The 40,402-nt window shown below is 59.8% G+C and carries 31 protein-coding genes, 3 tRNA genes and 2 pseudogenes (1 of these 36 cut by a window edge); 14 read left to right on the forward strand and 22 right to left on the reverse strand.

Annotation, left to right across the window (positions count from 1 at the left end; translation table 11 throughout):
• A protein-coding gene (fabI, locus tag QRN36_RS13600; protein ID WP_285424501.1) for an enoyl-ACP reductase FabI crosses the window boundary here: on the forward strand, positions 1-722 show its 3' portion. It extends 73 nt beyond the left edge of the window; the window shows 722 of its 795 coding nt (coding positions 74-795); its start codon lies off the left edge, out of view; it ends in the stop codon at positions 720-722.
• A gap of 274 nt (positions 723-996) precedes the next feature.
• Here fabI and QRN36_RS13605 read toward each other — a convergent pair whose 3' ends face one another.
• The 9 genes from QRN36_RS13605 to QRN36_RS13645 all read right to left on the reverse strand — a co-directional run bounded on the left by QRN36_RS13605 (position 997) and on the right by QRN36_RS13645 (position 10,268).
• Positions 997-2,871 carry a SurA N-terminal domain-containing protein gene (locus QRN36_RS13605; protein ID WP_285424502.1) on the reverse strand — a complete coding sequence of 625 codons (1,875 nt, stop codon included), beginning with the start codon at positions 2,869-2,871 and terminating at the stop codon, positions 997-999.
• 243 nt (positions 2,872-3,114) lie between these two features.
• Positions 3,115-3,387 (reverse strand): HU family DNA-binding protein, encoded by a 273-nt coding sequence (locus tag QRN36_RS13610; protein ID WP_003183171.1) that lies wholly within the window; start codon positions 3,385-3,387, stop codon positions 3,115-3,117.
• 139 nt (positions 3,388-3,526) lie between these two features.
• A complete protein-coding gene (gene lon / locus QRN36_RS13615; RefSeq protein WP_093460370.1) occupies positions 3,527-5,923 on the reverse strand; it encodes an endopeptidase La in 2,397 nt (798 codons plus the stop codon).
• Positions 5,924-6,105: 182 nt separating this feature from the next.
• Positions 6,106-7,389 (reverse strand): ATP-dependent Clp protease ATP-binding subunit ClpX, encoded by a 1,284-nt coding sequence (gene clpX / locus QRN36_RS13620; RefSeq protein ID WP_093460373.1) that lies wholly within the window; start codon positions 7,387-7,389, stop codon positions 6,106-6,108.
• A gap of 106 nt (positions 7,390-7,495) precedes the next feature.
• Positions 7,496-8,137 carry an ATP-dependent Clp endopeptidase proteolytic subunit ClpP gene (gene clpP, locus QRN36_RS13625; RefSeq protein WP_285424503.1) on the reverse strand — a complete coding sequence of 214 codons (642 nt, stop codon included), beginning with the start codon at positions 8,135-8,137 and terminating at the stop codon, positions 7,496-7,498.
• A 90-nt stretch (positions 8,138-8,227) separates the two neighbouring features.
• Entirely contained in the window at positions 8,228-9,538 is a 1,311-nt protein-coding gene (gene tig / locus QRN36_RS13630; protein ID WP_285424504.1) for a trigger factor, read from the reverse strand.
• A gap of 374 nt (positions 9,539-9,912) precedes the next feature.
• Positions 9,913-9,997: transfer RNA gene (locus tag QRN36_RS13635), tRNA-Leu, on the reverse strand.
• 57 nt (positions 9,998-10,054) lie between these two features.
• Positions 10,055-10,130: transfer RNA gene (locus QRN36_RS13640), tRNA-His, on the reverse strand.
• Positions 10,131-10,191: 61 nt separating this feature from the next.
• A tRNA-Arg gene (locus QRN36_RS13645) sits at positions 10,192-10,268 on the reverse strand.
• Positions 10,269-10,576: 308 nt separating this feature from the next.
• Here QRN36_RS13645 and folD point away from each other — a divergent pair.
• A complete protein-coding gene (folD, locus tag QRN36_RS13650) occupies positions 10,577-11,431 on the forward strand; it encodes a bifunctional methylenetetrahydrofolate dehydrogenase/methenyltetrahydrofolate cyclohydrolase FolD (RefSeq protein ID WP_093460378.1) in 855 nt (284 codons plus the stop codon).
• A gap of 68 nt (positions 11,432-11,499) precedes the next feature.
• Here the strand turns inward: folD and QRN36_RS13655 are convergent, their stop codons facing one another.
• The 6 genes from QRN36_RS13655 to QRN36_RS13680 form a co-directional block, all read right to left on the reverse strand.
• The gene (locus tag QRN36_RS13655; RefSeq protein ID WP_285424505.1) at positions 11,500-13,272 is read right to left on the reverse strand and encodes an ABC transporter substrate-binding protein; all 1,773 of its coding nucleotides are present in this window, start codon (positions 13,270-13,272) and stop codon (positions 11,500-11,502) included.
• Between the two features lie 171 nt (positions 13,273-13,443).
• Positions 13,444-13,716, reverse strand: a complete 273-nt coding sequence (locus QRN36_RS13660) for a DUF2160 domain-containing protein (protein WP_274135013.1) — start codon at positions 13,714-13,716, stop codon at positions 13,444-13,446.
• Positions 13,717-13,728: 12 nt separating this feature from the next.
• Positions 13,729-14,529: a carbohydrate ABC transporter permease gene (locus tag QRN36_RS13665; RefSeq protein WP_093462481.1), complete on the reverse strand. Its 801-nt coding sequence runs from the start codon at positions 14,527-14,529 to the stop codon at positions 13,729-13,731.
• A 28-nt stretch (positions 14,530-14,557) separates the two neighbouring features.
• Positions 14,558-15,424 carry a carbohydrate ABC transporter permease gene (locus QRN36_RS13670; RefSeq protein WP_093460387.1) on the reverse strand — a complete coding sequence of 289 codons (867 nt, stop codon included), beginning with the start codon at positions 15,422-15,424 and terminating at the stop codon, positions 14,558-14,560.
• Complete coding sequence (locus QRN36_RS13675; protein ID WP_285424506.1) at positions 15,417-16,547, reverse strand: ABC transporter ATP-binding protein; 1,131 nt, start codon at positions 16,545-16,547, stop codon at positions 15,417-15,419. The genes QRN36_RS13670 and QRN36_RS13675 overlap by 8 nt, the downstream gene beginning before the upstream one ends.
• On the reverse strand, positions 16,547-17,641 hold the full coding sequence (locus QRN36_RS13680; protein WP_285424507.1) for an ABC transporter ATP-binding protein: 1,095 nt from the start codon (positions 17,639-17,641) through the stop codon (positions 16,547-16,549). Before QRN36_RS13680 ends, QRN36_RS13675 begins: the two co-directional genes overlap by 1 nt.
• Positions 17,642-17,984: 343 nt before the next feature.
• Here QRN36_RS13680 and QRN36_RS13685 point away from each other — a divergent pair.
• Positions 17,985-19,644: pseudogene (locus tag QRN36_RS13685) on the forward strand (sigma-54-dependent Fis family transcriptional regulator); the annotation flags it as partial.
• 71 nt (positions 19,645-19,715) lie between these two features.
• A pseudogene (locus tag QRN36_RS27585) lies at positions 19,716-19,847 on the forward strand (helix-turn-helix domain-containing protein); the annotation flags it as partial.
• Between the two features lie 263 nt (positions 19,848-20,110).
• On the opposite strand, the gene cysS reads toward QRN36_RS27585, so the two are convergent.
• Both cysS and QRN36_RS13695 read right to left on the reverse strand, forming a co-directional pair.
• The gene (cysS, locus tag QRN36_RS13690) at positions 20,111-21,493 is read right to left on the reverse strand and encodes a cysteine--tRNA ligase (protein WP_285424509.1); all 1,383 of its coding nucleotides are present in this window, start codon (positions 21,491-21,493) and stop codon (positions 20,111-20,113) included.
• Between the two features lie 24 nt (positions 21,494-21,517).
• The gene (locus tag QRN36_RS13695; RefSeq protein ID WP_285424510.1) at positions 21,518-23,215 is read right to left on the reverse strand and encodes a glutamine--tRNA ligase/YqeY domain fusion protein; all 1,698 of its coding nucleotides are present in this window, start codon (positions 23,213-23,215) and stop codon (positions 21,518-21,520) included.
• A 284-nt stretch (positions 23,216-23,499) separates the two neighbouring features.
• Here QRN36_RS13695 and QRN36_RS13700 point away from each other — a divergent pair, with 284 nt between their 5' ends.
• From QRN36_RS13700 to QRN36_RS13715, 4 genes are all read left to right on the forward strand, one after another.
• A complete protein-coding gene (locus QRN36_RS13700) occupies positions 23,500-24,003 on the forward strand; it encodes a peptidylprolyl isomerase (protein WP_093460407.1) in 504 nt (167 codons plus the stop codon).
• Positions 24,000-24,752 carry a UDP-2,3-diacylglucosamine diphosphatase gene (gene lpxH, locus QRN36_RS13705; protein ID WP_285424511.1) on the forward strand — a complete coding sequence of 251 codons (753 nt, stop codon included), beginning with the start codon at positions 24,000-24,002 and terminating at the stop codon, positions 24,750-24,752. The genes QRN36_RS13700 and lpxH overlap by 4 nt, the downstream gene beginning before the upstream one ends.
• 193 nt (positions 24,753-24,945) lie before the next feature.
• Positions 24,946-25,149, forward strand: coding sequence for a hypothetical protein (locus QRN36_RS13710; protein WP_285424512.1), 204 nt, complete (start codon positions 24,946-24,948; stop codon positions 25,147-25,149).
• Positions 25,150-25,213: 64 nt separating this feature from the next.
• Positions 25,214-25,624, forward strand: coding sequence for a PA2817 family protein (locus tag QRN36_RS13715; protein ID WP_285424513.1), 411 nt, complete (start codon positions 25,214-25,216; stop codon positions 25,622-25,624).
• Positions 25,625-25,669: 45 nt separating this feature from the next.
• Here the strand turns inward: QRN36_RS13715 and QRN36_RS13720 are convergent, their stop codons facing one another.
• Positions 25,670-26,719: an ABC transporter substrate-binding protein gene (locus QRN36_RS13720; protein ID WP_285424514.1), complete on the reverse strand. Its 1,050-nt coding sequence runs from the start codon at positions 26,717-26,719 to the stop codon at positions 25,670-25,672.
• Positions 26,720-27,014: 295 nt separating this feature from the next.
• Here QRN36_RS13720 and QRN36_RS13725 point away from each other — a divergent pair, with 295 nt between their 5' ends.
• A complete protein-coding gene (locus tag QRN36_RS13725; protein ID WP_285424515.1) occupies positions 27,015-28,103 on the forward strand; it encodes an LLM class flavin-dependent oxidoreductase in 1,089 nt (362 codons plus the stop codon).
• A 108-nt stretch (positions 28,104-28,211) separates the two neighbouring features.
• On the opposite strand, the gene QRN36_RS13730 is transcribed toward QRN36_RS13725, so the two are convergent.
• Together QRN36_RS13730 and QRN36_RS13735 are read right to left on the reverse strand one after the other, a co-directional pair.
• A complete protein-coding gene (locus QRN36_RS13730) occupies positions 28,212-29,012 on the reverse strand; it encodes a class II aldolase/adducin family protein (protein ID WP_285424516.1) in 801 nt (266 codons plus the stop codon).
• 139 nt (positions 29,013-29,151) lie between these two features.
• The gene (locus tag QRN36_RS13735; RefSeq protein WP_285424517.1) at positions 29,152-30,057 is read right to left on the reverse strand and encodes a LysR family transcriptional regulator; all 906 of its coding nucleotides are present in this window, start codon (positions 30,055-30,057) and stop codon (positions 29,152-29,154) included.
• 201 nt (positions 30,058-30,258) lie between these two features.
• On the opposite strand from QRN36_RS13735, the gene QRN36_RS13740 reads away from it, so the two are divergent.
• The 5 genes from QRN36_RS13740 to QRN36_RS13760 all read left to right on the forward strand — a co-directional run bounded on the left by QRN36_RS13740 (position 30,259) and on the right by QRN36_RS13760 (position 36,712).
• Positions 30,259-30,867 carry a cysteine dioxygenase gene (locus QRN36_RS13740; protein ID WP_285424518.1) on the forward strand — a complete coding sequence of 203 codons (609 nt, stop codon included), beginning with the start codon at positions 30,259-30,261 and terminating at the stop codon, positions 30,865-30,867.
• On the forward strand, positions 30,864-32,444 hold the full coding sequence (locus QRN36_RS13745) for a rhodanese-related sulfurtransferase (protein ID WP_285424519.1): 1,581 nt from the start codon (positions 30,864-30,866) through the stop codon (positions 32,442-32,444). Before QRN36_RS13740 ends, QRN36_RS13745 begins: the two co-directional genes overlap by 4 nt.
• A gap of 687 nt (positions 32,445-33,131) precedes the next feature.
• A complete protein-coding gene (locus tag QRN36_RS13750) occupies positions 33,132-34,142 on the forward strand; it encodes an ABC transporter substrate-binding protein (RefSeq protein WP_285424520.1) in 1,011 nt (336 codons plus the stop codon).
• Positions 34,143-34,163: 21 nt separating this feature from the next.
• Positions 34,164-35,534, forward strand: a complete 1,371-nt coding sequence (locus tag QRN36_RS13755; RefSeq protein WP_285424521.1) for an LLM class flavin-dependent oxidoreductase — start codon at positions 34,164-34,166, stop codon at positions 35,532-35,534.
• Positions 35,531-36,712 carry an acyl-CoA dehydrogenase family protein gene (locus QRN36_RS13760; RefSeq protein WP_285424522.1) on the forward strand — a complete coding sequence of 394 codons (1,182 nt, stop codon included), beginning with the start codon at positions 35,531-35,533 and terminating at the stop codon, positions 36,710-36,712. Before QRN36_RS13755 ends, QRN36_RS13760 begins: the two co-directional genes overlap by 4 nt.
• Positions 36,713-36,745: 33 nt before the next feature.
• Here QRN36_RS13760 and QRN36_RS13765 read toward each other — a convergent pair whose 3' ends face one another.
• Complete coding sequence (locus QRN36_RS13765; RefSeq protein ID WP_285424523.1) at positions 36,746-39,034, reverse strand: molybdopterin guanine dinucleotide-containing S/N-oxide reductase; 2,289 nt, start codon at positions 39,032-39,034, stop codon at positions 36,746-36,748.
• Between the two features lie 43 nt (positions 39,035-39,077).
• Positions 39,078-40,037 carry an ABC transporter substrate-binding protein gene (locus tag QRN36_RS13770; protein WP_285424530.1) on the reverse strand — a complete coding sequence of 320 codons (960 nt, stop codon included), beginning with the start codon at positions 40,035-40,037 and terminating at the stop codon, positions 39,078-39,080.
• Positions 40,038-40,402: the final 365 nt, after the last annotated feature.

Here is a 40,402-nt window from a genome sequence, read left to right on the forward strand (position 1 = left end):
CTGCCGCCATGCATCGCGAGGGCGCTGAGCTTGCCTTCACCTACCAGAACGAAAAACTCAAAGGCCGCGTGGAAGAATTCGCTGCTGGCTGGGGTTCGAACGCTGAACTGTGCTTCCCTTGCGACGTGGCCAGCGATGAAGAAATCGCCAAGGTCTTCGAAGAGCTGAGCAAGAAGTGGGACGGCCTGGACTGCATCGTGCACTCGGTCGGCTTCGCGCCGGGCGACCAGCTGGATGGCGACTTCACCCAAGCCACCACCCGTGATGGCTTCCGTATCGCTCACGACATCAGCGCCTACAGCTTCGTGGCCCTGGCCAAGGCTGGCCGCGAACTGATGAAAGGCCGCAATGGCAGCCTGTTGACCCTGTCTTACCTGGGCGCCGAGCGCACCATGCCGAACTACAACGTGATGGGCATGGCCAAAGCCAGCCTGGAAGCGGGCGTACGTTACCTGGCACGCAGCCTGGGCCCGGACGGTACTCGGGTCAACGCGGTTTCGGCAGGTCCGATCCGGACCCTCGCCGCTTCCGGCATCAAGAACTTCCGCAAGATGCTCGACGCCAACGAAGCGCAGACGCCTCTGCGTCGTAACGTGACCATCGATGAAGTCGGTAACGCCGGCGCATTCCTGTGCTCGGACCTGGCGTCCGGTGTCAGCGGTGAAATCATGTACGTCGACGGTGGCTTCAACACCACGGCGATGGGTGATCTGGAAGGTTGATGCGTTAGCGTCAGTGCCGTTCCTGTAGACGCCGGCTCGCCGGCGATGACGGTGGGTCAGTCAGCGATGTGCTGAATGGCCTGCCGTTTTTTTTTTGGATGTCAGGATCGGTGGCTTTTCGGCTGAAGCCGGTCCTACGGTTTGTAGGCAGTGCTCACTGGAACTGGCTTCGGCTGAACGGTCCTGCATCGTCGCAAAGCCACTGCAATCACCTGTCAACAAAAGCCCCGACTCTCACGAGCCGGGGCTTTTCATTTTCAGCGGGACGCGACGATCAGTACTTCTCGATCTTCGCCGCCGATTGCAACTGCGCCTGATACGACTCGAAGTCCTGACGGCCCTCGCGGGACGCTAGGAAGCGACGGTACTGCGTCTTCTCGGCATCGGTCGCCGGCGCTGCCTGATTCACGCCATTGAGGCGCACAATCACGAAGCTTCCATCGGCGGCCGTCAGACTGCCATAGACCGGCTTGTCCTTGCCTTCAGGCTTGGGCATGCGGAACAGCGCCTGCAAGACCTGAGGATCAACGCCCTCCTGACTGCGCGAAGCCGCTTCCACGACCTTCCAGCTCTGACCTTCCTGCTTGGTCGCCGCATACGGAACCTTGCCGTCACGCAGACCTGCCAGCAGCGCCTCGCCCTTGGCCTTTACAGCCTCGCTGGCGTGGTCTTTGGTCAATTGCGCGCGAATAGGCGCAGCGACCGCCTCCAGTGGCAACTGCTCAGGCTGACGATGCTCCTTAACGTGCACGACAACCACCGTCTCCGGATCAAGCTCGAGCGCGGAACTGTTGGAACCCTCTTCCATCACTTCCTGACTGAACGCGGCCTGGATCACGGCACGATTGGCCGCGATGCCTTCCCCGCCTTCACGGCCGAACGGCGCAGTGGTCTGAACCTTCAGGCCCAGGTCCTGAGCCGGCTGAACCAGATCGGAAGCTTCATACGCGGCGTCCTGCAATTTCTTGCTGGCATCGACGTACTTCTGCTCAACCTGCAGCGACTTCAGATCGTGAGTCAGTTTGTCCTTCAGACTGACGAACGACGGAACCGATGGTGCCTCGACACCCAGCAACTTGATCAGGTGCCAGCCGAACTGGCTGCGAACCGGGGTCGATACCTGATTTTTGTTCAGCGCGTACAGTGCGTCTTCGAAGGCCGGATCGTAAACGCCTTTACCGGCGTAACCCAGGTCACCGCCTTTGCTCGACGAGCCCGGGTCCTGCGAAAACTCCTTGGCCAGCGCGGCGAAATCCTCGCCTTTGGCCAGACGCTGCTGAATCTCTTCGATCTTGGCTTTCGCCTGCGCATCGCTGGTCTTGTCGTTGACTTCAATCAGGATGTGCGCAGCGCGACGCTGTTCGGCCAGGTTGGAGATTTCTTTCTGATAGGCCGCTTGCAGGTCTTCGTCCTTCACCGACACCTTGTCGAAGAACGAGGATTTCTTCAGCTCGATGTAATCGAGGACGACCTGTTCAGGGCTCAGAAACTCTTTGGCGTGCTGGTCGTAGTGCGCCTTGACCTCGTCGTCGGTGACTTTCACATTCGACGGATCGGCAGGCAGCGTCAGCGTGGCGAAGTCGCGCGTTTGCTTCTCCAGACGCGCGAAGGCATCCACCTGAGCATCGGTGACGAAGGCACTGCCGCCAATGCCGGCGCGCACCTGACCGATCAGCATTTCCTGACCGAGGATCTCGCGGAACTGCATGCGGCTGTAGCCCAGCTGACGCACGACCTGGTCGAAACGATCGGCGTTGAATTTGCCGTCCACCTGAAACTCGGGCGTCAACAGGATCTGCTGATCCAGCGAGGCCTCGGAAAAGCCGAACTTGGCGTCGGCTGCGCCTTGCAGCAGCAACTTGCGATCCATCAGGCCTTTGAGGGCCGAATCACGCAGCATCTGCTCGTTGAGCATCGCCGGGTCGAAATCCTTGCCCAGCTGTTGCATCAGCTGACGGCGCTGCATTTCAACGGCCTGGCCCAACTCGACCTGTGTGATCTCGTCGCCATTGACCTTCGCGGCATCCTGAGAATGGCCCGTGGCCCTGAAAATGGCATCGAAACCCGTCAGCGCCATCAGGGCCATGATGACCCCGATAATAGTCTTGGCAATCCAGCCTTGTGAATTGTCCCTGATATTCTGCAGCATGCGTCCCCCAGAGGGTTGTACTCGACTCTCAAAGCTGCGACACACGGAGCGGAGCGTGGGTGAAATCCGGATAGAAGAAAGGCGCATCCGAGGATGCGCCTTCTCGTAACTTACGTGTAAAGCGGACAGGGTTCGCAATTGCGTCCCCTGAGGTGACAGGCCAGCGCTTGACCAACCGCACTTGCCGCTTCACGACCCGAACAGAATAACCCTGTTGCGGGCGGGCAAAGGTAAAAAAGAAACTTAGTTGACTGCTTCTTTCAGAGCTTTACCGGCTTTGAAGCCTGGTTTCTTGGCAGCCGGGATTTCCAGAGTCTTACCGGTCTGTGGGTTACGGCCGGTACGAGCAGGACGATCAGTCACGGAGAAAGTGCCGAAGCCAACCAGTACAACAGAGTCGCCAGCCTTAAGAGCGCCAGTGACGGATTCGATTACTGCGTCCAGCGCACGGCCAGCAGCAGCTTTCGGGATGTCAGCGGATGCGGCGATAGCATCAATCAGTTCCGACTTGTTCACTCTAAGTCCCCTTATGTCTATATTGAGTATATTTCTAAGTTTTTTGGTGTAGCCAAACGAACACTGTATGGCCTGATGAGGCTTGAAGAGCCGCTTTATAACAAGGGCTCTAAAAAGCTGTCAAGGAAGGCCCCCCAGACTAATGCGTGCTAATTCTTTCCTTGGAATCGGACTCGCGTTTTTCATCCTTTGCAACCATCTCCGGAGCCACATCCGGCAAGGGCTCCGGCGCGTATTGCAGCGCAATTTGCAGGACTTCGTCAATCCATTTAACCGGTTTGATCTGCAGATCCTGCTTGATATTGTCCGGAATTTCTTTCAAATCCCGTACGTTTTCTTCCGGGATGATCACCGTTTTAATTCCACCACGGTGAGCGGCCAGCAGTTTTTCCTTCAAACCGCCAATTGCCAGAACCTGACCACGCAGGGTGATTTCACCCGTCATTGCGACATCCGCACGAACAGGGATCTGTGTCAGCGCTGAAACCAGCGCCGTGCACATGCCTACACCCGCGCTAGGGCCGTCTTTGGGCGTCGCGCCTTCCGGCATGTGGATGTGCGTGTCGCGCTTCTCGTGGAAGTCCAGAGGAATGCCCAGACTCTTGGCACGACTGCGTACAACCGTCAGCGCAGCAGTGATCGATTCGACCATCACATCGCCCAGCGAACCGGTCTTGATCAACTGACCCTTGCCCGGCACGACGGCCGCTTCGATCGTCAGCAACTCACCCCCGACCTGAGTCCAGGCAAGACCTGTCACTTGACCGATCTGGTCCTGTTGTTCGGCCAGACCGTAGCGGAATTTGCGTACGCCGAGGAAGTTTTCCAGCATCGCGGCGGTGACCACGACAGTGAAACGCTTCTCGTGGGCGTGTTCCTTGACCGCCTTGCGGCAGACCTTGGCGATCTGACGCTCGAGGCTACGCACACCGGCTTCACGTGTGTAATACCGGATAATGTCGCGTATGGCCTCTTCTTCGAACTCGATTTCGCCCTTCTTCAGGCCGTTGGCAGCGATCTGCTTGGGCGAGAGGTACTTGGTGGCGATGTTGATCTTCTCGTCTTCGGTGTAACCCGGCAGACGGATCACTTCCATGCGGTCCAGCAGGGCCGCAGGAATATTCATCGAGTTCGCGGTGCAGAGGAACATCACATCGGACAGGTCGTAATCGACTTCCAGATAGTGATCGTTGAAATTGTGGTTCTGCTCGGGATCGAGCACTTCCAGCAACGCAGACGCGGGATCACCGCGCATGTCGCTGCCCATCTTGTCGATTTCGTCCAGCAGGAACAGCGGGTTGCGCACGCCCACCTTGGTCATCTTCTGAATCAGACGACCAGGCATCGAACCGATGTAGGTGCGGCGATGGCCGCGAATCTCGGCCTCGTCACGCACACCACCGAGCGCCATGCGCACGAATTTGCGATTGGTCGCGTGGGCAATCGACTCGGCAAGCGAGGTCTTACCCACGCCCGGAGGACCGACCAGGCACAGCACCGGGCCACGAATCTTCTTCACGCGCTTCTGCACGGCGAGGTATTCGAGGATGCGTTCTTTGACTTCTTCCAGACCGTAGTGGTCGGCATCGAGGATGTCTTCAGCCCGCGCCAGGTCCAGACGCACCTTGCTTTGCGCTTTCCACGGCACCTGGACGAGCCAGTCGATGTAGGAACGAACGACCGTCGCTTCCGCGGACATCGGCGACATCTGCTTGAGCTTGTTCAGCTCGGCGGTGGCCTTGGTCATGGCGTCTTTTGGCAGGCCAGCGGCATCGATACGCTTTTTCAGCTCCTCGATCTCGTTGTGGCCTTCGTCGCTGTCGCCGAGCTCTTTCTGAATGGCCTTCATCTGCTCATTCAGGTAGTACTCGCGCTGACTGCGCTCCATTTGCTTTTTGACCCGGCCACGAATGCGCTTCTCGACCTGGAGCAGGTCGATTTCGGCATCCAGCAGCGCCAGCACGTGTTCGACGCGGGCCGGCAAATCGATGATCTCAAGGATCTCCTGCTTCTGCTCGATCTTCAGCGCCATGTGAGCGGCCATGGTATCGACCAGACGGCCTGGCTCATCGATGCTGTTGAGCGAAGACAGGACTTCAGCCGGGACTTTTTTGCCCAACTGCACATATTGTTCGAACTGCGCCAACAGGCTGCGCACGAACACTTCGGATTCACGGTCCGGGGCATCGACTTCGTCGATCAGCGCCACTTCGGCGCGGCAATGGCCGTCGACCTCGATGAAACGCTCGACAGAGCCGCGTTGCTCGCCTTCGACCAGCACTTTGACAGTGCCGTCAGGCAGTTTGAGCAACTGCAACACGGTTGCAATCGTACCCACGCTATAAAGAGCGTCTTCACCAGGATCATCGTCTGCAGGGTTTCTTTGCGCGAGCAGCAGGATCTGCTTGTCACCTGTCATCGCGGCCTCAAGGGCCTCGATGGACTTCTCGCGCCCCACGAACAGTGGGATAACCATATGCGGATAAACCACGACATCGCGCAATGGCAAAAGAGGCAATTCAATGGTCGTCTTCATGATTTCGCCTCTACGGCGGCCATAAGGCCATGGACAGATAGAAATGAGCTGAAAACCAAGATGGGGGTAGCTACCCAAAAAAACAAGCGTCTATTGGCGTTAATGCGAAAGAGACGTTGAAATGCAAAAGGGGCCCGTGGGCCCCTTTTCTGTTCCAGTCGCCCGATGCGCTGCCCGAAGGCTTACGCGTCAGGAGCCGCCTTGGCAGGTGGCTCGCTGTTTTCATAAATCAACAGCGGCTTGGAGGTTCCTTCGATCACGCTCTCGTCGATCACCACCTTGCTCACGTCGGTTTGCGACGGGATCTCGTACATGGTGTCGAGCAATACGCCTTCGAGGATGGAGCGCAGGCCACGGGCACCGGTCTTGCGCTCAAGCGCACGACGAGCAACCGATTTCAGCGCATCAGTGCGGAATTCCAGATCCACACCTTCCATCTCGAACAGCTTGCCGTATTGCTTGGTCAGCGCGTTCTTCGGCTCGGTCAGAATCTGCATCAGCGCAGCTTCGTCCAGCTCGTCCAGCGTGGCCAGTACTGGCAGACGGCCAACGAATTCCGGAATCAGACCAAACTTGACCAGATCGTCAGGTTCGACCTCACGCAGGGACTCGCCCACCTTCTTGCCCTCTTCCTTGCTGCGAACTTCGGCGTTGAAGCCAATGCCGCCTTTGGTGGAGCGATTCTGGATGACCTTTTCCAGGCCAGAGAACGCGCCGCCGCAGATGAAGAGAATGTTACGCGTGTCCACCTGCAGGAACTCCTGCTGGGGATGCTTGCGACCACCTTGCGGCGGAACGGAAGCCACAGTGCCCTCGATCAGCTTGAGCAGAGCTTGCTGCACGCCCTCGCCCGAGACGTCACGGGTAATCGAAGGGTTGTCGGATTTACGCGAAATCTTGTCGATTTCGTCGATGTAGACGATGCCCATCTGGGCTTTTTCCACATCGTAATCGCACTTCTGCAACAACTTCTGGATGATGTTTTCCACGTCTTCACCGACATAACCGGCTTCGGTCAGAGTCGTGGCGTCGGCGATGGTGAACGGTACATTGAGCAAACGTGCCAGCGTTTCCGCCAGCAGGGTCTTGCCGGAGCCCGTAGGGCCGATCAGCAGGATGTTGCTCTTGCCCAGTTCGACATCGTCGTTTTTCTTGTCGCGCTGGTTCAGACGCTTGTAGTGGTTGTACACCGCTACTGCGAGAACCTTCTTCGCACGTTCCTGACCAATCACGTACTGGTCAAGGATGGCGCTGATTTCTTTCGGCGATGGCAATTTATGCGCGCTGCTTTCTGCCTGTGCTTCCTGCACCTCCTCGCGGATGATGTCATTGCACAGGTCGACGCACTCGTCACAAACAAATACCGAGGGGCCGGCAATCAACTTGCGTACTTCATGCTGGCTTTTGCCGCAGAAGGAGCAATAAAGCAGTTTGCCGTTGTCCTCGCCGTTGCGGGTGTCAGTCATTCGATCGATCCAATCCGGTAGGCTTGCAACACAAGATGAAGGCAATTGCTGGATTTTTCAAGTCCGCAGGTGGCGGGTAACTCCCGCCACCCGGGATAAGCGCCCGTCAGGCGGTCATTTGCCGTTTGTCGAGAACAGCGTCAACCAGACCGTATTCAGCAGCGCGTTCGGCGCTCATGAAGTTGTCACGGTTGGTGTCACGGTCGATGTTTTCCAGCGATTGGCCCGTGTGGTGAGCCAGCAGCTCGTTCAGGCGCTGGCGAATGTAGAGGATTTCCTTGGCGTGAATGTCGATGTCCGACGCCTGCCCCTGGAAACCACCCAGCGGCTGGTGAATCATCACGCGCGAGTTAGGCAATGCGAAACGCTTGCCCTTGGCACCACCGGCCAGCAGGAAAGCGCCCATGCTGCAGGCCTGACCCATTACGGTAGTGGAAACGTCCGGCTTGATGAATTGCATGGTGTCGTAGATCGCCATGCCCGCAGTCACCGAACCACCAGGGGAGTTGATGTAGAGATGGATGTCCTTGTCCGGGTTTTCCGCTTCAAGGAACAGCAGTTGCGCCGAGATCAGGTTGGCCATGTAATCCTCTACGGGGCCTACCAGAAAGATCACTCGCTCCTTGAGCAGGCGAGAGTAGATGTCATAGGCGCGTTCGCCACGGGCGGACTGCTCGATAACCATCGGGACCAGGCCGCCAGCGGCCTGGATGTCAGAGTTCTGCTGAATATAAGAATTGCCGGACATGTCCTGCATTCACTCCCAAATAGTCATGTCTTGAATACGCATAAGCCAGCTCGAAGGCTGGCTTATGGTGTTTTCGAACGAGAGAAAAGATCAGTCGGCTTGTGGAGCTTCTACCGGCTTGACAGCTTCTTCGTACGAGACCGCTTTGTCGGTCACGCTCGCTTTCTGCAAAACAGTATCCACAACTTGTTCTTCCAGCACAACCGAACGCACTTCGTTCATCTGCTGGTCGTTCTTGTAGTACCAGGCGACGACTTGCTCTGGCTCCTGGTAAGCGGAAGCCATTTCCTGAATCAGCTCGCGAACGCGGGCTTCGTCAGGCTTGAGGTCGAACTGCTTGACCACTTCAGCAACGATCAGACCCAGCTCGACGCGGCGCTTGGCCTGCTCTTCGAACAGCTCGGCTGGCAGCTGGTCCGGCTTGATGTTGCCGCCAAATTGCTGAACAGCCTGAACGCGCAGACGGTTCACTTCGTTTTCCAGCAGCGCCTTCGGCACTTCGATCGGGTTAGCGGCCAGCAGACCGTCCATTACCTGATTCTTGACCTTGGACTTGATGGCCTGACGCAGCTCGCGCTCCATGTTCTTGCGAACTTCGGTGCGGAAGCCTTCGATGCCGGTTTCCTTGATGCCGAACTGATTGAAGAACGCTTCATTCAGCTCAGGCAGGGTCGGCGCCGAAACGGTGTTGACGGTCACAGTGAACTCGGCAGTTTTGCCGGCCAGTTCCAGGTTCTGATAGTCCTCAGGGAACGTCAGGTTCAGAACGCGCTCTTCACCGGCTTTTGCACCGACCAGGCCGTCTTCGAAACCAGGGATCATGCGACCCGAACCCAGCACCAGCTGAGTACCGGTGGCCGAACCGCCAGCGAACGCTTCGCCGTCGATCTTGCCAACGAAGTCGATGTTCAGCTGGTCTTCGTTCTGCGCAGCACGGTCGGCCACTTCGAAGCTGACGTTCTGCTTGCGCAGGATTTCCAGCATGTTGTCCAGATCGGAATCTGCAACTTCAGCCGACAGACGCTCGACGGAGACGGATTCGAAACCGGCAACGGAGAATTCAGGGAACACTTCGAAAGTGGCGACGTACTCGAGGTCTTTGCCTTTTTCGAAGGATTTTGGCTCGACGGAAGGTGCGCCGGCCGGGTTCAGCTTTTGCTCAACGACAGCTTCGTAGAAGGTCGCCTGGATCAGGTCGCCCAGTGCTTCCTGGCGAGCGCCGTCTTCGTAACGCTGGCGGATCACGCTCATAGGCACTTTGCCTGGGCGGAAGCCCGGGATCTTGGCTTTACGTGCGGTCTGCTGCAGACGCTTGTTGACTTCGGTCTCGATGCGCTCAGCTGGCACGCCAATGGTCATGCGGCGCTCGAGAGCGGAAGTGTTTTCAACAGAAACTTGCATGGATATTCCTCGTTGCACAGACGTTAGCCGGCCGTTTCCGACCCCAGAATCAAGGGCAAGCATTCTAGTGGGTCAAACTCAAGAAGTCACCCTACCGAAGGAGGGTAAATACAGCGGAATGCAACCAGAGAAGTGCAGGCAGAGAATTCCACCCTCGCGAGCTGTCTGGAACGCGGCTGATGCGCACCTATATAAAGGAAGCGAAAGCGCGGCCGGACGTCGATCCAGTCCCTGGAAACATACCGGACGAGCCCGCTATCGACAGAAAAGACGGACCCGCACAGCGATGAAACCAATACCTCGAAACAAAAAAAGCCGCACGAGGCGGCTTTTTCTTACCTTGAGACACTGGAGGCGCCGTCAAGGTCTGTAGCTGGTGCGGACGAAGAGACTCGAACTCTTACGCCTCGCGGCGCTGGAACCTAAATCCAGTGTGTCTACCAATTCCACCACGTCCGCGTGTGAAGCGCTTAAAGCAAAGGCGCCAGATTATGCATCTGGCGCCTTCTTCGAATATGGGGTGGACGATGGGGATCGAACCCACGACAACAGGAGTCACAATCCTGTGCTCTACCAACTGAGCTACGCCCACCATATTGCGTTGTAACCGACACACTCCATCAGAGTGCTACTTGTGCCAAAGCTGCCGTTAATGGCGCACCCGGCAGGACTCGAACCTGCGACCATCCGCTTAGAAGGCGGATGCTCTATCCAGCTGAGCTACGGGCGCTTATTTAATTTGCACCTTGCGAGTACAAATTAAGAGCTTTCAATCACGCTGAGCCGATCTGAACTCTACCTGACTTAATCAACCTTTCGACCTGACTCACCGCTTCCGGCTTATCGTGTCTGGGGTTGTGCCCGACAAGTGCGACGAATCTTATAGACGGTCCCGAGGGTCGTCAACACTTTTTTCTAAAAAATTCAGTTAATTAAAGGGCTTAGCTTATTAAGCGGACCAATCGCCTTTGCCCTTGCGTCAGGTCATGCGAGAATGCGCGCTCTTTTTCCCTCCCTTCCGATGGTTAATCACGCGTAATGACTGCAAAACTAATAGACGGCAAAGCGATCGCAGCCAACCTGCGCCAGCAGATCGCCCAACGAGTCGCCGAGCGTCGCGAGCAAGGCCTGCGCACGCCAGGCCTCGCGGTGATTCTGGTCGGCAGCGACCCCGCCTCTCAGGTTTACGTCTCGCACAAACGCAAAGACTGCGAAGAGGTCGGCTTCATCTCCCGCGCCTATGACCTGCCCAGCGAAACCACCCAGACCGAACTGACCGATCTGATCGACAGCCTCAATGACGATCCGGCCATCGACGGCATCCTGCTGCAGTTGCCACTGCCCGAGCATCTCGAATCGAGCAGCCTGCTGGAGCGCATTCGCCCGGACAAGGACGTTGACGGCTTCCATCCTTATAACGTCGGTCGTCTGGCCCAACGCATTCCGCTGCTGCGGCCCTGCACACCCAAAGGCATCATGACGCTGCTGGAAAGCACCGGCGTCGATCTGTACGGCAAGGATGCAGTGGTCGTCGGCGCTTCCAACATCGTCGGGCGCCCGATGGCCATGGAATTGTTGCTGGCCGGCTGCACCGTGACCGTGACGCACCGCTTCACTCAGGACCTGGCGGGCCACGTCAGCCGTGCCGATCTGGTGGTCGTCGCCGCCGGCAAGCCGGGCCTGGTCAAAGGGGAATGGATCAAGGAAGGCGCTATCGTCATCGACGTCGGCATCAACCGCCAGGATGACGGCAAGCTGGTGGGCGACGTGGTCTATGAGACCGCCCTGCCCCGCGCCGGCTGGATCACGCCAGTGCCAGGCGGTGTCGGCCCGATGACCCGCGCATGCCTGCTGGAGAACACCCTGTATGCAGCGGAAACGCTGCACGGCTGATCGAAGCATTGCGCACATGAAAAACGGCACCCGAAGGTGCCGTTTTTTTATTGCTTCAGATAAGCCGCTTACTTCTTGGCTGCTTCCCAGCTCTTCAGCAGATCCGAATACGCGATGGTTTCGCCCTTCGGTTTCTCGTTGGCCAGTTTGCGTTGTGGCGCGAGGAACTTGCCGCCGCTCTTCTCGGCCTTGGTGTACCACTCTTCAGCCGAGGTTTCCGGGTTCATCTTCGGCGCACAACCGCTGGCGTCCTGAACCTTGGAGCGCTCGATGCGGGTCATGATCGCGTCCTGATCCTTGGCCAGACCGTCGAGCGCCGCCTGTGCGGTTTTCTCGCCGGTCACGGCTTCGGCCACATGGCTCCACCACAGCTGCGCCAGTTTCGGATAATCCGGCACGTTGGTGCCGGTCGGCGACCATTGCACTCGCGCAGGGCTGCGGTAGAACTCGACCAGACCACCGAGCTTCGGCGCCAGCGCCGTCATCTCCTTGGAGTTGATGTCCGACTCACGAATCGGCGTCAGGCCGACGATGGTTTTCTTCAGCGAGACCGATTTGGAGGTCACGAACTGCGCGTACAGCCAGGCCGCATTGCGCTTCTTCTCTTCGGATGACTTGAGGAAGGTCCACGAACCCACGTCCTGATAGCCCAGCTTCATGCCTTCTTTCCAGTACGGCCCTTTAGGCGATGGCGCCATCCGCCACTTCGGCGTGCCGTCGGCATTCATCACCGGCAGGCCAGGCTTGGTCATGTCGGCGGTAAACGCGGTGTACCAGAAGATCTGTTGCGCGACGTTGCCCTGAGACGGGACCGGGCCCGATTCGGAGAAGGTCATGCCCGCTGCTTCAGGCGGCGCGTAGGCCTTGAGCCAATCGATGTATTTCTGAGTCGCGTAAACAGCCGCCGGGCCGTTGGTGTCGCCACCGCGGGTGATGCTCGAACCGACCGGATGGCAGTCCTCGACGCGAATACCCCACTCGTCCACCGGCAGACCGTTGGGCAGGCCTTTGTCGCCGCTGCCAGCCATGGAGAACCAGGCGTCCGTGAAGCGCCAGCCCAGCGACGGGTCTTTCTTGCCGTAGTCCATGTGGCCATAGACCTTCTTGCCGTCGATTTCCTTGACGTCTTCGCTGAAGAATTTGGCGATGTCTTCGTACGCCGACCAGTTGACCGGCACACCAAGCTCATAGCCGTACTTGGCCTTGAACTTCTCTTTCAGGTCAGCACGCTCGAACCAGTCGGCACGGAACCAGTACAGGTTGGCGAACTGTTGGTCGGGCAGTTGGTACAGCTTGCCGTCCGGCGCCGTGGTGAACGAGGTGCCGATGAAGTCTTTGATGTCGAGCGTAGGCGACGTGACTTTCGCGCCTTCAGGGCTGTTCATCAGGTCGGTCAGCGACAGCGCTTTGCCGTAGCGGAAATGGGTACCGATCAGGTCGGAGTCGTTGACCCAGCCGTCATAGATACTTTTGTCCGACTGCATCGCCGTCTGCAGCTTCTCGATCACGTCACCTTCCTGCAGCAAGTCGTGGGTGACTTTGATGCCGGTGATTTCGGTGAAGGCCTTGGCCAGGGTCTTGGATTCGTACTCATGGGTGGTCAAGGTTTCGGAAACGACCTTGATGTCCATGCCGCGAAACGGCTCGGCAGCCTTGATGAACCACTCCAGTTCCTTGAGCTGGTCAGCATCGGACAGGGTCGTCGGCTTGAACTCGCTGGCCGCCCACTTCTTCGCGGCATCCTCGTACTGGTCCGCCCACGCCGACACGCTCAGGCCACTGAGCATGACCATCGTCGCTACCGTCACACTATGTCGCAGCTTGTTTTTCTTATTGAACATAGACACCTCCAGTGTTGAATCTTATGTAGTCCCGCTTTGCAAAACCGTTTGCACCGCTTTTTCTGTAGGAGTGAGCTTGCTCGCGATGGCGGTCTGTCAGAAATCACATCAGTGGCTGACGGATCGCTATCGCGAGCAAGCTCACTCCTACAAGTGTTCATTCATTTCCTTTCAACCCCAACGCATCACCACCAACAGCCAGACCAGGGACAGCCCGGAGGCGACCCAGATGCTCCAGTCGGTCGCGCCGATCACCAGCAAGTGCAGGTAGGCGCTGCCGAGAAGACCGATGAACAGCCGGTCGCCACGGGTGGTGGCGATCGGCAGGAAACCACGACGTTCGATGCTTGCCGAGCGCAACTCCCAGACGGTCATCGCAACCAGAATGGCAGCGATGGAACCGAAGAAGATCGCGGTCGGCAGTGTCCAGGACATCCACTCCATTTTTCCGACTCCTCAGACACGACCAAGGGCAAAACCCTTGACCACGTGATTGCGAACGAACCAGATCACCAGCATGCCCGGCAGGATGGTCAACACCCCCGCTGCCGCGAGCACGCCCCAGTCGATCCCCGACGCCGATACGGTGCGGGTCATGACCGCCGCGATCGGTTTGGCGTTGACCGATGTCAGGGTCCGCGCCAGCAACAGCTCGACCCAGGAAAACATGAAGCAGAAGAACGCTGTCACACCGATCCCCGAGCCAATCAGCGGGATGAAAATCTTGCCGAAGAACTTGGGAAAGCTGTAGCCGTCGATGTAGGCCGTTTCGTCGATCTCCTTCGGCACACCGGACATGAACCCTTCGAGAATCCACACCGCCAATGGCACGTTGAACAGGCAGTGCGCAAGTGCAACGGCAATGTGCGTGTCGAACAGGCCGATGGACGAATAGAGCTGGAAAAACGGCAGCAGAAACACTGCCGGTGGCGCCATGCGGTTGGTCAGCAGCCAGAAGAACAGGTGTTTGTCGCCGAGGAAACGATAGCGTGAAAATGCGTAGGCCGCTGGCAGCGCAACGCTGAGCGAGATCACGGTATTCAGGCAAACGTAGTAGAGCGAGTTGATGTAGCCGCTGTACCAGCTTTCGTCGGTGAAAATCACCTTGTAGTTGGCCCAGGTGAAATCCTGCGGAAACAGGGTCAGACCGCCGAGGATTTCGGTGTTGGTCTTGAAGGACATGTTCACCAGCCAGTAGATCGGCACCAGCAGAAACAGCAGGTAGATCCACAGCGGAATGATTTTTCTCAATGGCAGCTTTTCGCGCTTGTTCACGGGCCGCTCCTCAGTTCTTTTCGCCGTGGGTCATGGCGGTGTAGAACACCCACGACACCAACAGAATGATCAGGAAATACACCAGCGAGAATGCCGCCGCCGGCCCCAGGTCGAACTGGCCCAGCGCCATGGTGGTCAGCGTCTGGCTGAGGAAAGTGGTCGAGTTGCCTGGCCCGCCCCCGGTCAGCACGAAAGGCTCGGTGTAGATCATGAAGCTGTCCATGAAGCGCAACATCACCGCGATCAGCAGCACGCTTTTCATCTTCGGCAACTGAATGTGTCGGAACACTGCCCAATTCGAGGCCCGATCGATACGCGCCGCCTGGTAGTACACGTCCGGAATGGCCCGCAAACCCGAGTAGCACAGCAGCGCCACCAGCGAGGTCCAGTGCCAGACGTCGATCACCAGCACCGTTACCCAGGCGTCCGACGCGTTGGCTGCATAGTTGTAGTTGATGTGCAGAATGTTGTTCAGAAACCAGCCCAGCAGACCGATGTCGCCACGGCCGAAGATCTGCCAGATGGTGCCGACCACGTTCCAGGGAATCAGCAGCGGGATGGTCATCACGATCAGGCACACCGATGACCAGCGGCCTTTGGTCGGCATGGTCAGGGCGATGGCGATGCCGAGCGGAATCTCGATCAGCAGCACACAGCCCGAATAGATGAACTGGCGCAGCAGCGAATCATGCAGACGCGGATCCTGCAGCACCTGCTTGAACCAGTCGGCGCCGACGAAATAGCGACTGGACTGATCGAAGATGTCCTGCACCGAATAGTTGACCACGGTCATCATCGGAATGATGGCGCTGAACGCCACCAGCAGGAATACCGGCAGTACCAGCCACCAGGCTTTGTTGTTCTGGACCTTACTCATGGGGCACCTCGCTGGCCTGCGCGTGAGTCGCGGCGACTTCCAGCAAAAATTCATCGGCGTAGAGCATCAGCCACTGCGCCGGGAAGCTGATCCAGGCCTGGCCTTGCGGCACCGGTTTGTCCTCCTGCAGACGCACCTTGAGTGACTGACCGGCCAGGTTGAGGGTGAGGATCTTGTAGGTCCCCAGGTCCTCGACGTAGGTCACGTCGGCGCACATCGCGTCATCGAACGGGCCGTCCCACACGTGGACGAACTCCGGACGAATGCCGACCTTGAGCGTGCTCCACTGGGTCGCCGCCAGCTTTTGCTGCAGCGCGTCGGGCAAGGGCAGATGGATGCCGCCAAAACCGACGCCGCCCGCCTCGGGCCTGACCTCGATGAGGTTCATGCCCGGGCTGCCGATGAAATAGCCCACGAAGGTGTGATGGGGTTTTTCGAACAGCTCGCGGGGGGTGCCGAACTGCACGATCTGGCCGCCGTACATCACAGCGATCTTGTCGGCGAACGTCGACGCCTCCAGTTGATCGTGGGTGACGTAGACCATGGTGATGTTGAACTGCTCGTGGATCTGCTTGAGCTTGCGCCGCAGCTTCCACTTCAGGTGCGGGTCGATCACGGTCAGCGGTTCGTCGAACAGAATCGCCGAGACGTCATCACGCACCAGACCGCGACCCATCGACACCTTCTGCTTTTCGTCCGCAGTCAGGCCCTTCGCCTTTTTCTTCAGCAGCGGTTGCAGATCGAGGACGTCGGCGATTTCCTGCACCTTGGCCTGAATTTTCGATTCTGCCATGCCCTGATTGCGCAACGGGAACGCCAGATTGTCGAACACCGTCATGGTGTCGTAGACCACCGGAAACTGGAAAACCTGAGCGATGTTGCGCTGCTCCGGCGACATGTCGTTGACCACCGTGGAGTCGAACATCACTTTGCCTTCCGACGGACTGAGCAGGCCGGAAATGATGTTGAGCAAAGTCGATTTGCCGCAACCGGACGGCCCGAGCAGCGCATACGCGCCGCCCTGCTCCCAGATGTGGGTCATCTCACGGATGGCGTAGTCTTCCGGGCCCGAAGGCGTAGCGCTGTAACTGTGCGCGAGTTGTTGCAAGCGGATTTCGGCCATCAGGCAACCCTCGCCATGCGCAGGCCCGGCGCCTGGATGAGGCCGCCCTGCTGATCGAATACGAACAATTTGTGAGTCGGGATGTACACGCGAATCGGCGTGTCGACGTCGTACTCGTGCACGCCCGGCAGATGCAGCACCAGCGAGAAGTGCTCGTTGCGCACGTGGAGGAAGGTTTCCGAGCCGCTGATTTCAGCCAATTCGACCGTGACCGCCAGCTCCAGATCGTCATCGTTGGACGGCACCAGACTCAGGTGGCTGGGGCGCACGCCGAAACGGTACTCGCCATCACCGATCTTGCGCAGATCCACGTTGAGCGGGAAATGCACGAAATTGGCGAAGCTGACTTCGTTACCGTCAATACGCCCCGGCATCAGGTTGATCGGCGGCTCGGAGAACAGTTCGGCAGCCAGTACGGTCTTGGGCTGGTGATAGACCTCGGGCGTCTTGCCGTGCTGGATCAACTGACCTTCGTGGAGGATGGTCGTGGTCCCGCCCAGCGCCAGCGCTTCGTTGGGTTCCGTGGTGGCGTAGACGGCGATGGTGTTGCGGGTCTCGAACAGCTGACGCATTTCCTGGCGCAGCTCTTCGCGCAGCTTGTAATCGAGGTTGACCAGCGGCTCGTCGAACAGGATCAGTTCGGCGTCCTTGACCAGCGCGCGGGCCATTGCCGTGCGCTGTTGCTGACCGCCGGAGAGTTCGAGGGGGTAGCGCGCGAGGAATTTTTCGATGCGCAGCATCTTTGCGGTTTCGCGTACGCGGCTGTCGATTTCGTCCTTCGACATCTTCGCCTGACGCAACGGCGAGGCGATGTTGTCGAACACGGTCATGCTCGGGTAGTTGATGAACTGCTGATAAACCATCGAGACATTGCGATGACGCACCGCGACCTGGGTGACATCTTTGCCATTCATCAGTACTCGGCCGCTGTCTGGCTTGTCCAGACCGGCCATCAAGCGCATCAGGCTGGTTTTGCCTGATAAGGTGCGCCCCAGCAATACGTTGAATGAGCCGGGTTCAAAGCTCAGCGACGCATCGTCGATCCAGATCTGACCGTCGACGGCTCGGCTGACGTGCTCAAGCGTGAGAGACATGGCGTGCCCTTTTTATTTGTCTTGTTCAGGGGTGTTGCTGTTCGGCCACTGGCCGGGTCGTGACATTCGTCGACCGCTTGTTGGATAGCGACAATCGTGCCAATCCAGGTTCGCAAGCGCGCCAGACAGCGAAACCCACGATCTAGAGCCTTCGCCACGCAAAACGCCCTACACCGTGATTCGTTGATGAACATAAGTGAACAGAAAATACTGAACACCTGAACAAAATGAACATTGACTTTGAACAATCGTGAACAACAATGGATGGACGTTTCGGGCACGGATGCTCGGCATGAACGCCGTATCCCAAAAACAATAAAAGTACTCGGACGGAGCCATCTACATGGCCACACCAGGCGCATCCCTCGCTCACGACACCATCATTCAGGACTCCTGGGCCCGCTGCCGTCAGTTCGGCCTCGACCATCAGTCCCGTCCCGCTTTCGGCGGCCTTGCACAGCATCAGGTTTCCCAGCTGCTGGAGCGTCATCACTCGCTGGTGCAGACCACTCATCAACAGGTGCTGCCGTTTTACGAGAACATTCTCAGCAACTCCAATTGCCTGATTCTGCTGGCAGACCAGCAAGGCCAGGTGCTCAATTCGTGGGGCACCAAGCGTTTCGTCGAGGCTGACCAACAGATGGGCTTCGTCGCAGGCGCCAGCTGGCTGGAACAGGGCGTGGGCACCAATGCGATCGGCACCGCGCTGGCGTGTGAGCAGGCCGTTCACATTGAACACGATGAACACTTTCTCAAGGCCAACCGCTTCATGACCGGTTCCGCCGCGCCGATCTTCGATGCTTCGCGGCGGATGATCGCCGTGCTCGATGTGTCCAGCGACAGCTTCCTGCCGCCGTCCCACACGTTGGGGATGGTGAAGATGATGAGCCAGACCATTGAAAACCGGTTGATCCTCGATCAGTTTCAGCACAGCCATTTTCAGCTGACGTTCAACACCGGGCTGAACAACCTGGACAGCCAGTGGGCCGGGCTGCTGGTCTTCGACGAGACCGGCCGCATCCTGTGCGCCAACCGCCGGGCCGATACGCTGCTGGGCGTGAGCCTGTTGCAGGCCAACATCGAAAACCTGTTCAAGGCGCCCGTCACGCACTTGCTCGATCAGCCGGAAGGCCAGCCCTTCGCGCTGCAAGCGTCCGGGCACAACCGCTTTCACTGCCTGCTCAAGCGTCCGAAGGCGCCCGTGTTAAGACTGCACCCGGTGCCGACCCCGAAAAAACCCGACGGCAAAAACGTCGGCACGCCCGGTTTCGGCGATGAGAAAGTGGCGAAGGCTGCGAGCCAGGCCCAGCGTCTGCTGGAAAAGAATGTCCCGCTGCTGATCCTCGGCGAGACCGGCGCAGGCAAGGAGGTGTTCGTCAAGACGCTGCACCGGGCCAGTTCCCGTGCCGATCAGCCGTTCATTGCCGTGAACTGCGCGGCGATTCCGTCTGAGCTGGTGGAAGCCGAACTGTTTGGCTACGAAAAGGGCGCGTTCACCGGTGCGCACCATAAAGGCAGCATCGGCCTGATCCGCAAGGCGGACAAAGGCACATTGTTTCTGGATGAAATCGGCGACATGCCCCTGGCCGTGCAAGCGCGTTTGCTGCGGGTGTTGCAGGAGCGATGCGTGCAGCCGCTGGGCAGCAGCGAACTGTTCCCCGTGGACATCCGCATCATTTCCGCAACCCACTGCTCACTGCGCGAACAGGTACAGAGCGGGCGCTTCCGGCAGGATCTGTACTACCGCATCAGCGGCCTGAACCTGGAATTGCCGCCCCTTCGCGAACGCACCGACAAGATCGCGCTGGTGCAGGCGATCTGGGAGCAGCATCGTGAGCCGCAACAGACCGCGGGCTTTGAGCCGTCCGTGCTGGCGTTGTTTGAACGACACCCTTGGCCGGGGAATCTGCGTCAGCTGAGTAATGTTATTCAGGTCGCACTGGCGCTCGCTGACGATCAGCCGATTTCTGCCGAGCATCTGCCAGAGGACTTCTTTGCGGATTTAGAGCTCGCCGAGCTGGACCTCGAAAGCCAGGGCAACGGACCGGAGATGGCCTTCAACCGCAAGGCCGTGCTGAATACGCCGGAGGAGTTGAGCGAGTTGTTGCAGGCCGCGGGCGGGAATATTTCGCAGCTGGCCAAGCGGCTGGGGGTGAGCCGGAATACGCTCTACAAGCGGCTGAGGGAGCAGGATCAGCAGGTTTGACAGTTGCGCCTTTGTCTGAAAACGCTGGACTCGCGCAAATTTGTTTCTGTCCGAAGGGCGTAGGAGCTTGGCTTGCCAGCGATCTGGCGCGAAGCGGCAGTAAAACCAGACACCTCGGTAGTGTCAGGCACACCGTGCATACAGAATTTGCCGCCGCTTCGCGCCAGATCGCCTGCAAGCAAGGCTCCTACGGCCTACGGCCAGAATCAAAAACACAGAATGCGATCGCTCTCACGCAACTGCAGAGCGACCCATTCAAGCGATCAGTCCGCCAATCGCCAGGTCGTTGCGCCCTTCCCGTCTTCCAGCACCACGCCCATGGCGGTGAGCTGATCGCGGATGCGGTCGGATTCGGCCCAGTTCTTGTCGACACGTGCCTGCAGGCGCGCGGCGATCAAGGCTTCCACCTCGGCGGCATCGACGCGTCCTTCCGCACCGGCGCGCAGGAAGTCGTCGGCTTCGAGCTGCAACACGCCCAGCACGCTTGCCAGTTGCTTCAGACGTGCCGCAAGACCTGCAGCCGCGGTGACATCACTGTCGCGCAGGCGGTTGATCTCGCGGACCATTTCGAACAGCACCGCACACGCTTCGGGCGTGCCGAAGTCATCGTCCATCGCCGCCGAGAAACGCTCGACGAACGCTTCGCCGCCGGCAGGCTCGGCAGCCGGAAGACCTTTGAGTGCGTGGTAGAACCGCTCCAGCGCGCCCTTGGATTCTTTCAGGCTGTCTTCGGAATAGTTGATCGCGCTGCGGTAATGGCTCGACACCAGCAGGTAGCGCACCACTTCCGGATGGTATTTATCCAGCACGTCGCGAATGGTGAAGAAGTTGTTCAAGGACTTGGACATCTTCTCGCCATTGATGCGGATCATGCCGCAATGCATCCAGGCATTGGCGTAGGTCTTGCCGGTGGCGGCTTCGCTCTGGGCGATTTCGTTTTCGTGGTGCGGAAACTCCAGATCGCTGCCGCCGCCATGAATGTCGAACGTCTCACCCAGGCAGCAGGTGGACATCACCGAGCACTCGATGTGCCAGCCCGGACGGCCGGGGCCCCATGGCGATTCCCAGCTGGGCTCGCCCGGCTTGACGCCTTTCCACAGGACGAAATCCAGCGGGTCGTCTTTCGCTTCGTCGACTTCGATCCGCGCACCGATGCGCAGGTCTTCGATCTTCTTGCGCGACAGTTTGCCGTAACCGAGGAATTTTCCGACGCGGTAGTACACGTCGCCATTGCCCGGCGCGTAGGCGTAGCCCTTGTCGATCAGGCTCTGGATCATGTCGTGCATGCCGCCGATGTAGTCGGTGGCACGCGGCTCCATGTCCGGCTTGAGGATATTCAGGCGCGCTTCGTCCTCGTGCATCGCATCGATCATGCGCGCGGTCAGTGCGTCGAACGCCTCGCCGTTCTCGCGAGCGCGATTGATGATCTTGTCGTCGATGTCAGTGATGTTGCGCACGTAAGTCAGGTCGTAACCGCTAAAACGCAGCCAGCGAGTCACCAGATCGAACGCCACCATGCTGCGGCCGTGGCCCAGATGGCAGTAGTCGTAAACGGTCATGCCGCACACGTACATGCGTACCTTGTTGCCATCCAGCGGCTTGAAGACTTCTTTGCTCTTGGTGAGCGTGTTGTAGATCGACAGCACGTTGTGCCCCTTACAAGTACAGCATCAGGTCCAGGAATCGCGCAGGGTCACTGTGCGATTGAATACCGGCTTGCCCGGTTTCGAGTCCTTGATGTCCGCGCAGAAATAACCTTCGCGTTCGAACTGGAAACGGTCTTCCGGCGCGGCTTCGCCCAGCGACGGCTCAGCCCGACAACCGGTCAGGACCTGCAGGGAATCCGGATTGATGTTGTCCAGGAACGTCTGGCCGTCCTCAGCCTTTTCCGGGTTCGCGGAGCGGAACAGGCGATCGTACAGACGCACTTCGCACTCGATGCTTTCAGCGGCCGGGACCCAGTGGATCACGCCCTTGACCTTGCGACCTTCCGGGTTCTTGCCCAGCGTGTCCGGGTCATACGAGCAGCGCAGTTCGACGATGTTGCCGTCGGCGTCCTTGATCGCTTCGTCAGCGCGGATCACATAACTGCCACGCAGGCGCACTTCGCCATTGGGCTCCAGACGCTTGTAGCCTTTTGGCGGCTCTTCCATGAAGTCATCGCGGTCGATGTAGATTTCACGACCGAACGGCAGCTTGCGCACGCCCAGCTCTTCTTTCTGCGGATGACGTGGCAGTTCGAGGTGATCGACCTTGTCTTCCGGGTAGTTGGTGATCACGACCTTCAACGGACGCAGCACGCACATGGCGCGCGGGGCGTTGGCATCCAGGTCCTGACGGATGCTGAATTCGAGCATGCCGAAGTCGACCACGCCGTCGGAACGGTTGGTGCCGATCATTTCGCAGAAATTGCGGATGGACGCCGGTGTGTAGCCGCGACGGCGGAAGCCCGACAGGGTCGACATGCGCGGGTCGTCCCAGCCGTTGACGTGTTTCTCGTCGACCAGTTGCTTGAGCTTGCGCTTGCTGGTGATGGTGTAGTTCAGGTTCAGGCGCGAGAATTCGTACTGACGCGGCTTGCACGGCACCGGCAGGTTGTCGAGGAACCAGTCGTACAGCGGACGATGGCTTTCGAATTCAAGGGTGCAGATCGAGTGAGTGATGCCCTCGATGGCGTCCGACTGACCATGGGTGAAGTCGTAGATCGGGTAGATGCACCACTTGTCACCGGTCTGGTGATGGTGAGCATGGCGAATGCGATACAGGATCGGATCGCGCAGGTTCATGTTCGGCGAGGCCATGTCGATCTTGGCACGCAGCACGCGGGCGCCGTCTTCGAACTCACCGGCCTTCATGCGGGCGAACAGGTCCAGGTTTTCCTCGACGCTGCGCTCGCGGAACGGGCTGTTCTTGCCAGGCTCGGTCAGCGTGCCACGGTACTCGCGGGCCTGCTCGGGCGTCAGGTCATCGACGTACGCCTTGCCAGCCTTGATCAGCTCGACAGCCCAGTCGTGCAACTGATCGAAATACTGCGAGGCGTAACGCACCTCGCCAGCCCACTCGAAACCCAGCCATTTGACGTCGCTTTCGATGGCGTCGATGTATTCCTGGTCTTCCTTGGCCGGGTTGGTGTCGTCGAAGCGCAGATGCGTGACACCGCCGAACTCCTGAGCCAGACCGAAGTTCACGCAGATCGATTTGGCATGACCGATGTGCAGATAACCGTTGGGCTCAGGCGGAAAGCGGGTCACGATCTTGGTGTGCTTGCCCGAATCCAGGTCCGCCTGCACGATCGGGCGCAGGAAGTTGGTTGGAATTGCAGGGCCTGCCTTTGAATTCGCAGCGGCGTCTTGAGTGGGCTTGCTCATAGGATCCTTGAAAACCTAACTGTCTTGGCCAGGGTAGGCCGAATAAATCAAAGCGCTTATCATAGCCGAACCTGTCAAGAGCCTGACAGCATGCTGTGACAAAACTGCCGGGAGGGGCGCCCGGCCCGTGCAGGCCGCCGGACGCAATCGCGACTACCCGGCAAGCGGCTACCCTCTGTAAACTGCGCGCCTGAGTCGAATCGGCGGCACCTGCAACCACGCTCAAGTAGCCCGACGCCACGATCGACACGTCCACCACGAATCAGACAAGAGCGATTTCGAACATGTCCAAAGTCAGACTGACCACCAATAAGGGCGAGATCGTCCTGCAACTGAACGCTGAAAAAGCGCCGTTGACGGTCGCCAACTTCCTTGAGTACGTGAACGCCGGTCACTACACCAACACGGTCTTTCACCGCGTCATCGGTAACTTCATGATCCAGGGCGGTGGCTTCGAGCCCGGCATGAAAGAAAAGAAAGACAAGCGCCCGAGCATCCAGAACGAAGCCGACAACGGCCTGCCGAACAAGAAGTACTCGGTGGCCATGGCCCGTACCATGGAGCCACATTCGGCATCGGCGCAGTTCTTCATCAACGTCGCCGACAACAGTTTCCTCAACCACAGCGGCAAGACCGTTCAGGGCTGGGGCTATGCCGTCTTCGGCGAAGTGATCGAAGGCCAGGATGTCGTCGATGCCATCAAAGGTGTCGCTACCACATCCAAAGCGGGTCATCAGGATGTGCCGGCTGAGGACGTGATCATCGAGAAAGCCGAGACCGTTGAGTGATACTGCTGATCTCCGATCTGCATCTGGAAGAAGAACGCCCGGACATCACCCGGGCGTTTCTGGATCTGCTGGCTGGTCGCGCGCGCGGCGCCGAGGCGCTCTATATCCTCGGCGATTTCTTCGAAGCCTGGATCGGCGACGACGCCATGTCGCCCTTTCAGCGCTCGATCTGCGAAGCCTTGCGCGCCCTGAGCGACAGCGGCACACAGGTGTTCCTGATGCACGGCAATCGCGATTTCATGATCGGCAAAGCGTTTTGCAAGGCCGCCGGTTGCACGTTGCTGCCCGATCCCAGCGTGGTCCAGTTGAACGGCGAGCCGGTGTTACTGATGCACGGCGACAGCCTGTGTACGCGCGATGAAGCGTACATGCGCATGCGCCGCTATCTGCGCAATCCGCTGACGCTGTGGATCCTGCGCCACCTGCCGCTCGCCACCCGCCACAAGCTGGCGCGCAAGCTGCGCAGCGAAAGCCGCGCGCAGACCCGCATGAAAGCCAATGACATCGTCGACGTGACACCTGAAGAAGTCCCGCGAATCATGAGTGAATCCGGCGTGAAAACGTTGATTCACGGCCACACCCATCGCCCTGCCATTCACAAGCTGCAGATCGGTGACGAGACCGCCCAGCGCATCGTGCTCGGCGACTGGGACCGTGAAGGATGGGCGCTGCAAGTCGATGAGCAGGGCTTTCAGCTGACCTCGTTCGCCTTCGCGCCGCAACAGCCGCTGGCCTTGCCGGCAAGCTGATCAGCACCCCACTGCACCGAACTGCGTCTGATCCGGCCTGCAGCCGGTCAGGCCGGTGGCTTGCCTGAGCACCGACGTCGATCGGTCAATTTGGCGATTAGCGGCACCTGGAAAACGACGCTCTAGCCTGCACTTCACAAAGAATTGCCCTACACTCCCCGGTAACAACAAGAAAACACAAAGGGGACGCATCATGATCGATCAACGTACGACTCATCGCTGCATGCTCGCTGAAATCGCCTCGGGGGAGGACATTCAGAGCGGCAGACCGACCCAGACCCTGCAAACACTTCTGCTCGTCGGTTTCGTCACCCGGCAACCGAGCCGCGACCGAACCTTCGCCCACCTTGCCCTGACCGAAGCCGGTCATCGATATCTGGCCGGCTTGTGGCATTGAGATAGCGGCAGGCTCCTCAGGGATCTATACTCCCGCGCCTGTTTTTGTCTCTGAGGACCTCATCATGGCCGACGCCGATCTCGACCACACTCTGAACCTGCTGACGCACCTGCGCGGCATCCTGGTCGCGCTGGGAGAAGCCGAACAGGTTCCCGAGGAAAGTCATGCGCTGTTTCTGGAGCGTTATGACGAATTGATCAGCCTGCTGCCGCAAGAGCCGATCGAAAGCCAGTATCTGGGTCAGGACCTGCTTTGCCAGGTGATCCAGCGCTACCCGCAGATCGCGCATCTGGTGCCCCGCGACCTGCTCTGGTATTTCGGCGGCGACTGCCTGCATTTCATGCCTGACGAAGAAATCGACCTGTACACGGCCCTGGAAGAGCGTCGCTACGAGGCCGAGCAGAACGAGGAGCCCTTCGACTGGAATCAGGAAAAACAACTGCTGGCGATGGGTCAGGACGCGCCGAAACACTGACCGGTACCGCCGGGAATTTCAGCAGGGCCGCGTCGACCTGGGAGGTCAACGCGATCCTGCTTCTCCCGCAACCTGCTTCAACAGCACCCCATGCGCACTCGGAAACACCTCTCGGTCCACCAGCCCGGACACCTGCACCGGCTTGGGGAACAGCTTCTTTTCGACGAACAGATCATCCACGCCCTGCAGCGCGGTGATATCCGACTGTTCCAGCGGCAACAGTGATTCGATCCCCCAACTCTGCAGTCGCTGCGACACGGCCAACGGCACGTTGTTGGCCGTGGAAAAGACCTGGGCGTATTGCTCTGGATTCGCCTTGGCCCACTCGAATGCCTTGGCCAGGCGTTGCAACACATCGTTGAGCGCCTGACGCTTGACCTTATCGGCCAAAGCGGCGTCGGACGCGGTGATGAAGGTCAGTCCGGTGTTGATCCCCTCCCCGCTCAGCAAGAGCCGCGCACCGCTTTCTTCGGCGAACGCCTGATAAATGCCGAACGTCGCCCACGCATCGATCTTGCCGGCGTGGAACGCCGACAGCGCGTCGGTGGGCATGACGAAACCGATGTTCACGTCCGATTCCTTGACCCCGGCATTTTCCAGCGCGCGAATCAGCAGGTACTGGGAAATACTGCCTCGCGCAGACGAAATGGACACGCTGCGGCCTTTGAGGTCCGCGATCGTTTTGATGTCTGAATCCTGCGGGACGAGGATGCCGATACTGCGACCCTGTCCACGCCTGACCGCGACGATCCGCAACGGCGTACCGCCAGTGGCCGCAGCCAGAACCGGCGTGTCGCCAGCCGGAGCCAGATCGACGGCGCCTGCGCGCAAGGCTTCGAACAAGGGCGCAGCGCCCTGAAAATTGGCCCATTCGATCTGGTACGGCGTTCCGTCAAACGCCTTCGACGCTTCGACGATGGTGCGCAAGCCTTTGGCCTGATCGCCCAGGATCAGCTTGACCTTCGACCAGTCAGTGGCCTGTGCGGCGGACGCCTGCTTTTGCCCGGGATCGTCGCATCCGGCCAGCAGCGTGAGCGCGATCGAACACAGCACGGCGATGGCGCGACGGGCTTGCGCCCTGTTGAAAGGTCCCATGAATCGACTTCCTTGCAGACAGCGGAGAGGCAGGACTGGCCCGAGACGGCGCCAACCCTGTAAGGAATGCCAGCCTAAGGGCATAAGAAACCCAAGTGAAATTCCCCTTGGAGATAAGCTAATGCTTAATTATTTTGATCTTATTACTAATTTTAATGCGGTATTTTTATAATTAGCTTAGTGCCAAATCGAATTTCACACAGCTGCCGCGTGCCCCTATGTTGCTTGAATGCTCACGCGCGAACGCCCGCGCGTGCGGCCATCAGTCAATCCAACACAGCACAAGGAATCGTTCATGAGCGTCGAATTCATTGGCTACATTGCCACTCAACCGGGATCGGAAATCCACCCGCGCAGTGGCGAGACGATTCAACCCGAATACGTGGAGAAGGTTGCGCGGGCTCACGAAGAAGCGGGATTCGATCGCGCACTGGTCGCCTATCACTCCAACAGCCCCGACAGCGCATTTGTCGCAGCGCATGCCGCGAGCGTGACGCGAAAACTGAAGTTTCTCATCGCTCACCGCCCCGGTTTCATTTCGCCCACCGTCGCTGCCCGCCAATTCGCCACGCTGGACGTGTTCAACGGCGGACGCATCGCAGTGCACATCATCACGGGCGGTGACGATCAGGAATTGCGCGCCGACGGCAGCTTTATCGGCAAGGACGAGCGCTATGCGCGTACCGACGAATACCTGAACGTAGTGCGGCAGGAATGGACAGCGGAAAAGCCGTTTGACCACAAGGGCACTTATTACCAGTTCGAGGGGGCGCACTCGTTGGTCAAATCCCCGCAGAAACCGCACATCCCGCTGTATTTCGGCGGCGCATCGCAAGCGGCGATCGAAGTCGCGGGCAAGCATGCCGATGTTTACGCGTTGTGGGGCGAAACGTACGAGCAGGTCAGAGACATCGTCGAACAGGTTCGCGCAGAGGCTGCCAAGCACGGCCGCACGGTGCGTTTCAGCCTGTCACTGCGACCCATTCTGGCCGACACCGAGGAAAAAGCCTGGGCCCGCGCCGACAGTATCCTCGAACGGGCGAAAGCCTTGGCTCAAGCGTCCGGTTTTCAGCGCCGCGAGCCGGCCAACGAAGGATCGCGTCGGTTGCTGGACGCCGCCGCCAAAGGGGCGCGACTCGACAAGCGCCTGTGGACAGGAATCGCCGGACTGCTGGGCGCCAAAGGTAACTCCACCTCGCTGGTCGGGACGCCGGAACAGGTCGCCGAGGCGCTGCTCGATTATTACGACCTGGGCATCACCACGTTCCTGATCCGCGGCTTTGACCCGCTCGACGATGCCATCGACTACGGCAAGAAGCTCATTCCGCTGACCCGCGAACTGGTGGCCAAGCGTGACCGGGAGAAGAACGAGAAGGTGGCGTAACCGCATTCACGCCATCGCCTGACCCTGACCGTTTCTGGCGCGAACACATTCGCGAACCGGGAGGTCAGGCGATGGAGTTTTCGTCGCCTGCCCCAAATCCCGACTCGCTCACTCCTGGTACGCGGTGCCGTGCCGATCCAGCTCGCGGATCAGGGCATTCCAGTGGCGTGCCACGCCGGGGCCCGTACCGCTTTTGAAGACCTTGGCTTGTTCTTCGACTTTCCTGACCACGTCTTCCGGCGGGAATATCAGCTCGGCATTGCCGGCCGATTGGGCGGCAATCTGTATGTTGCAGGCGTATTCCAGGTTATGCAGCAGCTGAAACGCATGCTCCACGCTCAGGCCTGCCGTGAGCAGACCGTGGTTGCGCAGAATCATCACGTTCTTGTCGCCCAGGTCAGCCACCAGGCGCTCGCGCTCGCCCAGATCCTGCGCAATGCCTTCGTAGCCGTGATACGCCACGCGCCCCGAAAAACCGAGCGAGTGCTGGGAGATCAGTAACAGCCCGTCTTTCTGCGCAGACACCGCAACGCCATCCCGTGTGTGGGTGTGCAGGACCGCTTGCAGGTCAGGACGCGCTGCGTGAATGGCACTGTGAATCACGTAGCCTGCGTGGTTGATGCCCAGACCGGTCGGGTCATCGACGATGGTGCCGTCGATATCCACCTTGACCAGATTGGAGGCTGTGATTTCGTCGAACAGCAGCCCGAATGCGTTGATCAGGAAATGCTCGTCCGGCCCCGGAACCCGCGCCGAAAAATGCGTATAGATGTGGTCGGTCCAGCGTTTCAGCGCGGCGATGCGGTAGGCGGCGGCCAGTTTGACGCGCACCTCCCACTCTTCGGCGCTGACCCGGTCACGCACATGGGTTGAACCGGCTTGGACGGGCAAACTACTGACGTTGCTCATGCATGACTCCCTGATGATCCGATACAGATGTATCGAGGGAGCCTAAGCGCTTGGAAAAATCTTTTAAAATCACATTTTAGTCTAAGCTAATTATCAATATTTTTTATTATGAGGCCGGACCGTCCCCGTCTGCAGAGTGTCACGCTGCGTCTTGCGATTGCTTCAGCGAGCCAGCCACCAGACTGCCGAACGACGCGACCGGCCCTTGCAAATTGCCCAGAAACCGCGGATAGATCAGCCACAGGTCCATGACCGGTTTGAAGTCCTTGAGCGGCAGCACCGCCAGCAGATCGCGGTGGGCGCTGCGTTCGAGCAGTGGACGCGGCACCAGCCCCAGGCCCATGCCATCGGCCACCAGCCCCAACTGCAACTCGGTGCCGAAGGTCTCCAGGTTGACCTTCAGACTCAGCCCCTGATCGGTCAGGGTGCGTTGCAGGCCTGCGCGAAATCCGCAGCCATCGGGATTGAGTACCCAGCCCTGTTCGTAGCAGTCGGCCAACTTGACGGGCTTCTTCGGCACGGCGCTCCTTGCGCAGACGACCACCAGCTCCATCTTGCCGATGGACTCGCCGATGATGCCCTCAGGGAAAATCTTGCCCGCCGGGAACAGCGCCGCAGCGGCGTCCAGCTCACCGTTCTCGATCTTGCCGATCAAATGGCTGCCCCAGCCGGTGACCACTTGCGCACGCAGGTCGGGAAATTGCCCACGCAGGTGTTTAATCGCGTCAAGCAGCACCACATCGCCGATGGTCTGCGGCACGCCAAGACGCAACAGGCCGCTGGGCGGCGTGTCACTGGCCACCAGCTCACGCAATGAATCCATTTCCCGCAGGATCGCCAGACACTTCTGATACACCTGCGTGCCCATGGGGGTCGGCTTCAGCGGCTTGGTGTTGCGGTCGAACAGCTCGACGCCCAACGCTTGCTCGAAGTTCTGCACGCGACGGGTGATCGCAGGTTGGGTCAGGTCCAGCGACTCGGCGGCATGGCTGATCGACTGGCAGCGAATCACAGCCACGAAGGCATCGATATCATCAATTTTCATTCGGATCGCACATGGAAAATAAGTAAGGAGATAGGCAAAAAGCATAATTCCAATTGCGGCCTCTGGATAGTGCGCCCCGCCTTCAGCACCCTGCCCAAGGGTTATCAAATGCCTTTTCGTTATAACCTAATCATCAATAAATAGCATATTAAGCACGCAGATTATGCTTATATTGATCATCCACAACTGCCCGGAGCCGACATGACTCACCCTCGACACCCTGAACGACTCAGGGCCTTCATTGGCGCTCTGGCTGAATTGATCGATGGCAATCCCCGCGAGGGTGATCTGCTGCATCGCGGCGGCAAACTGCTCGGGCAACTGGTCAGCCACGACGACTGGCTGCCGGACGAGTTCGCCGTGCCCGACCCTACACGCTATCAACAATTCCTGCTGCACGCCGACTCGCGCCAGCGCTTTTCCATCGTCAGTTTCGTCTGGGGACCGGGTCAAAGCACGCCGATTCACGACCATCGCGTCTGGGGTCTGATCGGCATGTTGCGCGGCGCCGAGTATTCTCAAGGCTTCGCGCGCAGCGCCGATGGCCGGCTCGAACAGGAAGGGGCGCCGATCCGCCTTGAACCCGGCCACGTCGAAGCCCTCTCGCCTCGCAGCAATGACATCCATCAGGTGAGCAACGCGTTCGACGACCAGGTGTCCGTCAGCATCCACGTCTATGGCGCCAACATCGGCGCCGTGAAGCGTGCCGTCTACCAACCCGACGGCAGCGAAAAACTGTTTATTTCCGGCTATTCCAACGCTTATCTCCCGAACATCTGGGATCTGTCCAAAGAGAACCAAGCCCAATGACTCAAAGCACAAGATCGTTCAGCGACATCCGTAAAGCCCTGCTGGCGCGGGAGGAAGTCGCGCTGGTGGATGTGCGCGAGGAGGCGCCTTTCGCCGAATCTCACCCGCTGTTCGCCGCCAACATTCCGCTCTCCAAACTGGAACTGGAGGTGTTTTCCCGCATCCCTCGTCGCGACACGGCCGTCACGGTTTATGACAATGGCGAAGGCCTGGTCGAGGTGGCGCTGGAGCGGCTGACATCGCTGGGTTACAGCAACGTGAAGCTGCTCGAGGGCGGCTTGCAGGGCTGGGGCGACGCCGGCGGCGAGCTGTTCATCGACGTCAACGTGCCGAGCAAGGCATTCGGCGAACTGGTCGAGCATCACCGGCACACGCCGTCGCTGGCGGCCGAAGAAGTCAAACAGCTGCTCGATGCCAAGGCCGATGTGGTGGTGCTGGACGCGCGCCGGTTCGATGAATATCAGACCATGAGCATTCCCACCGGGGTCAGCGTGCCCGGCGCCGAACTGGTGCTGCGCGCGCGCGAGCTGGCGCCGGATCCCAAGACCCGGATCATCGTCAACTGCGCGGGTCGCACCCGCAGCATCATCGGCACCCAGTCGCTGGTTAACGCGGGCCTGCCCAACCCGATCTCGGCGCTGCGCAATGGCACCATCGGCTGGCTGCTGGCAGGCCAGACACTGGATCACGGCCAGTCGCGCCGCTTCCCCGAGGTCAAAGAGGCAACCCGACAAACCGCGCGTTCCGATGCGCGTCATGTCGCCGACCGTGCCGGCGTCAAGCGCGCCAGCCGCGCCGAACTGAAAGCCTGGCAGACAGACGCCGCGCGCACCACGTACCTGTTCGATGTGCGCACGCCGGAAGAATATGAAGCCGGTCACGTGCCGAGCGCGCGCTCGACACCGGGCGGGCAGCTGGTGCAGGAGACCGATCACTACGCCAGCGTGCGCGGCGCACGTATCGTGCTGGTGGATGACGACGGCGTGCGGGCGAACATGTCGGCCTCATGGCTGGCCCAACTGGGCTGGGAAGTGTTCGTGATCGACGACCTGCGAGCAGGCGACTTCAGCGAAAAAGGCGCCTGGAATGCGCCCGTTCCCACACCTTGGCAGGTTGAAGAAATTACCGCCGACACCCTGCGCCAATGGCAGCAGCATGCCGGTGTGGCGGTGCTCGACTTCACCGCCAGCGCCAACTACGTGAAGCAGCACATCCCCGGCGCCTGGTGGACCTTGCGCGCCGACCTGTCCAATGCCCTGCGTAAAATCCCTGCTGCCGAGCGCTACGTCCTGACTTGCGGGAGCAGCAAGCTGGCGCGTCTGGCCGTGCCTGAAGTCGAGGCGCTGACGGGCAAGCCGGTCTTTTTGCTCAAGGACGGTACCGCGAGCTGGATTGCTGCCGGGTTCGAGCTCGAACAAGGTGAAACCCATCTGGCCTCCCCGCGCATCGACCGCTATCGTCGGCCCTATGAAGGCACTGAGGCACCCCGCGAAGCCATGCAGGCGTATCTGGACTGGGAGTTCGGTCTGGTCGAGCAGCTGGGTCGAGACGGCACACACGGTTTCCACGTGATTTGACGCCCTGAGCAAAAAGCTGCATGAGCGCCTGCCGCGATGTGAGGTTCACTCCCACAGAGTTCTCCGGGTATTCCCGAACTCTCCGGGCACGCTCAACTCCCGCAGGAGCGCGCTTGCCCGCGAAGACTGGTTTCCAGCCGAAGCATCTCCGCCGAACACACCGGCCAATTCGCGGGCAAGCGCGCTCCTACAGGGTACGCGGGGCTGACGGGCATCGAGCCAGGCCACAGATCTGTGGGCCAAGCTTGCTCATGAACGCTGACTTCCAGACGCTACATCTCTACAGCAGGCACTGGCCTCTTCCCGGCTGAAGCCGGTCCTACAGACGCTGCGAGCTTTTCGCAGGACCGGCTTTAGCCGGGAAGGCGTCGGGCGTCACGCCGTTGACCGAGGGGGCTGTTAAAGACAGTTGGCTCGCTCCCATCGCAGACAGGCGCATTGCTCCATTACAACTCAATACACAACACGATACGCGCAGCGCAAAGCCCTGCGACGTGAATATCCAGCCCTTGATTAAATGCAATATTTTTATATTGCAATCAAACAAAATCACGCAAATACATAATTAGCATATAACCAAAAGATACTTCTCATACGTTTCTTATAGGCTTAAGGTCATAACTCTAGCCGACCCCTTCTCCAGGCGGAGGCTGCGAATTTCATATCCAAGCCTGGAGACACTTACCAATGTCCGCCCTCCCCCGATCCCTGCTGCGCGCCAGACATCTGTTGCTCGGCGCAGCGCTGGCCCTGTCATTGAGCCAGACCGCCTTCGCAGCCGACGCCTTGCAACCGCTGCTGGTGGCCAATCAGAAGTCGGCGCTCAAGGTCTTGCTGGAAGTGTCCGGCGAACTGAAAGACGTACCGTATGAGATCAAGTTTTCTGAATTTCCCTCAGCCTCGCCGCTGGGTGAAGCCCTCAACGCAGGCGCGGTGGACGTCGGCGCGCTGGGCGATGCGCCGTACGTATTCGCACTGGGCGCCGGCGCTTCGCTGAAGGTCATCAGCATCACCCACGTCAACGGCCGCTACACCACCGCGCTGATCGTGCGTAACGACTCGCCGATCAAGTCGGTCGCCGATCTCAAAGGCAAACGCATCGTCACCGGGCGCGGGTCCATCGGGCACTACCTGGCCATTCGCGCGCTTAATGAAGCCGGACTGAAAACCAGCGATGTCAGTTTTGTCTATCTACTGCCGAGTGAGTCCCGGCTGATCCTCGACAACGGCGACGCCGATGCCTGGGCGACCTGGGCGCCCTACACCACAGTCGCCACCCAGAATGGCGCACGTATTTTGCCCAACGGCCCGGACCTGCTGACCAACCATTCCTACGTCGCTGCCACCAGCAAAGCCATCGCCGAAAAGCGCGTGCAGTTGGATGACTTCGTCGTCCGCCTGGATCGCGCCTATCGCTGGGTCAACGCCCATCCCAAGGAATACGCCGCCGCACAGGCCAAGGTCACCGGCCTGCCGCTGGAAGTCCACGTGGCCGTCAATCAGGACACCCACATGGAACGGGTGAACATCGACGACAGCGTGATCAAGGGCTTGCAGAACACCGCCGACATCTATGAGCGCGAGGGCATCCTCAACAAGCACGTCGACGTGTCCAACGGCTTCGATCCCGAATTCAACGCCATTCGCCTGGCCGCCGAACAGGCCGCCACGCAGAACAATCCGCAAGCGGCGCGCTAAGCGACCGAAGGAGCGCATCTGATGAGCAATTCCCGTCAACTCAAATTCGGCGCCATGGTGCATGGCGTGGGGCATGGCTGGGGCGAATGGCGCCACCCGGATGCGCTGGCCGACGCGAGCACCCATTTCGAGTGGTACAAAGGCCAGGCAAGGCTGGCGGAGGACGCGAAGTTCGATTTCGTCTTCATCGCCGACAGCCTGCATATCCACGAGAAATCGAGCCCGCACTACCTCAACCGCTTCGAGCCGCTGACCATTCTTTCGGCGCTGGCGGCGACCACGTCGAAAATCGGCCTGGTGGCGACGGTCACCGTCAGTTACACAGAACCGTACCAGGTCGCCCGGCAGTTCTCTTCACTGGATCACATCAGCGGCGGACGTGCCGGCTGGAACGTCGTCACCTCGTGGCTCAGTGGCACCGCCGAAAATTTCAGCAAGGCCGAACATCCGCCTCACGCGGTGCGCTACCGCATTGCCAAGGAACATGTATCGACGGTCAAAGGGCTCTGGGACTCCTGGGAAGATGACGCCTTCACCCGCAACAAGCAGACCGGCGAGTTTTTCGACCGCGACAAATTGCATGCGCTGAATCATCGCGGCGAGTTCTTCCAGGTCAAAGGCCCGCTGAACATCGCCCGCTCGAAGCAGGGCCAGCCGGTTCTGTTCCAGGCCGGCACGTCAGAGGACGGGCGCAATTTTGCCGCCGAATACTCCGATGCCATCTTCGTGCACGCCGAGTCATTCGAAGACGCCCAGGCTTATTACGCCGACCTCAAACGTCGCGCCGAAGCGTTCGGCCGCAACCCGGACGCCCTGTCGATTCTGCCCGGCATTCGCCCCATCGTCGGGCGCAACGCCGAAGAGGTCGAGCATCGCTATCAACAGGCCGTTGAACTGGTGAGCATCGAGGACGCCATTGTCGCCCTCGGCCGGCCGTTCAACGACCATGATTTCAGCCAGTATCCGCTCGACGCGCCGTTCCCGGAGTTGGGTGATCTAGGGGCCAACAGCCAGAAAGGCGGCTCCGATCGTATCAAGCAGCAGGCACGTGAACATCATCTGACGCTGCGTCAGGTGGCGCTCGACTTTTCCCGGCCACGGCGCGAATTCGTCGGTACGCCTGAGCAGGTGGCTGATCAGATTCAGCACTGGTTCGAGAACGGCGCAAGCGACGGTTTCATCATCAACTCGTTGCTCCCCGACGGCCTGAAATACTTCACTGAACTGGTCATCCCGGTCCTGCAGAAACGCGGACTGCAGCGAAGCGACTACACCGGCACGACCCTGCGCGAACATTTCGGGCTGCCGTTTCCGGTCAACCGCTATACCGCCGCCCGAGCGTCGACTGCGCCTGTGCAAACCACCGACAGACACACACAGGTTCCGGCATGAACGCAGGATTGAAACCGGCCACAGCTGCAAGCGTCGAATCCGATGACGCATTCCTTCTGCGTTTGCAGGGAATCAGCCGGCAGCTGGCAGAAACCGCCGCGCATTACGACGAGACGGGCGAGTTCCCACACGACAATTTCCGTTTGCTGCATGAGCACGGACTGCTTGGCCTGACCGTCGAAAGCGCGCTCGGTGGCGGCGCGGCCGACTTGCGCCAGGCGCAACGGGTCATCAGCGCCGTGGCCAGGGGTGAACCGTCGACAGCGCTGATTCTGGTGATGCAGTACATCCAACACACGCGTATCCGCGACGTCAGAAACTGGCCAGAGCACCTGCGCCGTCGGGTTGCGCTGGACGCCGTCAACGAGGCCGCGCTGATCAATGCCTTGCGCGTCGAGCCAGATCTGGGCTCACCCTCGCGCGGCGGCCTGCCCGCCACCGTGGCGCACCGAACCACCGAGGGCTGGCGGATCAACGGCCGGAAAATCTACTCCACCGGCAGCCATGGCCTGACCTGGTTCAACGTCTGGGCGCGCAGCGACGATACCGACCCTGCCGTCGGCGTCTGGCTGGTGCGCAAGGACAGCCCCGGCGTGCGTATCGTCGAAGACTGGGATCATCTGGGCATGCGCGCCACGTGCAGCCATGAAGTGATCTTCGAGGACGTGCTGGTGCCGCTCGATCATGCGGTCAACACCAGTCCGTGGACGGCGCCGCAGCCGGAGCTGGACGCCAACGGCGTGCTCTGGATGGCGGTGTTGATGGCTTCGGTGTACGACGGTGTCGCGCAATCGGCGCGGGACTGGCTGGTGCAGTTCCTCGAAGAACGCAAGCCCTCCAACCTCGGCGCGTCGTTGTCGACACTGCCGCGCTTTCAGGAGGTTCTCGGCCACATCGACACCTTGCTGTTCGCCAACCGAACGCTGCTGGATTCGGCAACCCACGGCCTGACCCCGGCAAGCCATGCCGCGCAGATCAAATACCTGGTGACCAGCAACGCCATCCGGGCGGTCGAGCTGGCCATCGAAGCGACCGGCAATCCTGGGCTGTCGCGCAGCAATGCCTTGCAACGGCATTACCGCAACGTGCTGTGCGCTCGGGTGCACACGCCCCAGAACGATGTGGTGTTGCAAGGCGTGGGGAAAGCCGCGTTCGCGGCGCGCAAGGCTCAGGACTGAGCCTTGCGCATCTGATCACGGTCGAGGGCCGAGTCAGTCCAGTATCAGCGGCGGGTCGAACGCGGTGATTGCGGGCAATGGCCCGCGCCACTTCTCGACCCCCACGAATGCTGTCTGCGCCGAACAGCCCTGAGACAGGCTCGATGAGCCGACATCCTCCGTCACGACGTTCGGGTTGCCATGGACTTCCAGGCTATGGGAGTGGCCTTTGCTCAGCGGATCGAACCAGGCGCCAGTCGCAATCTGCGCGACGCCGGGACGAATGTCATCAGACAGGATGACCCCTGCCAGAAACGCCCCGCGCGGGTTGAACACCCTCACCACGTCGCCCTCGTCAATCCCCCTCGCTTGTGCATCCTGCCGATTGAGGGTCAACGGCTCACGCCCCTGCACCTTCGAGGCCTGACTGTAAGCGCCATGATCGTACTGGCTGTGCAGGCGGGTTTTCGGCTGGTTCGACAACAGGTGCAGCGGCAGTGACCCGACAGGCTTGTCCAGCCAGACCGGATGGCCGGGACAGTCCTGATAACCGAAACCCGCAATCGTCTCGCTGAAGATTTCCAGCCTGCCGGACGGCGTCGGCAGCGGATTGCCCTCGGGATCATCACGAAAGGATTTGAGCAGTACGGTGTCGCTTTCCGGGTAATCCACCTCGAACAGGCCGTCACGCCAGAACTGTTCGTAATCGGGCAACGTGACTGCAAAACTGTCGGCGCGCTGGCGCGACTCCTCATAGATGAAGCGCAGCCACTGAGCGGCATCACGACCTTCGGTGAACACCTGCTCGAAGTGCAGACGTTGCGCCAGCGCCGCCAGGATCGAGTAATCGTCACGCGCCTCGCCGATCGGCTCGATGGCCTTGCGCATCGCGATCATGAAACGGTCGGAGGCCGCGCTGCCGATGTCATCGCGCTCAAGGGCGGTAGTGGCCGGCAGCACGATATCGGCGTATTTCGCCTGAGCCGTCCAATACTGCTCATGGACGATGATGGTTTGCGGACGTTGCCAGGCGTTCAGCAGGCGATTGAGGTCCTGATGGTGATGGAAAATATTGCCGCCCGCCCAGTACACCAGGCGGATGTCCGGATAGTGCAGGCGTCGGCCGTTGTAATCGAACGGTGCGCCCGGATTGAGCAGCATGTCGGTGACCCGCGCCACCGGGATGAAGTCCTTGACCGGGTTCACGCCCTGAGAAAACCTTGGCCCTGAAAACGCCTTGCGACCGCTCCCGGTGTTGTTCATGCAGCCATAACCCAGACCGAACCCGCCGCCCGGCAGACCGATCTGCCCGAGCATCGCCGCCAGCGTGACGGTCATCCAGAACGGCTGTTCCCCAGACTGCGAGCGCTGCAGCGAATACGCGACGTTGATCATCGTGCGCTTGCTCGCCATTTCACGCGCCAGACTGACGATGCGCGAAGCGGGAATGTCGGTCAGGCCCTGCGCCCACCCCGGCGTTTTCGGCACGCCATCGGCGTTGCCGCACAGGTATTCGATGAACCGCTCATGGCCAACGGTGTAACGACGCAAAAATGCCTCATTGTGCAGCCCTTCGTCGACCAGCACCCAGCACAGCGCCATCATCAACGCGGTATCGCTGCCAGGTCGTACCGCCAGCCACTCGTTATGTTCCGGGCCCTGTAAATCGCTGCGCAGCGGGCTGACATTGACGAAGCGCACGCCCGCCTCCGACATGCCCTGAATCCCTTGACTGACCAGATGATCACTCGCCCCGCCGGGGCTGCACTGGGCGTTTTTGACGGGCAGCCCGCCAAACGCCACGAACAGCTCGCAGTGGCGCGCCATGTTCTGCCACGACGTATGCGCGGCCAGCAGCCAGTCCATGTTGCCGACGATGTGCGGCATCAACACTCGCCCGGCGCCCAGGCTGTAGCTGTCGACGCTGTAGACGTAGCCGCCAAATCCGTTGAGGAATCGATGCAGCTGGCTCTGTGCATGATGAAAACGGCCAGCACTGCCCCAGCCATAGCTGCCGCCGAAGATCGCCTGGTTGCCATGCTCGCTTTTGACCCGGGACAATTCCGCTGCGACCAGATCCAGCGCGGTGTCCCAGGACACTTCGACGAAGGCTTCCTGACCGCGCAGATGCGGCTGGCGCAGCGCTGGATGATCCGCAAAGCGCTCGAGAAAACTGCGACGGATGGCGGGCCGACGGATCCGCGTGGGCGAGTCGATTGCGCCCGGTATGGACGCGCCGATGGGTGAAGGGTCGGCATCCCACTCCACCGGGTCCATTCCCACCAGTCGCCCGGCGTCCACGCGCGGACGATAAGCGCCCCAGTGCAGCGAAGTGAAACTCATAGGTGCGTGCTCCCGATGGTCTGCGACTTCGGCATGGACGGGATCATCGCGCCGCCTGCGCCGACGCCTGCTCCGTGCCGTCCAGCACTTGAGTGAACGAGTCATCGAACACTGTGCCAGCCGGATAGGCTTTCGTCAGCCCGGCGCCGTTGAAAAAGTCGATGGTCTGCTGCGCCTGTGCGATCACCTGCGGCGTGATCGGCAGCACCACGGTGGCCGAACGCTCGAACCAGCGTCGCGCAACCTCGGCATCGGCTTTGGAAAGCTGCGCCCAGGCGTTGGCGTAGGCGTCGGTGTTCTGCTTGCTGGCGACGGACCAGGTCCGAGCCTTTTGAAGACGCTGCAGGAAATCGCTGATCTGCACACGCTTGTCCTTTATCGCCCGATCGTTGGCGACAATGAAGCTCTGCGCTGGAATCAGGCCAGTCGCCGTGGTGATCACCCGCCCGCCTTGGCGCTCCTGCTGAATGACGTAGGGGTCCCACGTCGCGATGGCATCGACCGAGCCACCGTCCAGCGCATGGGAAGCATCCAGTGCACTCAGGTAGCGGTAGTCCACGTCGTTGCGCGGGACACCCGACTTGTCCAGCGCGGTCAGCATCAACTGTTGGCTCCATGAGCCTTTCCAGATCGCCACCCGCTTGCCCTTGAGGTCGCTGATGGTTTTGATCGGCGAATCCTTGCCGACCACGATCGCCACACCGTCAAGGTTCTGCCGGGAAACACCGATCACTTTGATCGGCGCACCGAGCGCGCCGAGGAACAATGCCGGCGCATCGCCCAACAGGCCGACGTCGAGACTGCCGGTGTTCAATGCTTCGGCCACCGGTGATCCGGCGGTGAATTGTTTCCATTCCAGAGTGTAGGGCAAATCATCGAGTACGCCGGCGGCTTCCATCACGGTACGCGCGCCATAACTCTGATCGCCCACCACCAGGTCTGCCGCCTGGACGGTGCCAAGGCAGGCAGCCAGCAACACCGCGGGTAAGGCGGTGCGCAACATAAGGGACTTGATCGACACGGGCATCTCCACAAGGCTCCATCGGAACCGGATCATTGAATGAGCGCGGTCCGCCTGTGCGGTTGCCGATTATCTGCTGAAGGGACGGGCCTCGATTGATCGGGACCGTCTCAGCATTAGAACCATAACACCGAAATTTACATTACATAAATTCATTATGGATCTATATAAATATGCAAAATCTGCAGCGCCGATGTGATCGTCTCAGCAGCGCTGAGGAACGGGTTTGAAGGAAAGAGGCAAATCGAACGCAAACAAAAACGCCGCTCTGTTGAGCGGCGTTTTTGAGAATTTGGAGCGGGAAACGAGACTCGAACTCGCGACCCCGACCTTGGCAAGGTCGTGCT

The sequence above is a fragment of the Pseudomonas sp. efr-133-TYG-103a genome (assembly GCF_030209235.1).
Taxonomy (GTDB): Bacteria; Pseudomonadota; Gammaproteobacteria; order Pseudomonadales; family Pseudomonadaceae; genus Aquipseudomonas.

Coding starts and splice junctions, on each gene's coding strand:
- folD (WP_093460378.1), top strand. CDS start 10,577: ATGACTGCAAAACTAATAGACGGCAAAGCGATCGCAGCCAACCTGCGC.
- clpP (WP_285424503.1), bottom strand. CDS start 8,137: ATGTCCGGCAATTCTTATATTCAGCAGAACTCTGACATCCAGGCCGCT.
- QRN36_RS13710 (WP_285424512.1), top strand. CDS start 24,946: ATGATCGATCAACGTACGACTCATCGCTGCATGCTCGCTGAAATCGCC.
- lon (WP_093460370.1), bottom strand. CDS start 5,923: ATGAAGACGACCATTGAATTGCCTCTTTTGCCATTGCGCGATGTCGTG.
- QRN36_RS13680 (WP_285424507.1), bottom strand. CDS start 17,641: ATGTCTCTCACGCTTGAGCACGTCAGCCGAGCCGTCGACGGTCAGATC.
- QRN36_RS13730 (WP_285424516.1), bottom strand. CDS start 29,012: ATGAGCAACGTCAGTAGTTTGCCCGTCCAAGCCGGTTCAACCCATGTG.
- QRN36_RS13750 (WP_285424520.1), top strand. CDS start 33,132: ATGTCCGCCCTCCCCCGATCCCTGCTGCGCGCCAGACATCTGTTGCTC.
- QRN36_RS13715 (WP_285424513.1), top strand. CDS start 25,214: ATGGCCGACGCCGATCTCGACCACACTCTGAACCTGCTGACGCACCTG.
- QRN36_RS13700 (WP_093460407.1), top strand. CDS start 23,500: ATGTCCAAAGTCAGACTGACCACCAATAAGGGCGAGATCGTCCTGCAA.
- QRN36_RS13660 (WP_274135013.1), bottom strand. CDS start 13,716: ATGGAGTGGATGTCCTGGACACTGCCGACCGCGATCTTCTTCGGTTCC.
- QRN36_RS13725 (WP_285424515.1), top strand. CDS start 27,015: ATGAGCGTCGAATTCATTGGCTACATTGCCACTCAACCGGGATCGGAA.
- QRN36_RS13740 (WP_285424518.1), top strand. CDS start 30,259: ATGACTCACCCTCGACACCCTGAACGACTCAGGGCCTTCATTGGCGCT.
- QRN36_RS13605 (WP_285424502.1), bottom strand. CDS start 2,871: ATGCTGCAGAATATCAGGGACAATTCACAAGGCTGGATTGCCAAGACT.
- QRN36_RS13670 (WP_093460387.1), bottom strand. CDS start 15,424: ATGAGTAAGGTCCAGAACAACAAAGCCTGGTGGCTGGTACTGCCGGTA.
- tig (WP_285424504.1), bottom strand. CDS start 9,538: ATGCAAGTTTCTGTTGAAAACACTTCCGCTCTCGAGCGCCGCATGACC.
- QRN36_RS13735 (WP_285424517.1), bottom strand. CDS start 30,057: ATGAAAATTGATGATATCGATGCCTTCGTGGCTGTGATTCGCTGCCAG.
- QRN36_RS13655 (WP_285424505.1), bottom strand. CDS start 13,272: ATGTTCAATAAGAAAAACAAGCTGCGACATAGTGTGACGGTAGCGACG.
- QRN36_RS13720 (WP_285424514.1), bottom strand. CDS start 26,719: ATGGGACCTTTCAACAGGGCGCAAGCCCGTCGCGCCATCGCCGTGCTG.
- QRN36_RS13675 (WP_285424506.1), bottom strand. CDS start 16,547: ATGGCCGAAATCCGCTTGCAACAACTCGCGCACAGTTACAGCGCTACG.
- clpX (WP_093460373.1), bottom strand. CDS start 7,389: ATGACTGACACCCGCAACGGCGAGGACAACGGCAAACTGCTTTATTGC.
- QRN36_RS13770 (WP_285424530.1), bottom strand. CDS start 40,037: ATGTTGCGCACCGCCTTACCCGCGGTGTTGCTGGCTGCCTGCCTTGGC.
- QRN36_RS13760 (WP_285424522.1), top strand. CDS start 35,531: ATGAACGCAGGATTGAAACCGGCCACAGCTGCAAGCGTCGAATCCGAT.
- QRN36_RS13755 (WP_285424521.1), top strand. CDS start 34,164: ATGAGCAATTCCCGTCAACTCAAATTCGGCGCCATGGTGCATGGCGTG.
- QRN36_RS13745 (WP_285424519.1), top strand. CDS start 30,864: ATGACTCAAAGCACAAGATCGTTCAGCGACATCCGTAAAGCCCTGCTG.
- QRN36_RS13695 (WP_285424510.1), bottom strand. CDS start 23,215: ATGAGCAAGCCCACTCAAGACGCCGCTGCGAATTCAAAGGCAGGCCCT.
- QRN36_RS13765 (WP_285424523.1), bottom strand. CDS start 39,034: ATGAGTTTCACTTCGCTGCACTGGGGCGCTTATCGTCCGCGCGTGGAC.